The 47,439-nt window shown below is 52.5% G+C and carries 44 protein-coding genes (1 of these 44 cut by a window edge); 24 read left to right on the forward strand and 20 right to left on the reverse strand.

Annotation, left to right across the window (positions count from 1 at the left end; all coding sequences use genetic code 11):
• Positions 1 to 175, forward strand: the 3' end of a protein-coding gene (locus KNP64_RS09620; protein WP_214792904.1) for a glycerol dehydrogenase. It extends 932 nt beyond the left edge of the window; 175 of the gene's 1,107 nt are visible here — the last part of the coding sequence; its start codon lies beyond the left edge, outside the window; it ends in the stop codon at positions 173 to 175.
• A 17-nt stretch (positions 176 to 192) separates the two neighbouring features.
• Here KNP64_RS09620 and KNP64_RS09625 read toward each other — a convergent pair whose 3' ends face one another.
• Both KNP64_RS09625 and KNP64_RS09630 read right to left on the reverse strand, forming a co-directional pair.
• Entirely contained in the window at positions 193 to 663 is a 471-nt protein-coding gene (locus tag KNP64_RS09625) for a hypothetical protein (RefSeq protein ID WP_034780511.1), read from the reverse strand.
• Between the two features lie 60 nt (positions 664 to 723).
• Complete coding sequence (locus KNP64_RS09630; RefSeq protein WP_034780509.1) at positions 724 to 942, reverse strand: hypothetical protein; 219 nt, start codon at positions 940 to 942, stop codon at positions 724 to 726.
• A 200-nt stretch (positions 943 to 1,142) separates the two neighbouring features.
• Here KNP64_RS09630 and KNP64_RS09635 point away from each other — a divergent pair, with 200 nt between their 5' ends.
• Both KNP64_RS09635 and KNP64_RS09640 read left to right on the forward strand, forming a co-directional pair.
• Positions 1,143 to 1,982 carry a M15 family metallopeptidase gene (locus tag KNP64_RS09635; protein ID WP_138860149.1) on the forward strand — a complete coding sequence of 280 codons (840 nt, stop codon included), beginning with the start codon at positions 1,143 to 1,145 and terminating at the stop codon, positions 1,980 to 1,982.
• Positions 1,983 to 2,060: 78 nt separating this feature from the next.
• The gene (locus KNP64_RS09640; protein ID WP_138860150.1) at positions 2,061 to 2,396 is read left to right on the forward strand and encodes an antibiotic biosynthesis monooxygenase; all 336 of its coding nucleotides are present in this window, start codon (positions 2,061 to 2,063) and stop codon (positions 2,394 to 2,396) included.
• Here KNP64_RS09640 and KNP64_RS09645 read toward each other — a convergent pair.
• Positions 2,379 to 3,080 (reverse strand): CBS domain-containing protein, encoded by a 702-nt coding sequence (locus tag KNP64_RS09645; RefSeq protein WP_214764114.1) that lies wholly within the window; start codon positions 3,078 to 3,080, stop codon positions 2,379 to 2,381. The two genes, KNP64_RS09640 and KNP64_RS09645, sit on opposite strands and share 18 nt — an antisense overlap.
• 112 nt (positions 3,081 to 3,192) lie before the next feature.
• On the opposite strand from KNP64_RS09645, the gene KNP64_RS09650 reads away from it, so the two are divergent.
• Positions 3,193 to 3,921 carry an AzlC family ABC transporter permease gene (locus KNP64_RS09650; RefSeq protein WP_214792901.1) on the forward strand — a complete coding sequence of 243 codons (729 nt, stop codon included), beginning with the start codon at positions 3,193 to 3,195 and terminating at the stop codon, positions 3,919 to 3,921.
• The gene (locus KNP64_RS09655) at positions 3,918 to 4,220 is read left to right on the forward strand and encodes an AzlD domain-containing protein (protein WP_138860152.1); all 303 of its coding nucleotides are present in this window, start codon (positions 3,918 to 3,920) and stop codon (positions 4,218 to 4,220) included. Before KNP64_RS09650 ends, KNP64_RS09655 begins: the two co-directional genes overlap by 4 nt.
• Positions 4,221 to 4,258: 38 nt before the next feature.
• Here the strand turns inward: KNP64_RS09655 and KNP64_RS09660 are convergent, their stop codons facing one another.
• Positions 4,259 to 5,737 (reverse strand): HD domain-containing phosphohydrolase, encoded by a 1,479-nt coding sequence (locus tag KNP64_RS09660; RefSeq protein ID WP_214792898.1) that lies wholly within the window; start codon positions 5,735 to 5,737, stop codon positions 4,259 to 4,261.
• 112 nt (positions 5,738 to 5,849) lie between these two features.
• Positions 5,850 to 7,637 (reverse strand): mechanosensitive ion channel, encoded by a 1,788-nt coding sequence (locus KNP64_RS09665; RefSeq protein ID WP_214792895.1) that lies wholly within the window; start codon positions 7,635 to 7,637, stop codon positions 5,850 to 5,852.
• Between the two features lie 224 nt (positions 7,638 to 7,861).
• Here KNP64_RS09665 and mgsA point away from each other — a divergent pair, with 224 nt between their 5' ends.
• The 4 genes from mgsA to KNP64_RS09685 all read left to right on the forward strand — a co-directional run bounded on the left by mgsA (position 7,862) and on the right by KNP64_RS09685 (position 10,591).
• Positions 7,862 to 8,275, forward strand: a complete 414-nt coding sequence (gene mgsA / locus KNP64_RS09670; RefSeq protein WP_138860155.1) for a methylglyoxal synthase — start codon at positions 7,862 to 7,864, stop codon at positions 8,273 to 8,275.
• A 129-nt stretch (positions 8,276 to 8,404) separates the two neighbouring features.
• A complete protein-coding gene (locus KNP64_RS09675) occupies positions 8,405 to 9,175 on the forward strand; it encodes a hypothetical protein (protein WP_240731273.1) in 771 nt (256 codons plus the stop codon).
• 113 nt (positions 9,176 to 9,288) lie between these two features.
• A complete protein-coding gene (locus KNP64_RS09680) occupies positions 9,289 to 9,804 on the forward strand; it encodes a YflT domain-containing protein (protein ID WP_138860157.1) in 516 nt (171 codons plus the stop codon).
• A 13-nt stretch (positions 9,805 to 9,817) separates the two neighbouring features.
• Positions 9,818 to 10,591, forward strand: a complete 774-nt coding sequence (locus tag KNP64_RS09685; RefSeq protein ID WP_131471951.1) for a YflT domain-containing protein — start codon at positions 9,818 to 9,820, stop codon at positions 10,589 to 10,591.
• A 46-nt stretch (positions 10,592 to 10,637) separates the two neighbouring features.
• On the opposite strand, the gene KNP64_RS09690 is transcribed toward KNP64_RS09685, so the two are convergent.
• The 3 genes from KNP64_RS09690 to KNP64_RS09700 are packed head-to-tail and all read right to left on the reverse strand — an operon-like array spanning position 10,638 to position 13,923.
• A complete protein-coding gene (locus KNP64_RS09690; protein ID WP_214792892.1) occupies positions 10,638 to 11,600 on the reverse strand; it encodes a 2-hydroxyacid dehydrogenase in 963 nt (320 codons plus the stop codon).
• Positions 11,601 to 11,649: 49 nt separating this feature from the next.
• Positions 11,650 to 12,792: a YcjF family protein gene (locus KNP64_RS09695; protein WP_034780484.1), complete on the reverse strand. Its 1,143-nt coding sequence runs from the start codon at positions 12,790 to 12,792 to the stop codon at positions 11,650 to 11,652.
• A 12-nt stretch (positions 12,793 to 12,804) separates the two neighbouring features.
• The gene (locus KNP64_RS09700; protein ID WP_138860160.1) at positions 12,805 to 13,923 is read right to left on the reverse strand and encodes a GTPase; all 1,119 of its coding nucleotides are present in this window, start codon (positions 13,921 to 13,923) and stop codon (positions 12,805 to 12,807) included.
• An 81-nt stretch (positions 13,924 to 14,004) separates the two neighbouring features.
• Between KNP64_RS09700 and KNP64_RS09705 the strand changes: the two genes are divergently transcribed.
• Both KNP64_RS09705 and KNP64_RS09710 read left to right on the forward strand, forming a co-directional pair.
• Complete coding sequence (locus tag KNP64_RS09705) at positions 14,005 to 14,391, forward strand: VOC family protein (RefSeq protein ID WP_034780480.1); 387 nt, start codon at positions 14,005 to 14,007, stop codon at positions 14,389 to 14,391.
• 95 nt (positions 14,392 to 14,486) lie between these two features.
• On the forward strand, positions 14,487 to 15,287 hold the full coding sequence (locus KNP64_RS09710) for a formate/nitrite transporter family protein (protein ID WP_034780479.1): 801 nt from the start codon (positions 14,487 to 14,489) through the stop codon (positions 15,285 to 15,287).
• A 53-nt stretch (positions 15,288 to 15,340) separates the two neighbouring features.
• Here the strand turns inward: KNP64_RS09710 and KNP64_RS09715 are convergent, their stop codons facing one another.
• On the reverse strand, positions 15,341 to 16,804 hold the full coding sequence (locus tag KNP64_RS09715) for an alanine/glycine:cation symporter family protein (protein WP_214754390.1): 1,464 nt from the start codon (positions 16,802 to 16,804) through the stop codon (positions 15,341 to 15,343).
• A 419-nt stretch (positions 16,805 to 17,223) separates the two neighbouring features.
• Here KNP64_RS09715 and KNP64_RS09720 point away from each other — a divergent pair, with 419 nt between their 5' ends.
• Positions 17,224 to 18,198, forward strand: coding sequence for a hypothetical protein (locus tag KNP64_RS09720; RefSeq protein WP_214792889.1), 975 nt, complete (start codon positions 17,224 to 17,226; stop codon positions 18,196 to 18,198).
• A 49-nt stretch (positions 18,199 to 18,247) separates the two neighbouring features.
• Here the strand turns inward: KNP64_RS09720 and KNP64_RS09725 are convergent, their stop codons facing one another.
• The 5 genes from KNP64_RS09725 to KNP64_RS09745 all read right to left on the reverse strand — a co-directional run bounded on the left by KNP64_RS09725 (position 18,248) and on the right by KNP64_RS09745 (position 21,661).
• Entirely contained in the window at positions 18,248 to 18,415 is a 168-nt protein-coding gene (locus KNP64_RS09725) for a hypothetical protein (protein WP_200881508.1), read from the reverse strand.
• 1 nt (position 18,416) lies between these two features.
• Complete coding sequence (locus KNP64_RS09730) at positions 18,417 to 18,620, reverse strand: YwbE family protein (RefSeq protein WP_021067949.1); 204 nt, start codon at positions 18,618 to 18,620, stop codon at positions 18,417 to 18,419.
• Between the two features lie 64 nt (positions 18,621 to 18,684).
• Positions 18,685 to 19,017 (reverse strand): hypothetical protein, encoded by a 333-nt coding sequence (locus KNP64_RS09735; RefSeq protein ID WP_034780474.1) that lies wholly within the window; start codon positions 19,015 to 19,017, stop codon positions 18,685 to 18,687.
• A 49-nt stretch (positions 19,018 to 19,066) separates the two neighbouring features.
• A complete protein-coding gene (locus KNP64_RS09740; protein WP_371815318.1) occupies positions 19,067 to 20,764 on the reverse strand; it encodes a glycoside hydrolase family 13 protein in 1,698 nt (565 codons plus the stop codon).
• A 141-nt stretch (positions 20,765 to 20,905) separates the two neighbouring features.
• Entirely contained in the window at positions 20,906 to 21,661 is a 756-nt protein-coding gene (locus KNP64_RS09745) for an alpha/beta hydrolase (RefSeq protein WP_138860163.1), read from the reverse strand.
• Between the two features lie 387 nt (positions 21,662 to 22,048).
• Between KNP64_RS09745 and KNP64_RS09750 the strand changes: the two genes are divergently transcribed.
• The 8 genes from KNP64_RS09750 to guaC all read left to right on the forward strand — a co-directional run bounded on the left by KNP64_RS09750 (position 22,049) and on the right by guaC (position 36,580).
• Complete coding sequence (locus KNP64_RS09750; RefSeq protein ID WP_214792886.1) at positions 22,049 to 25,555, forward strand: chitobiase/beta-hexosaminidase C-terminal domain-containing protein; 3,507 nt, start codon at positions 22,049 to 22,051, stop codon at positions 25,553 to 25,555.
• Between the two features lie 110 nt (positions 25,556 to 25,665).
• Positions 25,666 to 26,871, forward strand: coding sequence for an NAD(P)/FAD-dependent oxidoreductase (locus KNP64_RS09755; protein ID WP_214764122.1), 1,206 nt, complete (start codon positions 25,666 to 25,668; stop codon positions 26,869 to 26,871).
• A 50-nt stretch (positions 26,872 to 26,921) separates the two neighbouring features.
• Positions 26,922 to 27,584: a hypothetical protein gene (locus KNP64_RS09760; protein ID WP_214792883.1), complete on the forward strand. Its 663-nt coding sequence runs from the start codon at positions 26,922 to 26,924 to the stop codon at positions 27,582 to 27,584.
• A 111-nt stretch (positions 27,585 to 27,695) separates the two neighbouring features.
• Positions 27,696 to 29,780, forward strand: a complete 2,085-nt coding sequence (locus KNP64_RS09765; RefSeq protein ID WP_214710757.1) for an alginate lyase family protein — start codon at positions 27,696 to 27,698, stop codon at positions 29,778 to 29,780.
• Positions 29,781 to 29,889: 109 nt separating this feature from the next.
• Complete coding sequence (locus KNP64_RS09770; RefSeq protein ID WP_138860168.1) at positions 29,890 to 31,899, forward strand: catalase; 2,010 nt, start codon at positions 29,890 to 29,892, stop codon at positions 31,897 to 31,899.
• Between the two features lie 145 nt (positions 31,900 to 32,044).
• Positions 32,045 to 33,229 carry an MFS transporter gene (locus KNP64_RS09775; RefSeq protein WP_214792880.1) on the forward strand — a complete coding sequence of 395 codons (1,185 nt, stop codon included), beginning with the start codon at positions 32,045 to 32,047 and terminating at the stop codon, positions 33,227 to 33,229.
• Between the two features lie 110 nt (positions 33,230 to 33,339).
• Positions 33,340 to 35,397 carry a PAS domain S-box protein gene (locus tag KNP64_RS09780; protein WP_214792877.1) on the forward strand — a complete coding sequence of 686 codons (2,058 nt, stop codon included), beginning with the start codon at positions 33,340 to 33,342 and terminating at the stop codon, positions 35,395 to 35,397.
• Positions 35,398 to 35,596: 199 nt separating this feature from the next.
• Positions 35,597 to 36,580, forward strand: a complete 984-nt coding sequence (gene guaC, locus KNP64_RS09785; protein WP_214792873.1) for a GMP reductase — start codon at positions 35,597 to 35,599, stop codon at positions 36,578 to 36,580.
• A gap of 30 nt (positions 36,581 to 36,610) precedes the next feature.
• On the opposite strand, the gene KNP64_RS09790 is transcribed toward guaC, so the two are convergent.
• Genes KNP64_RS09790 through KNP64_RS09805 form a run of 4 tightly spaced genes read right to left on the reverse strand, consistent with a single transcriptional unit; the run spans position 36,611 to position 41,847 of the window.
• The gene (locus tag KNP64_RS09790) at positions 36,611 to 37,048 is read right to left on the reverse strand and encodes a GNAT family N-acetyltransferase (RefSeq protein WP_214792871.1); all 438 of its coding nucleotides are present in this window, start codon (positions 37,046 to 37,048) and stop codon (positions 36,611 to 36,613) included.
• Positions 37,048 to 37,908 carry an MBL fold metallo-hydrolase gene (locus tag KNP64_RS09795; protein WP_214792868.1) on the reverse strand — a complete coding sequence of 287 codons (861 nt, stop codon included), beginning with the start codon at positions 37,906 to 37,908 and terminating at the stop codon, positions 37,048 to 37,050. Before KNP64_RS09795 ends, KNP64_RS09790 begins: the two co-directional genes overlap by 1 nt.
• Positions 37,895 to 38,653 (reverse strand): P-loop NTPase family protein, encoded by a 759-nt coding sequence (locus KNP64_RS09800; protein WP_214764129.1) that lies wholly within the window; start codon positions 38,651 to 38,653, stop codon positions 37,895 to 37,897. Before KNP64_RS09800 ends, KNP64_RS09795 begins: the two co-directional genes overlap by 14 nt.
• A 14-nt stretch (positions 38,654 to 38,667) precedes the next feature.
• The gene (locus tag KNP64_RS09805; RefSeq protein ID WP_214792865.1) at positions 38,668 to 41,847 is read right to left on the reverse strand and encodes an EAL domain-containing protein; all 3,180 of its coding nucleotides are present in this window, start codon (positions 41,845 to 41,847) and stop codon (positions 38,668 to 38,670) included.
• A gap of 153 nt (positions 41,848 to 42,000) precedes the next feature.
• Here KNP64_RS09805 and KNP64_RS09810 point away from each other — a divergent pair, with 153 nt between their 5' ends.
• Positions 42,001 to 42,312: a hypothetical protein gene (locus KNP64_RS09810; protein WP_138860176.1), complete on the forward strand. Its 312-nt coding sequence runs from the start codon at positions 42,001 to 42,003 to the stop codon at positions 42,310 to 42,312.
• A 41-nt stretch (positions 42,313 to 42,353) separates the two neighbouring features.
• Here the strand turns inward: KNP64_RS09810 and KNP64_RS09815 are convergent, their stop codons facing one another.
• The gene (locus KNP64_RS09815; protein WP_138860177.1) at positions 42,354 to 43,346 is read right to left on the reverse strand and encodes an LLM class flavin-dependent oxidoreductase; all 993 of its coding nucleotides are present in this window, start codon (positions 43,344 to 43,346) and stop codon (positions 42,354 to 42,356) included.
• A 273-nt stretch (positions 43,347 to 43,619) separates the two neighbouring features.
• On the opposite strand from KNP64_RS09815, the gene KNP64_RS09820 reads away from it, so the two are divergent.
• Both KNP64_RS09820 and KNP64_RS09825 read left to right on the forward strand, forming a co-directional pair.
• Positions 43,620 to 44,996: a YjiH family protein gene (locus tag KNP64_RS09820; RefSeq protein ID WP_138860178.1), complete on the forward strand. Its 1,377-nt coding sequence runs from the start codon at positions 43,620 to 43,622 to the stop codon at positions 44,994 to 44,996.
• A gap of 72 nt (positions 44,997 to 45,068) precedes the next feature.
• Positions 45,069 to 45,728: a C39 family peptidase gene (locus tag KNP64_RS09825; RefSeq protein ID WP_214792862.1), complete on the forward strand. Its 660-nt coding sequence runs from the start codon at positions 45,069 to 45,071 to the stop codon at positions 45,726 to 45,728.
• Here the strand turns inward: KNP64_RS09825 and KNP64_RS09830 are convergent.
• Positions 45,716 to 46,525 carry a hypothetical protein gene (locus KNP64_RS09830; RefSeq protein ID WP_214792859.1) on the reverse strand — a complete coding sequence of 270 codons (810 nt, stop codon included), beginning with the start codon at positions 46,523 to 46,525 and terminating at the stop codon, positions 45,716 to 45,718. The genes KNP64_RS09825 and KNP64_RS09830 overlap by 13 nt on opposite strands.
• Positions 46,526 to 46,621: 96 nt before the next feature.
• Here KNP64_RS09830 and rluF point away from each other — a divergent pair, with 96 nt between their 5' ends.
• A complete protein-coding gene (gene rluF / locus KNP64_RS09835) occupies positions 46,622 to 47,332 on the forward strand; it encodes a 23S rRNA pseudouridine(2604) synthase RluF (RefSeq protein WP_214710769.1) in 711 nt (236 codons plus the stop codon).
• Positions 47,333 to 47,439 lie beyond the last annotated feature (107 nt).

Below are 47,439 nucleotides of genomic sequence, written 5' to 3' on the forward strand. Positions count from 1 at the left end.
CGAAGACGTGAAGTTGAAAGACGCTTCCCGTGAAGACATCCTAAAAGTCGGTCAAGCGGCAACGGCGGAAGGTGAGACGATTCATAGTGGGTTCGATGTGACAGCTGAACAAGTGGCCGATGCCATCATCGCGGCCGACCGGTACGCTCGTCTCTATCAAAACAAATTGCAGTGAACAAGAACGAGGAACGGCTAGTTGAGCCGTTCCTCGTTCGTTTGTTTTCGCGTGACGAAGGAAAACGCTACCCCGATTGCCATGCAACTGACCGTCAAGACGAAAAACGTCAATTGGTTCGCATAAATGATGTTCGTGAACTGGTTCCATCCTGAGGCGTACGCCGCATTCTCAGAAGCACGGATTCCAGCCCGGAGCGAAGCCGCTTGACCGGCGTTGATATATAGACCGATTCCCGCCATCACGAGGCTTCCGGCTAAAAGACCGACTCGTCCCAGGCGATGAACCGATTCGACCGCACGCCGAGCAAGCCGAATCGTAATCCAGATGAACAACAGGACGAACGGCCAACCGATGAGCAAGACGAGCACGTAGGGATTCCCTTCACCCGCCGTTTCTGTATAGGCGGCAGTCATCGTCTCGCCGAGTTTGAATAATACAAACGTTATGAGCGTGATGATGAACCACGCCTTGATCAATTTCTCCATGACAACACCTCACCCCCAGTATAGCAAAAAACACCATGCGCTTTCGCACACGGTGTCAGGTCAGGCTTTCGGACGGACTGCATAGTAAATCAAGATGACGAGCCACGTCCAAACGCCGGTGAAGATCCCGATAATCCCGACGATAAAGAACCCGAGCGGCATCATCGACTTCGTCCGATCATAGTCTTTCCACATGTTCGATAACCCTTTGATGTTGAAATACAAAAAGGCGAAGAACAAGACGAGCAACAATAACGGTAAACCAAAAATGAGTTCCATACGCTCACTCCTTTCTAGTCTCAACCATCCTCTTACATTCAGTGTACTACTTCCCGCTCTCCATCACATCGGGCTCGCGCAGTACAGGAAGCAGGTCAAGAGGCGGAGACAGTCCTGTTCACTATTCCCCAATTTCTCTTCTTTTCATCCCCTTAAAAACCGGGAAAAGAAGACTATCCAGCAAAAAGGGGGTCTTTCCTGTGAAGCTCATCCGTGTACTCCTCGTCCTGTTGCTCGTCTTCCCCACCACGTCCACCTTTGCCGCGACGCCTTCACCTCAGCCAGGCTATACCATCAAGACGACGAAATTGTATTGGCGGGCGATGCAATCGTCTCCGGTCGCCAAGACGCTTTTGACCAATACGCCTGTCCGCTACACGACCTACAACCGAAGCTGGTCGAACGTCTACATCAATGGCACACGCTACTACACTCCGTCTAGTAATTTGAAAGCCGGGATCCCAAACCTTACGGCCACAGAACGGCTTCGACTCGTCAATAAACAACACGGACTATCGAGCACGTATCGCTCTCGTCAACTCGTCACGTTGACCATCCCGACCGTCTACACGAAAGGAAGCGAGCGAACTCTCATGGCCGCTGAAGCCGCTCACGCGCTAGCCCGCCTCTATTACGCCGGGCGAAAAGAAGGCCACACGTTGTATGCCCTCAGCGCCTATCGCTCCTACGCCACCCAAAAATCACTCTACATGTATTGGGTCAACACGCGAGGCACAGCGTACGCCTCAAAATATGTCGCCCGTCCTGGATATAGTGAGCATCAGACCGGTCTCGCCGTCGATATGACGAGTGCACGCATGCAGATGGGACTCTATGCCTCGTTCGACCAGACCCCAGAAGGCAAATGGATGCTACAGAACGCACACCGTTACGGATTTATCGTCCGCTATCCGAAAGGAAAAGAGAAAATCACCGGCTACAATTATGAACCGTGGCATCTCCGGTACGTTGGTGTGAAAGAAGCGACGACGATGAAACAACAAAATTGGACGTTCGAGGAGTGGTGGGCCACACGTTGATGCGAGCATCTCGAGCGAGGCATCGATCGTGTTCCATGTATAATGAACGCGTACGATATCGCAGAGGAGGACATGTGCATGTGGATTGTCATGAACAAACTAGACGTTGAAAAAGGGAAAGTTGAGGCGGTCATCGCTCGTTTCCAAACGACGAAAGGCATCGAGTCGATGGATGGGTTCGTTCGGATGCAAGTGTTGACCGATACGTCGGACGAGACGAAAGATCAAGTCGTCATCATGACGACTTGGCGCGATGCGGCGAGCTTCGAAAATTGGCGTGATAGCGGAGCGTATAAACATGCCCATAAAAAACGGGACGACGGTACTTCTGAAGTGAAGCCCATCGTCCTTGGAAACACGGTCACCCAATATGAGGTCGCCATCGAGCACGGCGCCTCAACCGATGACGTATAAAATATCTTGCGGCCGGATGATCCCGAGCAAAGGTTCATCTTCTTGTCCTGTCTCGGTAATCAATAAGGCATCGAGACGGACGCCGTCCTTCATACTGATAAAATGATGGTGCGCCTCGATGACCGACGTCTCTTGCGCGATAAACCGGTACCGTCGCAGGTGCGGGTCGTGATGGAGTACGTCCTTGACTTGAACGCCTTCGAGTGACACATGTGGCCCGTCGACCGTTTCGGCGAGCCAACTGGTCACTCCTTTTTTCGTCAACAACCCTCGCCACGACCCGTCTTGGTTATAGACGGGGAACTGCGAATAATTCTTGTCTCGAATCTCACCGAGCACGGCGACCAGCGAGTCATCGGCGTTGAACGTCGTCACGATTTTACGGAACAGCGGGATGACTTGACGCGGGTGAAGCAACTCCCGTTCGACTTCAAGAATCAACTTGACAATCGATTCATGCGGTTCGGCGATAATGAAATCCGGCTCACGCCGCTCGTGGACGATGGCGTTGCGCAACTGACTCATCTGATGTAAATCTTCTTTATAGCGTTCGATAATGGGATTATGTTTGGCGAGACGATTGACCATGTTGCTGAAACTGAAATGCTGGCCGTCCCCCATCTCGCGACTCAAATGATCCTCGATCCGGTGATACGATGCGATAAATTCTTCAGCACGACTCATATATTCACACTCCTTATCGCCTATATATACCCTATTTTTTTCGGGTTCGAGCAGGAAAGCGTGACCCAATCTCGAATCCACAACTAATCATCTCTGAAATGGAGGGGTTCTCATGGCAACTCCGGTCTCGCAAATGACACCGATCCCGAATAAGGACGCCTTCCGTTCCGGCATGCGGGCCGGTATACCGGTCGCTGTCGGCTATATCCCGATTGCCATCGCTTTCGGGCTGCTTGCGAAATCATTCGATATGCCAAACGTCATCACGCTCGCCATGTCTTTATTCATTTTCGCCGGCGCCAGTCAATTTATTGGCGTCCAACTGATCATGGCCGGTTCGATGTATTGGGAGATTATCTTGACGACGTTCATCCTGAACTTGCGGCACTTCCTTATGTCGGCGTCGTTGTCCCAGCGTCTCGAGACGACCTCGAATCGATTTCTGGCTGCCATCGCGTTCGGCGTGACCGATGAGACGTTCAGTGTCGCCTCGACGCGTGACGAGTCGACGCGCGGTCACTTTGTGCTCGGGCTAAACCTAATCGCCTTCTTGGCTTGGAACGTCGGAACATGGATTGGCGTCTTTCTCGCCTTCGGCTTGCCCGCCTCGGTCCAAGCGAGTATGGGCATCGCCTTGTACGCCATGTTCATCGGCCTACTCGTCCCATCCCTTACCCGCAAACCGGTCATCGTCGTGGCTGCAATCGCCGTCTTGACTCAAGCCATTCTCTACTTCGGCGTCTCTCCATTCATCCCGCTGTCGTCCGGCTTGAGCATCATCTTGGCCACGATTGTCGCCGCTGGAGCCGGAGCCTTGCTGTATAAGGAGGAAGAAACATGATCAGCCTCTTGTTGCTCGTCCTTGCCATGGCGCTCGTCACATATATCCCGCGACTCGTGCCGCTGCTTTGGCTCCGGGACTTGAAATTACCTCCGCTCTTGAAGCGGTTTTTACTCTTCACGCCTTATGCGGTGCTCGCCAGTCTCATTTTCCCGGGCATCCTGCAGGCAACGACCAGTCTTACGTCAGCTTTAGCGGGTGGGGTGGTCGCCGCAACGCTCGCATTCCTTCGGGTCAACTTGATGCTCGTCGTCATCGGCGGCATCGTCGGGGTGTATCTCATTGAAACGTTCCTTTAACAAACAGGTCCGCCCAATTGTGGGGCGGACCTGTTTGTTTAAGCAGAGATGGCCTGACGTCGTAATCTAATGAATACATCGACGAACGCCGGATCCCACTGTGTACCGCGACCGCTCTCTAAAATCGATAGAGCCTTCTCGACTGGCATCCCGTCCCGATATGGACGGTCAGAGGTCATAGCGTCATATGCGTCGGCGATTGCCATGATACGACCGAAGAGCGGAATCTCCTCTCCGACCAACCGATCCGGATATCCGCGCCCATCAATCCGTTCATGATGGGACCGGACACCTGCCAATATCGGTTGTAACGCAGCCGGTAGGGAAATTTGATTCAAAATATGAATTCCGATGGTCGGGTGTTCTTGAATTTGCGCGAACTCACGATCCGTCAGCTTCCCTTCCTTCAACAACACATCGTCACGGATACCAATCTTCCCGATATCATGGAGTAGCGCCGATTTGCGGAGCAGCTCGATTTGTCCGGCCGGCAACTGGAGCGCCTGTGCCAACTCGACAGAATAGGCGGCGACTCGCTCGGAATGCCCGGCCGTATACGAATCCCGGGCATCGAGTGTTGCAGCGAACAAGACGAACAGACTGTTCAACAGTTGCTCGTTTTCCGCATCTCGATACGTGACGTTCGTGACCATCTGATTAAAGCCCGTGACGAGTTGGGCGAACTCATCCGAGTAAGGGTTATCAATCTGATTCAATCGTCCGGCATCTAATGCGGCGACCCCTTCGGTTAATGCACTGATTGGACGTTTGATGTTGTCATACAGCAAAAAGCTGCTAAACGTCGCGACCCCGATGATAACGACTAAAATCACAGCCGCCCACTGCCAGTATGCATCGACCTGATTGACAGTCGACAGTTGCACCCCTGACGCGAGGATGAACAATGCGACCGGGAACACACCGATGACGAGCATGCTGATCAATAGTTTCGTCCGGACGCTAATGGAGCGATACGTCGCTTGGAGCGGCCGCCCATACAAGTTTCCGCTCATCTCCTGCAACTGAAGCAACAACGGTTCAACCGAGCGATAGGTCAAAAAGAATTCAATCAACGCATGCAAGATGGCGATTAAAATAGCACCGAACGCCGCCAAGCCAATCAACCGATACGGCAAGTCAATCCACCCTTGTTCGATGGCGAGTGCCGTCATACTCATCGCCGGCACGGACAAGCCGAACAAATGCGGACCGAGAATCCGTTTCACCGTCAACGTAGGAAAGTGACTCGTTTGATCGAACGCCTGTTGAAGCTCCTCATACGTTGGTGTCTCTGTTTGAAACACACGACGGATCGGCCGGATGTGACGTCGATAAAGGAACAGTTCAAGCCCAATCATCATCATCCCGGACAGCCCCATGATAGCCAAGAGGATGAGCATCTCCGTCTTGGATAAATCGAGCGTCTGAAAGATGAACAGCCCCCCGACACCGAACACGGCGATGCCTGAACCCCATATGTAGTTCATAATGAGCGTACGTTGAAACTGTTTGAACATATGTATGTCACTCCTGCCTTCTTACCGACCTGTTTCTTATTATATCGACAAAAGTGACACTATTTTACAGCAAAACAAAACGGGCCCCAATATAGGGACCCGTCATTCACTGTTATGGACGAAGTGGACCTTCGTTGTCATCAAGTGAACGGTTATCTTGATCTGGTGTGATGTTGTCATGGAACGGATTCGGTTCTGGACCGTCTACGTTCGTCACGTCAGATTGTGGGGCTTGGGGCCGATTCGTTTCACGCTTCAACTCTTGTTTCGTTTGATTCGCTTCACGTTTCGACTGCTCCATACCTTGTTTCGCCTGTCGCTTCGCAGCTTCGGCTTCTTGGTTCATTTGGGCTTTCTCTTGCTCGAGACCTTCTTTCGATACTTCTGTCTCATCGATTCGTTTCTCAGCTTTCTTCAAGTATCGAGCCGCTGTCTCACGTCCGCCAAGACCGAAGGCAAGGCCGAAGGCGAGAGCAACCGCACCGAGGATGAGCAAGAATGCCGTATTGACGATTATCGGTGCGATGCCGAGTTGGCTGATCGCCATGAAGAAGGCGATTCCAAGAATCGCGTACTTCGCGACGTAGCGCAAGACGCTCGGTTGACCAGCTCCATCTACGAGCACACTGCCGACGAGACGCTCTGCCATGTTCGCGAGCCAGAAACCGACCGCCAAGATGACGATGGCTGCGATAACCATTGGCAAGTAAGCAAAGATTGCTGTTGCGAGTGAAGCCATAAAGTCGAGGTTCGCGACTTGAAGTGCTTCCGATACGAACAACAAGATGATGATGATTTGAACGATTGTTCCGATCACTTGTGCGATTGATGTCGATGACGACGAGCGACCACCGAGACCCATCTTACTAGCGAGTGAGTTGACGCCTAAGTTCTCAAGGAGAGACACAACGACGCCTTTCAACCATTTAGCAAGGAAGACACCTGCGAGAATCAAGACGATGGCCACGATGATATTTGGAATCATTGCCAAGACGTCGTTGAGCATCGAGATGGCTGGATCCGAGATTCCGCGAATATCGAGCGCTTCAAGCGCTGAAATCGTGACCGGGATCATAATCAAGATGAAGACGATCGTACCGACCACTTTCGCGAGACTTGACCCTTTCACGTAATCAGCCAAGTGAAGTTTCTCGGCGAAGCGGTTAAGACCTGCCGCTTCCAAGAACTTCGTCAAAATATCGCGGACGATTTTCGCAACGACATAACCAATCGCGAAGATAAGGGCTGCAGCGACAAGTTTTGGAATGAAGGCAAGGAAACTGTTCAACAAGTCTTCAAACGGACCGCTGATGCCTCGTAACCCAAGCGCATCGAGTACCGCTGGAAGAGCTAACAATAGGACAAGGTAAAAGACGATATTGGCGACCGTGTCGACCCATTTCGTCTGATTGACGCTCGTCGACTCTTGGCCTGTCTTCTCCATCAACTTGTTCAAGTTGAGACGATGACCTGCCATTTGAATCCCTTTCTTCAAGAGCGTGGCGATAATCCATGCGACGAGCAGGATGAGACCTGCTTTAATCACGCCTGTGATCAAGCCAGAGAAGCCGGCATAGATTTGACTGAACGGTTGAGCGACAGCTGGTACGTTCAAGAATTCAAAGATAATTAAGAATGCGAGAAGCAGTACGCCGAAGAAGACGACTTTTGCGATGATGCGTTCAGGCGTCCACCGCTTTTCCTCTCTTGCAGGCTTTCCGGGTTCACCTTCTTGTTTTACCCCTACACGGTCGTCAAGGCGTGCTTTGCGAAGCGCTTTGCGCGTCACGTTTTCTAGAACTTTCGCCAAAATGAATCCGACGACAAGAATAAGCAATGCGAGCAAAAGCTCAGGCAGCCATGACATGAACGTGTTGAAATTATAAGTAGTATTGTTCATTTAACATCTTCCTCCAATCTCTTTTTGAAATGATTTCATTTATTTGACTCTTTGTATAAATACCAACATTTGCAGTTGCCTAAACCTTGCCAGTTCTTATTCCTCTATACATGATTCAAGTCAAAACGTTTTTTAGAAAGTGATTCTAGTAAGAAAGAAGTCGTGTCTTTCTCAAGTAAATGTGATACGAATTAAAAGAAGAAGTCTTTTGAGGAGGAATCAAGATGAACATCGCCCTGATTGCCCACGATAAGAAAAAAGATGATTTGATCGTGCTTGTAAAAGCTTATGCCCACGTCTTGCAAAAGCATCAATTGTTCGCGACCGGCACAACCGGGAAGCGCGTCGCCGAAGCGACCGGTTTGCCGGTCCATTGTTTTCAATCCGGTCCGCTGGGCGGGGACCAAGAAATCGGCGCCGCCGTCGCCCGCGGCGAGATGGACATGATTATTTTCTTCCGCGACCCGTTGACGGCCCAGCCACACGAACCCGATGTGAGCGCCTTGATGCGTCTCTGCGACGTGTATTCCATCCCGTTGGCGACGAATATGGGCGGCAGTGAGATTCTCATCCGCAGCATCGAACAAGGTGATTTCGAATCATTGACGCTGTCGCATAACGACCCACCCCCGAAATAATCTAACTATGAGAAGAGAGGAATTTTTCTGAAACTACACGTATCGAACGACCCGGTCGTTCAACAGTTTTACGATCAAGTCCGTACGCATTTAAACGACTTATTAGATGACAAGCAGCAAGCCGATCGCTTGCTCGACAGTTTAGCCGGCTATATTCAACAGGCGGAAAAGAACGGTCAGCCTCTCGAAGGACTCACGAAACAAAACGCGCACGACTATGCTCGATTTTTAATTGAACAACCGGCGACAAACGAAGAATACCAACGTCGCTACCATATGATGATTGAGGCGACGGATGAATTGAAACCTCATGAGAAAGCGCAGGCGAATCGGGAATTCGATTGGGCGATTGAGCGGCTCAACGAAGTTCAAGTCAAGCTCCAGGATGTCGAGATGCGTGATGTCTCCTTTTTAGCCTATACGAAAATTGAGGCAATCAAGTCATCTCGTCGCGTCTGGAATCAATTCGGTTGGCTACTCGGTATGATTTTGGCATTCGCCTACGCCAACTTATTGCTTGTAATGGATGATGTGTTCAGTCTGCGCTTGTTTACGGCACCCGCTACGCCTTACCCGCTCGATTATTTCGGCTTCGTCCTCCCTGTTCTATTGACCGGTGCCATCTTTGGCCTATTGACCCGTTTCCGTCACCACTTCCAAACACTAGGACGACGGATTGTCTTCGCATTGCTCATCATAGCCCTGTACGTCGGTTTCGTGTTATTGACCCAACCCATCTTGTTCGCACTCGGATGGTCGTTCTTGATTCAATTGACACCTGTGTATGCGCTCATCCTGCTTGCGATCAGCGGATTCATGGCCATGTGGACATTGATCGAGTTCGTCTGGAAGAACACGCGGTGCCACCTCGGCAATGAGACGTTAATGATTTATTATTGATCACGCCATTCTCTCTAGGAGATGGCGTTTTTTGTTTGAACCTTTGCTATAACGGAAATTACTAATAGCGTGACGTCGATTTATAAAATAAACGATTATGAAGGAGGCACAACATGTCGGATCGCAAAATTATTGGATTATTCCATAACGAGCAAGAAGTCATGGATAAGGTGAATGAACTCAAGCAAGCTGGGGAAGCCGAGAAAAACATGCACGTCGTAGCCAAGCGGGACGGGGAAATTTCTGCTTTGCGCTACCACACCGAGGTGAACGCCGAATCGGGGATTCGCGATGTCAACTGGTTGGACCGTGTAAAAGCGTTCCTTCACGGCAGTGACCGCATTCGTGATGAATTGCGGAACATGGGACTCAGTGATGCGGAGGCTGAAGAGTATTATACGTCGATCGATGCCGGCAAATTATTGCTTTACATCGACAAACACTCATACGAACGCTATCCGAATATGTATAAGAAAGATAGTGAACTCGACCATGATAAAGGGGAAGAAGCAGATGGCATCGCCTTCGACGCGAAGCCGTTCAATGATCACGACGAAGAACCTCGCGGTACGAAAGAGGACCCGATCGTCCGCGGACATTCCGGTCTAGAAGACCACCGGCGATTATAAGGAGGAAACGAAGATGAGTGAGAAACGGTTTATCAGCATGTATGACACACAGGACGCGGCACTCGGAAAAGTCGAGGAGTTGCGTGCGAAGGGCTATAAAGACTCAGACATCTATGTCGTCGCCAAACATGAAGATAACGTCTCGATTTTGCGTCGTCAAACGGACGTCCATACCGAAGCAGCACACCACGCCGGCTGGTTTGATAAGGTACGGGCTTTCTTGAGCGGACATGAGGATGTCCATGCCGGACTTCGCAATATGGGCTTGAGCGAGGACGAGGTGAAGCGCCACTACAGCGATGTCGAGGCTGGAAAGATTTTAATCTATGTGGATGAAGACTTCGAGCGTCGTCATAATGAAGGGCTGACGATCGATTCGTCACCTTATACCGACTCGAGACACGATACGAGTCACCAAGGCCACCATACGGCCGATGGGCTTGAAATCGATTCGACGCCGTATAATGATCCGAAATCTGACACGACCCGTTCGACCCGCTCAGATCATCACACTTCCGATGGTGTGGAGATTGATTCGGAGCCATATAATGACCCGAAACATCGTGACGCGAACCGGGACGATCGCCATACGTCTGATGGTGTAGAAATCGATTCGAAACCCTTCAACGAATCGACGGCCGACAATCCAAACCGGGCCGTCGACCCCGAGCAGGACATATTGGATAAAAAATCCGAGTTGACTGACCGTGAGAACAAGTTGCGTGGACTCGATGACCGGGCCCTCCGAAACGATTACGAAGATCCAGACAATATCCGCCGTTTCTAACCAAGATGCAACAAGGACCTGACCACAACCCGGTCAGGTCCTTGTTTTACGTTAATCGGTTTTTCGGCTCTTCTCCTTCGAGCACGTTCACGATGGCTTCCCGATTGAGCGCCATCATGGCAAGCCTTGTCTTGATGGAGGCGCTGCCGATATGCGGCAACGTCGTCACGTTCGGGAGCGTCAAGAGTGGATGGTCCATCGCCACCGGTTCTTTAGCGAACACATCAAGTCCCGCCGCCCAAATCCGCCGTTCCTTCAGTGCTTCATAGAGCGCCGTCTCATCGATAATCTCGCCACGAGCGACGTTGATGAAGACCGCTGTCTCTTTCATTTTCGCGAACTGCTCTGCGCCTAACATCCCACGTGTCTCTTCGGTGAGCGGCGCGAGGAGGACGACGAAGTCGGACTGTTCGAGCAACTCGTCGAGTTCCGCATAGACAAAGCCATACATCGATTCCGATTCATGGCGACGCGTCCGATTATGGTACAACACATCCATGTCGAAGCCGCGGGCCCGACGTGCGACTGCTTCCCCGATTCGACCCATGCCGATGATCCCGAGTTTGGCCCGGTACAAGTCCATCCCGACGTAACCCATCGGCGTCCACGATTTCCATTCGCCGTCTCGTAAATCGCGTTCTGCTTCCCCGAGCCGACGTGCCGTCATCATCATCAATCCGAACGCGAGATCGGCCGTCGTCTCTGTCAACACGTCCGGCGTGTTCGTCACGACGATGCCGCGTTCCTTGGCCGCTCCAATATCGATATTGTTATAGCCAACCGCCAAGTTCGAGATGACTTCGAGTTGCGAGGCCTGTTCAATCACTTCCCGGTCGATTGTATCACTGAGCATCGTCCAGAGCGCATGCGCTGACGCCGCTTCTTTCAACAAGACGTCGCGCGGGACGCTCTTCGCTTCTTCTTCCCACATGCGGACCTCGTACTTGTCTCGCAGTGGCGCCACTGCTTCTTCCGGTAACCGTCTCGTAATGTAAATGCGTTTCTTCATTCCGTCTCCCCCTATGTCTTGTCTCGACCAGTTTATCAAACGTGTCGAATCAAGGTTTCTTTTTCGTTACTGGATTTTGCTCCATGAATTGCTCGAATAGCGAGCCGAAGTCGCTGTTGAGCAGTTGCTCGATTGTTTTCGATGAGTCCATCGCGTTCCGGTACGCCACTTCGTTGATGGCGAGCCCGATCGCCCAGGTGATGCCTGACGCGACAGTCGCATTGATGACACTCGCGGCGGCGTTTGCCCCTGGGAAGAACTTCATGACGTTCAATAAAATCGTCTTCGAGAGCGCCCGACCGATTTGAGGGATGATGGTGCTCCCAATCAGCGTCTTCAACATATCGTCATTCGCTTTCACACCCCAATAACGGAACAAGTGAACACTCATCGTCACTTGAATCGGCGTGAGCGCGATCGCATCGGCGAATGGGAGCGGGACCGCCGCCGCCGTCCCGGCACTGGCGACATAACCCGAGATGATCCGGTTCGCTTTCTTCCGTTTCAGCTTGAGCATCGCCTCGCTCTCTGCGTGAATCTCCATGAGCAGTCCTTCTTGGAGCGATTGGTCGAGTTGTTCGACAGACCAGGTGACGAGACGCTCCCAATCGAGATGGTTCCGAAGTTCTTGGTCATTCAACAGCTCTTCAGCGACACTGACTTGGAACACGGCCTGTTCCGGGACAACGTCCACTAACTCGTTTCGGAGCGCCGTCAGTTCATCTAGGTCGACTTGATCGATTTGCGTCAACAAGACCGCGACCGACGTCGCTTCGTTCAATTGTTTGATGAGCGCCCGATCAAGCGGCGTGACCCGTTTCATCGAGGCGTTGATGGCATACCAGACAAGATGAATTTGTTCGGCCGCCCCTTTCGTCTGGGCCCGTTCGACGAAACCGATGACTTCATCAGCATATGCTTGTTGCCGGGCACTCCCAATCTCATACCCTTCACTGTCATAAAGCACGATGGCGATGTCGTCGCTCATGAACTGATGGATCCCGCGCGTCACCGGCTCGCCGGCGGCGACTTTCGTCAAGTCACGACCGAAGACGTGGTTGACGACGGAACTCTTGCCCGACCCGGTCGCTCCCGCGATCAAGATGTTCGGTTTTTTCACTTTTCCGCGCAACCGGTCGAGTTCTTCTTTTAAGTCATACGTATCCAAATTGAATGGGACTTTTTTCTCCATGTCAGTTCCTCCTCATTGATTGAGCGTTCGGCCAAGCCGTCGCATCTCTTCCTCGAAACCACGGCGCACATCCAGCTCAATCGTCTGTTTGACCAACTCGTATTGCTGATCGACAGCTTTTTTGATACCTCGCTCCGCCGTCCTCCGTTTGAACGCCCAATAGATGAAGTGGACGCCCGGGATCATCCCGAGCACCATCTTCCGAACGGTGCGATTGAATGAATAGTCAAACCCGAGCTCGACCCGGCGTGTTTTGAACACAAGGTCAGACGGGGCACCGACGAGCGGATAACGCTCCATCAGTTGAATGTAGTGACGAACACCTTGGGCCATCGCGGCCTCTGTGGTCTCGGCGGCCGCTTCGAGTGTTTGTTCCAAGTCTTTTTCGATTTGGCGGGCTTTCCAGCTGATCATCACTTGCGGGGTGATCATGCGGATTGTTTCAGCCGAACGATAGCTTCGGGCGCGCCACGCCTCTAACTCGGTCAATAAATGACGCGTCAAGTTGTGTGGCAGTTTTCGTTCGACGTCTTTCCAGAGGTTGGTCCGATTACGTTGCCACACTGCCTCATATCCGATATGCGGCACGACTTGTCCACCGAGCAACTTCTTTTCGACACTGTTGACGCGAATCATCGCATCCCGTGAAATTCCGAGCTCACGCATGAGGACTGCTTCCATCGCCTCCGCCTTCTCGACGTTCATCGCACTGTCCGGGTTATAGTTCGTCAAGATGATCGTGACGTTGCTTCGTTTCGCATAGAGCGGTTTTAAAATGGCTTCTAACTCGTACGCCTCGACGCGTCCCGAGTTGATGGACAGTAAGTAATAGATCGTATGGAACCAATCGGCGATATCGAGTGCACCTTCCCGTTGATTGACGATGGACAATACCGCTTCATGCCATTCGTCGGATCGGTCCGCCTCAAGTCCCCATGTATCGAAGAAACGGAACAAGATGCCTCGCTCAAGGTCATAGTATTCATATTCATGCAGCCCTTCCGCCGTCACTGGGCTGCCGGCACGTGACTCGGCCACATCACGCCCGTAAATATAATTTAAAAAAGCGCTCTTGCCGACCCCGGTCTTCCCCGCAATCAATATGTTCGAGACAAGCCCCGTGTTGTCCATATGGTTCCCCCTGCATTCGTTATATAATAACCATTATACTAAACGGACAAATTTGAAACGTCCGACGGAAGGATGAGACCGATGTTACATCATGTCGAACTGTACGTTTCTGATTTGAACAAGAGCCTCATGGCGTGGGACTGGCTCCTCACTGAGCTCGGCTATACCGTCTACCAACAATGGGAAGAAGGAAGGAGTTATCGTTTCGGCGATACGTATCTCGTCTTCGTCCAAACCGAGGCCGATTATCTCGAGCCGCCGTACCATCGCAAGAAGACCGGGTTGAACCATCTCGCCTTCCACGCCGAGTCGATTGAGCAACTCGTAAGTTTCCGTGAAGAACTGACACAGCACGGATTCACCGAGCTCTACGCCGATCGGTTCCCGCACGCCGGAGGACCGTCCTACACCGCGCTTTACTTTGAAGATCCGGACCGGATGAAAGTCGAACTCGTGGCAACGATGTGAACAGTTGAAACGGCTTTCAAAAAAGTTTGTGAAAACAATTGCAAACTTTTTGTAGACCTCCTAGACTTAAGTTGTCTAAAGGAGGCCGTGTTCAAATGGAAAAACAAGCTGTCGAGTATATGGAAGAAGCCGCCTATAAAAAAGCGACGTTGTTGCGTCACGCGTTCGGTCACTACGCACTCCGCTCCATCGTCGCCGGTTTTCTGATTGGAATTGGGGTCGTCTTTGCCTTCTCCGTCGGAAACATGTTCATCGATGTGCCAGGAACGATGCTGTTCGCGGGGATGAGTTTCTCGGTTGCCCTCGTCTTCATTGTTTGGACGGGCGGAGAGCTGTTCACGAGCAATACGATGTATTTGTATACGGGCGCGAAACGCGGACGTGTCGACTGGCGCGATTTAACGGCCGTATGGGGCATCAGCTGGCTCGGTAACTTGGTCGGTGCGCTCATCCTCGTCGGGCTCGTCATCGGTGCCCATAGCATGGGCGACGTCAGTGCCGACCACCTGTTATCGGTCGTCGCCGCGAAAAAAATGGGCGGAGACGTACTCGCGATTTTCTTGAAAGGGATTTTGTGCAACATCCTCGTCTGTATCGCTATCTTTATGCCGTTGAAGACGAAAAATGACGTTGCGAAGATTATGCTCACGATGCTCCCGGTCGTCGTCTTTTTCGCCGCCGGTTTCGAGCACTCGATTGCCAATATGGGCATCTTCGGGCTCGCGCTCTATTACGCCCCATCTGAGGCGATCAATCTTGGGCTGGCGTTGAACAATCTCGTGTTTGCCACGCTTGGCAACATCGTCGGAGGCGCTTTGTTCGTCGCCGGGACGTACGTCCATTTGAACGCGAAACCTGCCGAGAAAAATATTGAATCGATCCGTCAAAACGCATAAAAAGACAGGGGCCCCGATGCGCAGGGCCCCTGTTATTGCTTGATTGAATGAAATTAAGCTTTAGATGAGTCGGCAGCAGCCGCTTGGACCGCTCCTTGTGCGACTTCTTCTTCTTCGACATCCCAGCATTCCGTGTTCTCGATGCCGAGTTTGCGGGCCGAGAAGCGCGGGTTGAGACCTTGGGCACGCTGTTCTTCGTAGTCACGAAGGACTTTGAAGGCAACGCCGCCGAGAAGCGTGATGGCTACCAAGTTGATTAACGTCATCCCGGCCATGAACAAGTCGGCAAGGCTCCAAACGAACCCGAGGCTTGCGACCGATCCAAGGAAGACGAAGCCCATCGTGAGAAGGCGGAAGCCGAAGACGGCACCTTTACTCTTCTTGATGAACTCGATGTTCGTCTCACCGTAGTAGTAACTACCGACGATCGAGCTGAAAGCGAACAAGAAGACACTGACAGCGATGAAGGCCGGAGCCCATGAACCGATTTGTTCAGACAATGCGTTTTGAAGGAGTGCGATTCCTTCGCCATTCCCTGCCGCATAGCTGTCAGAGAGAAGGACGATGGCTGCTGTTGCTGTACAGACGATCAATGTGTCTAAGAAGACACCGAGTGTTTGCATGAAACCTTGTTTGGCTGGGTGTGACACTTCTGCCGTCGCTGCGGCGTTTGGTGCCGAACCCATACCTGCTTCGTTCGAGAAGAGACCACGACGGACACCCATCATGATGGCTGCACCGACCGATCCACCGAACGCTTGCTCGATACCGAATGCGCTCTTGAAGATCATACCGAGCACAGCTGGTATTTCTGCGATGTTCACAACGACCACGTAAAGCGCGATCACCAAGTAAAGAACAGCCATGATTGGTACGACGATTGCTGAGACGTTGGCGACACGTTGGACGCCCCCAAAGATGACGAGTCCAGTCAAGACGACGAGTGCAATTCCACCAACAGCGGCTTCAAGACCGAAGGCGTTATCGAACGCTGCCGCGATTGTGTTCGATTGGACTGAGTTGAAAATGAGACCGAATGTGAAGGCAATCAAAACCGCAAACACAATACCGAGGACACGATTGTTCAAACCTTTTTCGATGTAGTAAGCAGGACCGCCGCGGTATGCGACATCGTCTTTTACTTTATACACTTGCGCGAGTGTACTCTCGATCATCGCGGTCGCTCCACCGACGAGAGCGACAACCCACATCCAGAAGACCGCCCCTGGTCCACCGAGCGTGATTGCAACTGTGACACCGGCCAAGTTCCCTGTACCGATCCGTGTTGCCGCTCCAATGAAGAACGACTTCGCCGAGCTGATGCTCTTACTGTCTGTGACATCTGATTTTTCGGTGACGACCCGGAACATCTCTTTTAAGTAACGGAACTGCATAAACCTTGTTTTGACCGTAAAGTAAATCCCGGCCCCGATCAATCCGACGATGAGCACGTACGACCATAAAATGTTGTTTAAAAAGTCTACGCTTCCTTGCAGCAAGTTTTGTACAGCTTCCATGAATAAGTTCCTCCCTGTTGTGTGAATCTAAAGTTGAAATATTTTATGATGTCTTAGTTCTGAATTATACAAAGATTCTGACAATTATCAATAATTTTTTTATAGGTCAGTTCACACAAACTTCATATGTTATATAACAAAAAGTGAGTGATAGCTTTATTTAAAGCGCTTACAAAGTTAAACCTAAGAAATAATAAATCTTTATTTCCCTACTAATTTTTGATGTGTACATTCAACTTGTTTCAAACCATTCGCTTTATGAATAGGTTTTATTATGAAGGTTATGAAACTATTCTCGTTCCCTTTGAATTATTTCCCTGATTCTTGAGTGAACCAAAACTTACCGGGTAATAAATAACTATAGGTGCGCACCTTCTATAACACCACGTTCAGTCATCAGGAGGAAAGAAGGGAACGAGATGAAGAAGCATCAAAAATGGTGGTCACTCTTGTTCGTGCTCATGTTCGTGCTGTCGCTCTTGCCAATGAAAGGAGTCGTTGCGGAAGACAGTAGTCAACAATGGTGTGTGTCGACGACATCGGACACGACAATCTATGCGGGACAAAACATCCCGATTGGTACCGTTGATTTTGAGTTCGTGACCGATGGGCTGAAGATTGTCATCGATTTGAATGACGGAGTCGTCTTGCAAGATGTACCGGAGAATATCAAGATTGATTTCCGTCTATTGAGCGGCTCATTGGAACGAGGAAACCCAGGAGGATACGACTTTAAAGCGTACTCAAACGTCGATCCGACCCACTTGCTAATTCCGTATGCGGACCTCGCGGGCTATTTAGGCGTGTTAGAGTCGACACTCAAATCGGACGGATTCCAATTTAACGTCTTCCTTCACTTGGATACGGTCGTGAACGGCTCTAGCGAGACGGCTTATCCTGGTGATCCGGGATCAGGTACCCCTTGGGTCCGCTACGTCACGTTGACGGTGGAAGAATGTACGCCACCACCGCCACCAATGGACGACTATGACGTGTACACGATTGGCTTCTGGAAAAACACATTCAACTTCGACAAAGTGACGTTCTCCTATGGAACGCTCATTACGATCGACGGCCAAACCTATAGCGTGATTGACGACCGTGAAGCACTAGCCCTGCTCATGGATCCTGCGAAAAAAGGAATGACCGAAGAGAAACGATTGATTATGCAACTGACGGCGGCAAATATTAACGTCTTGTTAAACGGTGCTGATGTGCTCGACCTCGAACTCGTCTACGCCATAGACAATAGTGAAGTCGGGTTGACCGTCGGTGAGTTGCTTGCCGGTGCGGACGCGGCGCTCGCAAGCAAGAACATCGAACAGATGAAGTATTATCAACAACTGCTCGACCACTTCAACAATGGCTATTTCATCGGTACGTCACATGACTGAACAAACGTGGACAAACAAAAAAGGCAGTCGCTCACTGAGCGGCTGCTTTTTAGATGCCCGTCCGTTTCTTCTGGTTGTTCGGCTTCTTCGTCAACTGGTTCGTCAACGGTTTCTGCTTCGTCCCACGAAGTCCTGTCGGCACTTTCGTATCGTTTTGTTTCTTCTCGGCGAGCTTTTGCTTCATCGCCTCTTGAAAACTTAATTTCTTTTCACTCATATCATTCACCTCCAGCTTCGATCACTTTCACCCGACCGACCTGTCCATCGCTTAAGCGTACTTTAATGCCGTGCGGGTGACGCGGCGAGTTCGTCAAAATGTCTTTGACGACGCCTGACGTCAACTTCCCACTCCGCTGATCTTGTTTTAGGACAATCTGGACGTGGAGCCCTGGGCGAATGTCCGCGCGTTTCGTGCCATCCATACCCGACACCCCTTTCCGTATAGTCAACCTCTATCATATGCTCTTTTCCCGCGTTTGTCACAATCTATTCCACGATGCCGATTTGACTGACCGTTCTCGTCAAGTAACTTTGATCGGTCCTCAATCGACGCTTCGTTTGCCCCCACGCCGTCTCGACCTCGACCCGGCCGCGTTCAAATGAGATTGTCAAAATGTCTCGCCCGTCTGCATTTTGAAGCCTGGCTGCACCGTTCAACTCGTGATAGACGCGAGTCAAATCATTCGCGAACTGGACGTAATCACTTGTCCGAACCGTTTCTGGCTCCTGGTCGTGAACGAGCCGCAACGTGGTTCGTGACGCTTCCGCGATGACGAACCGGAATGTCGTCTCCTCGTTTCTAATCTCGAAGTGATGCATGATCCCACCTCCTAAAAAAGACACCTTCGACGTGAAGGTGCCTTCTCAATTATAAACGATACAACCTTGCTTCGAACGGCCGCATCATAAACGTTTCCGTCTCAATCGTCTCAGGGTCCATCTCATTCGTCAAGACGAGCGTCGCTTTGTCGAGACCAGGAAGCGTCGCCTCGGCAGGGTTTGCCGTCAAGTTGACGACGACATAAAATGTCTGTTCTTCAAACTTCCGTTCATAGGCGAACACTTGCAGATGGTCCGGCAGCAAATCACGGTAACTGCCGTACGTGAACGTCTCTTCGGCCCGACGAAGACGAATCATCGCCTTGTAGAACGATAGAATCGAGTGGGCATCCTTCGATTGGGCGTCGACGTTAAGCGTCTCATATTCTTCGTGGATCGGCATCCACGGCTTCGTCGTCGAAAAGCCCGCGTTCGGTGACGCGTCCCATTGAATCGGGGTGCGGACGTTGTCGCGCGACGTGCCCCATACGTGTTGCATCGAATCGATTTCGCTCATACCGTTGGCAATCCGTTCGAAATATTCATTTTTTGTCGCCACATCGTCATAGTCATGAATCGAAGGGAGCGGTACGTTTTTCATGCCGATTTCCTGACCTTGATAGATGAACGGCGTCCCGTGCATGAAGAAGTACATCATGCCAAGGGCGGTCGCGCTTTCGTGCCAGTAATGGTTCTCATCCCCGACGAGCGAGACGGCGCGCACCATGTCGTGGTTCTCGATATAGAGAGCGTTCCATCCCGTCTCGAGCAGGCCTTGTTGCCACTTGTCAAAAATCCGCTTCAGCTTGACGACATCGAGCGGAGCCAGGCGTGACTTGCGCATGATGTCGACGTGGTCGAAATGGAACGCCATGTTCATCGCCCCGTTTTCCGGTCCCATCCACAAATCGGCCGCTTGTGGCTCAATTCCGTTCGTCTCACCGACCGTCATGATGTCGTACTTGGCGAATGTCGCTTGTTTCATCTCTTGCAGATAGTCGTGGATACCCCCGATGTTCGAATACATGGAGAACGCCGTGACGTACGGTTTCCCGTCTGGAGACGGCAACATCGTCTCAGTTGGCATCTTCTTGATGTGACTGATCGCGTCGACTCGGAATCCGTCGATTCCTTTGTCGAGCCACCAGTTGATCATGTCATAGACGGCGCCACGCACTTCTTCATTTTCCCAGTTCAAGTCTGGCTGTTTTTTAGAGAAGACGTGCAAATAATATTGCTCGGTCGTTTCATCGTATTCCCAAGCCGAGCCCCCAAAGATACTCGCCCAGTTGTTCGGAGGTGCCTCATCCGTTCCGTCACGCCAGATGTACCAGTCCCGCTTCGGGTCGTGTCTCGAACTTTTTGATTCGACGAACCATGGATGCTCGTCAGAGGTATGGTTGACGACAAGGTCTAACAGTAATTTCATTCCACGGGCGTGGACTGCTTTGAGCAACGCATCAAAGTCTTCCATCGTTCCGAACTCTTCCATAATGTCTTCATAGTCCGAGATATCATATCCGTTATCATCGTTCGGAGACTTATACATCGGACAAATCCAAATCACATCGATCCCCAGGTCTTCTAAGTAATCCAGCTTGTCAATGATACCGCGGAGATCGCCGATTCCATCTCCGTTCGAATCTTTAAAGCTACGCGGGTAAATCTGATATGCGATCGCTTCTTTCCACCACGTGCGGGTGACCGTTTTCTGCTTCTCTTGTTGTCTACTGACCATCGACTCCATACGCCGCTTGCCTCCTACATCTCATCATTTATATTTTATATACTTGAACAGCAATACCTGTTTCAGGATGAATCTAATCCTAGAATAGCACTTGTGCAAGCGTTTGCAAATAATCACATATAAAAAAATGCAGTCCGAGGACTACATTTTAGAGATGGTCGCGACTTGTTCACAGAACGCACCGATGACGTCGGCCAACCGCTCGCGATCATAATCCATCGTGGCCACATGGTACGAGCGTTCGAGCACTTCCCGTTGTTTCGGTGCTTGTACTTGTTCGTAGAGCCATACCGAATCTTCTGGAGGGACCACATTGTCGATGGCGGAATGGATGACGCACGTTGGGACGGCCACCTCAGCTACCATCGGGCGCACCTCCTCGATGAGCGCGAGCAGTTCACGGATGGCTGACGTCGGGACTTTGTCATAGACGATCTCATACACGCCCGGTGCACAGATGTCCGGTTCATCTTCATCGATGAAGCGACAGACATCATCTGTGGCGTGACAGGCATAGCCCGGGACCGACAGCGCCGCATTGATGGTGACGATCGCATCGGCATGACCGGACAAGGCCGCCTTCATCGCCAGCGTTCCACCCATCGACTGCCCGACGACGATGACGTGTCGACATCGCTCGCGCAAGAGACGGATGCCGGCTTCCATCGACTCGTACCAGCAACGGCGCGTCGAGTGCCGGAACTCTTCCGGGTCCGTCCCATGTCCTTTGAGCCGAGGCGCATAGACGGTGAATCCTTTCTCCATCAAGGCGATCCCGACATCACGCACACTTTGAGGCGTCCCGTTAAAGCCGTGACACAATAAGATTCCTATTTCATTTCCTTCATAATAAAACGCGCCCGCTCCCGGGATGACCGGATAAGTAATTGTCGTCATTCGTTTCCTCCCTATTTAATCCACAGTTAACCGATACACTTAATTGTATTAATGAATTGTAAGAGTTGGACGACGTCCCGTCAACCCGATTGACCTCTGCCTTGTTTTCTTCTGGTCTGTAATCAAACTGTAATATGAACTTCGCAATAAGTGGATTGAGTTCTGACGTCTGCTTGGTTATGTTTAACATGTAGTTGAAAAGTTGGTAAATGATAGTGGAATCCGTCAATCGATGGAGGGAATATGAACGCATCTTCCTTACTTCAAGTCGAGTGATGTAAGCGCTATCATTTCATTTTGACCTAAAGGGGGCATCCGCTCAAGCAAGTGACCACACGAACTGGGACATCGTATCGGCCATCTACATAATCAAAGGGAGACTAACACATGGGGAAATTACAAGCACGTTCATTCAAACAAATGACCGGCCTCGCTTTATCGGCTGGACTCATCGTCAGCAGCATGACGCCGATTGCGGCAAACGTACACGCAGAGACGTTGAACGCTACAGATTTATTCATTTCGGAATATGTTGAAGGCTCTAGCAACAATAAAGCGATCGAACTGTTCAATGGAACGAATGCGGCCATCGACCTCTCGGCCTATAAACTTGAACTGTATTCAAACGGCGGGACGGCTCCAGGCACGACCCTCAACTTGACAGGTACGCTCGAGCCAGGTGGCACGTATGTCATCGTCAACGCCAACGCGAGCGATGCCTTGAAAGCGAAGTCGAACACGACAAGCGGTGTGACGAACTTTAACGGCGATGACACGCTCGTCTTGAAAAAAGGCGACACGGTGCTCGACGTCTTCGGTCAAGTCGGATTCGATCCGGGTACGAAATGGGGAACTAGCGTCGCCACGGCTGACCAGTCGTTGGTTCGAAAAGATACGGTCACGACAGGGGATGCGAACGGCGCCGATGCGTTCGACCCGGCCACTGAATGGAACACACAACCAATCGATACGTTCACGAACCTCGGAGCCCACACGTTCCAAGGCGTCGAATACGGCGATGGCGGTACGGTAGAACCACCGGCGCCGGTCACTCCGATCTCGATCAGTGACGCCCGTACGAAAGCCGAAGGTGAAACGGTCACGATTAAAGGCGTCGTCACGGCGAAACTGGCCAACACGATTTCGATTCAAGATGCGACAGGCGGCCTCTCGGTCCGTCCGACGTCACTCGCCGTCAACGTCGGGGATGAAGTCGTCGTCACGGGTGTAATCGGTTCGTATCGTGAACTGCTTCAATTGAACAGCGCCGTCGTCGTTTCAAAACAAGCGGCGAGCGTCCCGGCTGCGCAAGTTCTCACTGGCGAACAGATCAATGAGGACGTCGAGTCTGAACTCGTCACCGTCAATAACGTCACGCTCTCGGGCAGTGGTCAAAACTTGACGGCCACAGACGGAACGAAAGAATTCGTCGTGCGCGATGAGCGCGGCATTCTCGATTTACAGACGGACGTCAACTACTCGTCAATCACAGGAATCGTGCAACAGTTCGATAACACGTATCAAATCATCCCGCGTGACGCATCTGACACGGTCATCGACGCGTCGGTACTCCGTCCGGCAACTGCGAAGCCAGGTGCGGGCACGTTCGTCGGTCCACAAGACGTGACACTCTCGACGACGACAGCGGGCGCTGACATCTATTACACGCTCGACGGGTCGGACCCGAAAGTGAACGGTACGCTTTATACATCACCAGTCCGCATTGAAGAAACGAAGACGCTCAAAGTGGCCGTCAAATCAGGTGATTCGTTCAGCGCCGTGACGACGTTCGACTATAAAATCACGGACAAGATCCGCATCCACGACATTCAAGGCGCGAGCCATACGTCGCCGATGAACGGACAGACGGTCGAAGGTGTCGAAGGAATCGTCACGTACTCGTTCGTCTCGAACGGAACGACGTATTACTACATTCAAACACCTGACATGGAAGCGGACCAAGACGCACGCACGTCAGAAGGAATCATCTTGTATGGCGGCCGTTCGATCGCCGGCATTCAAGTCGGAGACCTCGTCAGCGTGAAAGGTCTCGTCAGCGAGTACGCCATCGAAGGATATAGCGACCGTCAACAGACGGACATGAAGATGACGCAAATCGATACACGTAACGGTGGTGTTGACGTCATCAAGAGCGGTGTCGCCCTCCCGACGCCAGTGAAAATCGACGAGTCGAACTTGCCGACCGAGTTCATCGACAGCGACGCCCTCGCCGTCTTCAACCCGGACAAAGACGCCATCGACTTCTGGGAGAGCCTTGAAGGGATGCGCGTCGAGACGGGCAACCTTAAATCTGTCTCCCCACAACAATACGGCGACCTCGTGACCGTGCTCGAAGGAACACCCACGGAGACGTTCAACGGTGGTGTGCTTCTTAAAAAAGATGACGCCAACCCGGAACGGATCCAATTCCGTCTCGAACCAAACGTGGAAGCGCGTGAATTCGATGTCGCGACCGGTGACCGATTCAACGGCCCGATCGTCGGAATCGTCGGATACTCGTTCGGAAACTACAAGATTCAAGCCTCACTCGACGAAATGAAAGCCGCCTTCGTCAAAGGCGATGCCAAGCGCGAGACGACGTTCATCGAAGCCGAAGAGGACAAATTGACGATCGCCTCTTACAACCTCGAGAACTTCTCGAACAACGTGAAGGAAACATCGGATGAAAAGGCACTTAAACTCGCGAAAGCGTTCGTCGAGGAATTGAACAGCCCGGACATCATCGGCGTGACCGAGGTTCAAGACAACAACGGTGAGGGCACAGGCGATTCTGCGGCCGACCAAAGCTATCAACGCTTGATTGACAATATCGTCTCGATCGGCGGCAAATCGTACAAGTACGTCAACATCGACCCAGAAAACAACAAAGATGGCGGTGCACCGAACGCCAACATCCGTGTCGGCTTCTTGTATGACCCGGAACGTGTCTCGCTCACAGAAGGCATCCCTGCCGGTGACGCAACGACAGCTGTCGGTTATGAGAACGGCAAGTTGACGCACAACCCGGGCCGCATCGACCCGCTCAACCCGGCGTTCAACAGCTCACGTAAACCGCTCGCGGCGCAATTCGACTTCCAAGGCGAGAACGTCGTCGTCATCGCCAACCACTGGAACTCGAAAGGTGGCGACACTGGCTTCTTCGGCTCGAAACAGCCGGTCGTGCTCGGTAGTGAAGTCCAACGGAAACAAATCGCTCAAATCGTCCATGATTTCGTCGCTGACGTGAAGACGGACAACCCAGAAGCGAACGTCGTCGCCCTCGGTGACTTCAACGACTTCGAGTTCTCGGATGCGATGCAAATCTTCAAAGGCGACTTGATGACGAACATGGTCGAGAAAGTCCCGGCCGTCGACCGTTACTCGTACGTCTATCAAGGGAACTCGCAAGTGCTCGACCATATCCTCGTGTCGAACCGTTTAGCGGCGACGACCGAAATCGATATGATTCACGTCAACGCTGATTTCACGGAGATGTCGGGCCGCGCCAGTGACCACGACCCGGTCCTCGCACAAATCGATCTCACTCCGGAGCCAGAAGTGGAATTGACGCGTTACACAGTCGAGAACAACAAGGCGGCACGCCTCGTCCTCCAAGATGACTTCATCGGCGTGACAATCGGCAAAGGCACGAACTTCAAGAACGGCATCTTTGTACGCGGCGCCTACACGGAATTGACAGGTGACCCGCTCAAAAACGTCGTCGTTCAAGTGAAACCGAAAGAAGCCGGTGCCATCATCGACTTCAAAGGCGCCATCGTCAAAGAAGTGATTGTCGATGGAACGAACCTTGCGGAAATCCGCGGGGCAGAGAATGTGAAACGAATCAGCTACACGAAAGGCGCATCCGCTAACACGGTCGTCATCAAAAAATAACGATTGAATCGAATACGCAAGCCGCAGACAGATTGTCTGCGGCCTTTTGCGTTTTCATTCGTGAAATTCGGGGATTAAGTAGAAGATGCTGATTATCGGAGGATGACGTCATGGAGATGCACAACGGGAACTTATATTGGCCGACCACAGAATCGGAACAGATCGTCTTACAAAAACCAATCAAGAAAGAGCGCTACGACGTACTCGTTATCGGCGCGGGCATGTCGGGAACGCTGACAGCCTATACACTTTACAAGGACGGTGTCGATTTCGCCGTCATCGACCAAGGGAAAGTCGGAGCCGGGAGTACGGCAGCGAACACAGGGCTCATTCAATACTCGAACGACATCATGTTGCATGAACTCGCCGAGCAAATCGGCGAAGAGGATGCCGTCCGTTTCTATAAATTGTGTGCCGAGGCGGTCGATGCGCTCGACGAGGTCGCCGAGACGGTCGATGCCAAAGACGTCTACATCCGGCGCGACAGCCTTTGCTTTGCCAGCAGTGAGGCAGATGTCTCCAAATTGAAACGGGAGTATGAGATGCTGACGAAACATGGGCTTCAAGCCGAATGGCTCGACCGGGAGGCGTTACGCGCACGCTATCCGTTCGACAAACCGGCCGCCTTGATCACGAACGGGGACGCCGAGGTCAATCCGCTCACACTCAGCCGCCAAATCGTCCGTTACTTGTCGACACAGGACGCCCCAATCTTTGAAGAGACGGACGTTACGGAAGTCGTCGCCGACGGAGACGACTGGCTCGTGCTGACTCCAGCAGGAACGTTCAAGGCGGGCCACGTCATCTTCGCGACCGGCTATCGCCCGGCCCCGCTCCTCGACACGCATCGAATCGAACTCAACCGTTCTTATGCGATTGCGACGAATCCCGTCCCTGATTTTAAAGAATGGGATGGCCAGGCGCTCATTTGGGAAACGAAACGGCCGTACCTCTATTTACGGACGACCGTCGACGGCCGCATCATCGCCGGCGGGCTCGATGAAGAGAAACCAGAGACGCCGCATAGCGAGGCGCTCATTCAAAAACGGGCCGAGCGGTTGCGCCAAGAAGTCGAGGCTTTGTTCCCGATGTATGATTTGACAGTTGAATACGCCTGGGTAGCCTTGTTCGGCGAGTCAATCGACCAACTGCCCTTTATCGGGGAACACCCGGACCGCCCCAATCTCTTTTATTTACTCGGATACGGGGGCAATGGAACGGTGTACAGCATGTTAGGTTCTAAAATTTTGAGTGAGCTGGTTCGTGGGATCGACAGTCCCGATTCTCGAATCGTACGGCTCGACCGCACACGTTAATCCCCTGACATCAGGGGATTTTTTGATACATAAGAATTGGAGTGATTTAAATGACAACGAAACGTAAACCGAAATGGGTGTATCGTCTAAGGCGCAGTCTTCTCTTCATCCCCGCCATGATCTTGACCGCCTATGTATGGCCGCATGAGTCTATCAAGGAGGAACGCGATGGCGCGATCACCCGAACAGAGGCGACACATGAGGAGGGACGCTATACGATCGAGGCGAGGCAGGCCGTGAAGGAAGACGAGGCCGTCCGCTATGCATATGACGTTATCGTCCACGGCCAACCCGACGTCGAGACACTCCAATCGATCAGCCAGGATGTGATTGACGAGGTGGCCGTACAAGACACGTTCCAAGCCGCCCTCATCCGTTTTTATGACCATGAAGCCTATATCGGTACAGAATCCCCGCTCGGCGAGGCCGTATTTGCGCCTGGTGGAGATTGGAGCCTTGCTGATACGGTAAAAGCCGGTTCTTATGAAGACATGACGTTCGGGTGGCAGTTGAAAGAAAAAGAATGGGGCACGCAACTTTCGGACAAGGAAGCACGTGTCTGGCAAGCATGGAATCGTGTCTATGAAGCGGAACAGTCGGACGATCCTGACTTGAAAGCGAAGGTGACACGCACCATTTCCACGAAATACGACTTGAATCCGGAAACTGTCCAACAAATTGTATTAAAGCAGAATGTTTGGGCCGCTTTATAACCTGAATCCTCCAGAAAAATACATCGAATTTTCCTTTCTTTGGCTAAATATATAATTGTATACTAATTGTATACACGTAACTGGTTGAACGGCCAAAGAAAGGAAGACGTTATGAAACGATTGATGATTTTGTGGGTGCTGTTGTTCGTGATGGGTTCTACTATGACGCCACAGTCCGCCGTGGCCGCGACGACACCCCCTTATGAGGTGAGCGTCCCTTCCGGCACAACGCTTTATCAATTTGTCGGCAAGACGCTCAAGCCGAAAGCGACGTTGCGAACAGCAAAGCGGTTCAAGGCGCTCAGCACGTCCGGTTATTACTATAAAGTCCAGGACGGAAGAACCATCTATTACGTGAAAAAGAAAGCCGTCAAACTAGTGGCGACAAACCTGTCCTTGACGACGTTTTCTGGTTCGACCTATGCACGTCTGACCCACGAATATATGCGCTCGCTCACCCGCGGCCAGACGCCGTACTACTATGATGAGTTGACAGCCAAGACCGCCGTCATCCGGGCTGACGCAGCGATGAAAGGGAACTGGTATATCCCCTCCCCGCCCTATCAGCTGCGCGTCCCGAACATCGATACATACCGCTTCGACGTCAGCGTCCCAGAGGTCGACTCGAAGTCGTTCAAGTTCCAAATCCATTACTTCACGACGTTGAACCAGTTGACACAAGCATACGCCGCGACCGGAAACACTGAGTATCTCCGTTACGGAAAGCGGATCGTAACGAGTTGGACCAAGCAATATCCGGCTGGGAACTACAAACGCTATCCATGGCCGTATCACGACCACGGCACGGCGATCCGGACGTTCCATCTGCTCAACTTCTGGAACGAGTTCCGCTCGTCCACGGTCAACACCGACCCAGCGTTCTCGCAACTGTTCGCCAAGACGCTCTATGAGCACGCGACGCTCCTCGCGACACCGAGCTTTTATAAGCCGAACAATAACCATGGCATGTTCCAAGACATGGCGTTGACCGCTGTCGCGGAGACGCACCGAAGTTTCTATCGTTCATCGTCATGGCGTTCGCTGGCAACGAACCGGCTCACACAGCAGTTGAACCATAGCTTGAGCACGGACGGGGTCCACCTTGAGCACTCACCGTTCTATCAGATTTATTTATATGACACGCTCGCCCGTTTCAACGACTGGGCCGCCGCTAACCGGTTCGCCTTGTCGAGCCGGATGGGAGACGTCAAAGACATGCCTGGTGCGTTGACGTATATGTTGAAGCCGAACGGGACACTCCCGATGTTCGGTGACACCCCGTCCATCGTTCACCGTCCGGACGCGATTCCCTATGTCGAGCGTTATCCACACTTGTATTATGCGATGACACAAGGGAGATCTGGGGCGCAACCGTCGACACGGGTCGGCAAGTTGTCGAACCAGTACGCGTTCTTCCGTCAGCATTGGGGCGGTAATGCCGGTCCGTTCCACGACGCGGTCCAAGTGATGATGACGGCCGGCTATCACAGCAACATCCATAAACATGCCGACGATTTATCGATCGACCTTTACGGTTACGGACGCGACTTTATCGTCGAGAGCGGTCGTTACGCCTATACGAATCGACCCGAACGAAAGGTCGTCATGCAGGCAGCGGCCCATAATACCGTCCATGTTGCCGGACAGAACTTCAAATTGACGCCGAGCAACTTGCGACGCAGTCAAATCACTTCGGTCGGCGCTTCATCGACACAGTGGACGGCAGCCGGGACGAGCGGACTGCTCGGCCAGGGGATGACGCACACCCGTCGCCTCGCCTACGACCGCGACGGAACGGTGCTCGTGTACGATGACATCACGAGTCCGACCACGACCTCGTTCGTCCAGCGGTTCCATCTTGGGACCGGTTTGAACCGAGTCTCGAGCGGAAGCCGTCATGCCATGTTTAAAGACAACCAGAACCGCTCCATCCACTTGTTGCAACTCGAGGTCGGCACGACCCCGAAAGTCGCCGTCGGTGCGAGTTACGTGTCATACCGAGATTATGACTGGCAACGCCGCAATCAAGTCGTGACGACAAAGCGCGGCAAGCAAGTCGAGTATTTGACGCTGATTCATATCGGTGAAAAGACGACGAAAATCACATCCGCCACGGTCCAGACGACGGCGCGCCACTATGTCGTGCGCTACAAACTGTCGGACGGCAAGACGAAAACCCTATCCATGTTACGCTAACCTCCATTTTAAAAATGGGGGTTTTTTCTCGGTCGGTTAGGGAAAACTCGTTAAGTAGGCCAAAACGTGGCTTACAGCGCGTGTGCATACTTAAAGGGGAGGCAATAACATGGGGAACAAGAAGGAAGAGCAATTAAAACAACATATGATCGATAACGAGCAGCAAGCCGGGCTCACGACGAACCAAGGTCTAAAGATGGCGGAGGATGAGTTTTCGCTCAAAGCCGGGCGACGCGGACCGACGCTCATCGAGGACTTCCACTTCCGTGAGAAGATGACGCACTTCGACCACGAACGGATTCCTGAACGCATCGTGCATGCGCGCGGCGTCGGGGCCCACGGGGAGTTCCAAGTGTACGAGTCGCTCGCTGACTATACGAAAGCCGACTTCTTGAACGACCCGTCGAAAGTGACGCCTGTGTTCGTCCGCTTCTCGACGGTGCAAGGCTCACGCGGTTCTGGGGACACCGTCCGCGACGTCCGAGGCTTCGCGACGAAGTTCTATACGGATGAAGGGAACTATGACCTTGTCGGGAACAATATGCCCGTCTTCTTCATCCAAGACGCCATCAAATTCCCAGACCTCGTCCATGCCGTGAAACCGGAACCGCACACGGAAGTGCCGCAAGGCGGCAGTGCCCACGACACGTTCTGGGACTTCGTCGGTCAAAACCATGAGGCGGCTCACCACGTGATGTGGGCGATGAGCGACCGCGGCATCCCGCGCAGCCTGCGCATGATGGAAGGGTTCGGCGTGCACACGTTCCGACTCGTCAACAAGGAAGGCAAGGCACATTTCGTCAAATTCCATTGGAAACCAAAACTTGGCGTCCATTCGCAAGTGTGGGACGAAGCACAGAAGGCGCTCGGGAAGAACGCCGACTTCCACCGTGTCGACTTGTATGAAGCAATCGATAAAGGCGATTACCCGGAATGGGAACTCGGGCTTCAAATTATCGCCGAAGAAGATGAGTTCAAGTTCGACTTCGATATTCTCGATCCGACGAAACTTTGGCCGGAAGAAGACGTGCCCGTCAAACTCGTCGGCAAGATGATGCTCAACCGCAACGTCGATAACTTCTTCGCCGAGACCGAGCAAGTCGCGTTCCACCCTGGCCACCTCGTGCCTGGGATCGACTTCTCGAACGATCCGCTCCTGCAAGGACGCCTGTTCTCGTACACTGATACCCAGTTATCACGTCTTGGAGGACCGAACTTCCATCAACTCCCGATCAACAAACCGGTCTGCCCGTTCCATAACAACCAGCGCGACGGCATGCATCAGATGGCCGTCCATAAAGGACAGACGAGCTACCACAAAAATGCGCTCAACAACAATCAACCCGAACCTGTTCCAGCCGAGCAAGGTGGGTTCGAGCACTATCAAGAGAAAATCGACGGGCACAAGATTCGTGGCCGAAGCGACAGCTTCCTCGACTTCTATTCGCAAGCGAAGCTCTTCTATAACAGCATGACCGACGTCGAAAAGCAGCACATTCAAGACGCTTACAGCTTCGAGCTCGGCAAATGTGAGTCGGACATGGTCAAAGAGAACGCCGTCGATTTGTTGAATCGCATCGACCGTCACCTCGCCTCTGTCGTCGCTGACAACTTAGGCGTCGAGCTTCCGGACGAGAACAATGAAGTCGTCTCGGACAAGACCTCACCGGCGCTCAGCATGGCCAATACAATCGCGAAACCGGACACGAAGAGCGTCGCCGTCCTCCTTGCCGGAGACGTCGATGCCGCGCAAGTGAAGGCGTGGGTCCAGGTGTTCGCTGACAACAAGGTCAATTACAGCCTCGTCGGGAAGAAGTCGTATACGCTCGGCGACCTTAAAGTGAAAGAGACGTATGATACGGTCGATTCGAGCCTGTTCGATGCCGCTTTCCTCGTCAGCACAGCGACCTCGGTCGAGGACGACGTGCTCGAATTCATCGAGAACACGTATAAGCACTTCAAGCCACTCGCGCTACATTTGCACCACGATGAAGTGCTCGACCGCTGCCGGGTGAAGACAGATCAACCAGGCGTCTACACGTTCAAACAACATAGTCTCGATGGTTTCGATACGTTTATCGACGGCATCGCGCAAGGACGGTTCTGGGACCGTCAATAATTGCTCGACGTAACCGATTCGCTTTAGCGAATTGGTTTTTTGATTGGAATGCGTCTGTTCGGACAAACCCCTCTTCGTTTGTTATACTGCTTTAGTTATGTTTATTAACTATTTATAATCAAACGGAACAGGAGGCGGGCCGACGATGCAACTGACCGCACAAAAACTATGGACGAAAGATTTTCTCATCATCTCCCTCGTCAACTTCTTCTTGACGCTTATCTTCTTCTTACTAATGGTAACCATCGGCGTTCATGCCGTTTCCACATATGGGGCTTCGACGAGCGAGGCCGGGCTTGTCACCGGCATTTTTATTATCGGGACGCTCGTCGGGAGACTCTTCATCGGACGCTTGATCGATTCGATTGGACGGCGTAAGACGCTTCTCATCGGTCTCACCTTCTTCACGGCGACAATTTTGCTCTATTTTATCGACCTCGGCGTTGGCTTTTTACTGTTCACCCGCTTCGTTCACGGTCTCGGAATGGGACTGTCGAGTACGGCGACCGGAACAATCGTCGCCCAGGTCATCCCCGGCTCTCGAAAAGGCGAAGGCATCGGCTATTACAGCATGAGCTCGACGCTCGCCACCGCCATCGGCCCGTTCGTCGGCTTGATGATGAGTCAGTACACGAGCTTCTCGGTCATCTTCCTAACTTGTCTCGTCGTCGGACTCATCAGTCTAGGAAGTGCCTTGTTCGTGAACGTCCCTGAGGCCGACAATCCGGAAGTTGTTCGGGGCTTGTCACTGAGTGCCTTCGTCGAACCAAAGGCGTTGCCAATTGCACTCATCATTGGCGTCGCGGCCCTCAGTTACTCGAGCGTGTTGTCTTATATCAATTTCTATGCGAGTGAACTCGATCTCGTGGAAGCGGCGAGTATTTTCTTCCTTGTCTATTCTATTGCGGTCCTGATCTCGCGGCCGATCACCGGGCGCCTGATGGACACGCGAGGGGCCAACATCGTCATGTACCCGGCCATCGCCTTCTTTGCGATCGGCATGCTCGTCTTGAGCCAAGCAAACAACGCAGTCATGCTGTTACTCGCCGGGGCGCTAATCGGATTAGGATTCGGGAATATCCAATCCGGCACACAAGCGATCGCCGTCAAAGCGGCGTCCCCTCACCGGATGGGCATGGCCACGTCGACCTTCTTCATCGCCTTGGACGCGGGTCTAGGATTCGGGCCTTATTTTATTGGCTTGCTCATTCCGTTGACCGGTTTTTCAACGCTCTATCTGTTGCTTGCCGGCGTCGTCTCCTTTACGTTGTTCCTCTATTACTTGATGAACGGTCGCCACGAGCGATCCGAAATGAAACAAGCTGCCTGACAGGACTTTTTACAGTCCTGTCTTTTTTAGAATGTTCACACATTTCATCGTCACTTACGGTAATATGAGAATGACGCGCCGAAAAGTTTTTGATTGAAATGAGGGACATGATGCACGCCGACCAGACAATCCAACACTATTCCTCCGTCCTCCTCCGAACGTTCGACAAAATCTCTGATTTTGTCTTCTTCATGGAAGTGGACGGTTCAACTTATCGCTATATATTTGTAAACGAGCCGGGGAAGCAGGCGATCGGCTGGACAGATGCCGATATCGGGAAACGTGTCGAGGACATGGTCCCGCCCGAGACAGCCGCTCTCGTCACACGACATTACGAGGAGGCTGTTCGGGAACGAAAGAGTATCGTCTTCGAAGACTACCGCCTGGCCGAACCTTCTTACTCGGTCCAACCCGTCTCACATGAGATTCAACTACCGGTTCATTACTACGAATCCGAGGTGACCCCGGTCTTCGACGAGGCAGGCGTCTGCACACACGTCATCTCGGTCGTCCGGGAAGTGACGGAGCGGAAGCGTCGTGAACTCGAACTGTCGATTCTGAAAGACCAGCACGAGTCGCTCCGGCGCTACTCGCCGCATGGCATCTTCGTCCTCGATGACGCGTTTCGCGTCCAATCGATCAACCCCGCTGCCACGCAAATCACGGGTTACGGAGAAGATGATTTGTTAGGCGAGTCATTTTTAGCATGGTTGCCAGAGTCAGAACGAATGCTCGTCGACGACGGTCTCCGCTTTGCCTTGTCCGGCACCCCGCACAAATACGGGATCACGGCGCTTCAAAAGACCGGGGATCTCCTCGACTTGGCCATCTTGAATATTCCGATTGAAGTCGGAGGCCGAATCACGGGTCTGTTCGCCATCATTATTGACCATACTCCGGAGAAAAATGCCGAGCGTGCGACCCAAGAGAGCGAGCGTCGCTATCGCCAACTGATCGAGACGATTCCGGAAGGGATTATCGTTCATAAAGACGGCGTCATTCTATACGCCAACGCCCTAGCGCTAGAAACGATCGGAGAGACGAATATCGAGTGCGAATCAATCTTTAAATTTGTCGCCTCGGAATTTCATGAGACGACAAAGGCGCGCCTCCAAGCCTTACGGCAAGGTGATCCCGTTCAAGACACGGAAATCGTGCTCCTCACGCCGACAGGACGAAGACTACATATGGACATCGGCAGCCTGCTCATCGATTACGAAGGCACGACTGCCGTCATGACTTTGTTGCGCGACGTCACCGAAAAGCGTGAGATGGAGCGCGCCCTGCACCAAAGTGAGACGCAATATCGCCTCATTACGGAGAACATGAGCGACCTCGTCTGTATCCTCGAGCGTGACGGTCAAGTGCGCTACGCTTCGCCGTCCCACAAGACCGTGCTTGGATATGCGCCCGAGCTTTACGAGGGTAAAAATACGCTCGACTTCATCCATCCGAATGACGTCGAGTCCGCGAGACGACAACTCGACACGATGACAGCGTCGAGCGAATCGCTCACCCTCGAATTTCGTCACCTGCACCAGGATGGACGTTGGATTTGGCTCGAGACGAAGATTCAAGCGATTTACGACGACGTCGGCCAGCTGCTCCATTATTTGACGGTCACGCGGGAGATCATGAAACGCAAAGTATTAGAGAAACAGCTCAAACACCTGGCTTACCATGACACGTTGACCGACTTGCCGAATCGGCGCTACTTCCTCGCCTACTTGGAAGAGACATTGGTGCGATTGGATGAAGAGGACGAGTCTCTCGCCATCCTCTCGCTCGATATCGACTGTTTCAAACAGATTAACGACACACTCGGACATGACATCGGCGACGAACTGCTACGCCAATTCTCTGCTCGCCTGACCGATGTCCTGCGAAACCAAGACGTGATCGCTCGCTTTGGCGGCGACGAATTTTCGGTGCTCATCCGTTACACGGAATCCGATGCGCCGAGACGAGTGGCCGAAAAGCTTGTCACCGCGCTCCAACTTCCGTGGTTAATCGAAGGACATACGTTCGTTACAACCTCGAGCGTCGGGGTCGCCCCTTACCGACCAGGAACGTCGACGAAACAATTGCTCAAACATGCGGATTTGGCACTATATGAAGCCAAGGCCCGTGGGCGAAACCAATACGTCGTTTTTGAAGACCGCTCCTGAGCGGTCTTTTTTCACGTGAAACACAGAAGACAGTACCTAAACACGAACATTAAAGAAGATTAACCAACGATTATCAAGAATTTTTATCTTTTATCGCTATATCCCTTTGACATATGCTCTAATTTACGTTACATTACCGAATGGACGAAGTATTTATCATTCAACGAATCTAATTGTTCGTAAATAGGAGTGTGACAACATGGATAAAGTATTTGATTATGAAGATATTCAATTGATTCCCGCAAAATGTATCGTCGACAGCAGGTCTGAATGTGATGCGAGCGTGACGCTTGGGGGCTTTACGTTCCGACTTCCGGTCGTGCCTGCCAACATGCAGACGATCATCGATGAGAAAGTCGCCTTATCGCTGGCCGAGAACGGTTACTTCTACATCATGCATCGCTTCCATCCAGAGACGCGGCTCAAGTTCATCAAAGACATGCATGGACGCGGGTTGTATGCATCGATTAGCGTCGGTGTGAAAGAGGACGAATATCGTTTCGTCGAGATGCTTGCGGAAGCCGGGCATACGCCGGAGTTCATCACGATCGATATCGCGCACGGTCATTCGAACGCGGTCATCCGCATGATTCAACACATCAAACACCACCTTCCAGGCTCGTTCGTCATCGCCGGCAACGTCGGGACCCCGGAAGCAGTCCGGGAACTCGAGCATGCCGGGGCGGATGCGACGAAGGTCGGTATCGGACCGGGCAAAGTCTGTATCACGAAAATCAAGACAGGCTTCGGCACGGGCGGTTGGCAACTCGCCGCGCTCCGTTGGTGTGCCAAGGCGGCGACGAAACCGATTATCGCGGATGGGGGCATCCGGACACATGGCGACATCGCCAAATCGATTCGCTTCGGGGCATCGATGGTCATGATCGGTTCGCTGTTCGCTGGACACGACGAGTCTCCGGGTGAGACGTTCGAACAGGATGGGAAATTGCTCAAAGAATACTTCGGGTCGGCTTCTGAATTCCAAAAAGGGGAACGGAAAAACGTCGAAGGCAAGAAAGTGTTCGTTGAGCATAAAGGGGCGCTCCAAGACACGTTGACCGAGATGGAGCAAGACCTCCAGTCGGCTATCTCTTACTCGGGTGGGGACAATCTCGATGCATTGCGCACCGTCGATTACGTCATGGTGAAAAACTCAATCTTTAACGGGGATAAAGTATATTGAAAAAAGGCGACTCACACGAGTCGCCTTTTTTCAATCAGCTGTCAGTTGCTTCGTCATCATATAGTAGTCCGATCCCGGCGGATAATCATAGAGCACGCCGGCGATCTCATAGCCGAAGCGCTCATAAAACGTCTTCGCCTGAAACGAGAACGTCGTCAATTTGACGCGCGTCGCCCCGAGGTCACGCGCCAACCGCTCCCCTTCCTCGAGCAGGCGGCTCCCTAGGCCTGTTCCCGTATGTTCTGACGCGACCCAGAGTCGGTCCAAGTCGAACCAGCCCCAATAGACGCTCCCGAACAACCCTGCAATCACGTCCCCGTCCTGCTCCACTTTCAGCTGAACGACCGGGACGTCCGCGTTGCGAATCTCGCGATGGTGCACCGAGTGGGTGTCATTGAACATCCGCAATCGACTCGTCAAAAACTGTTGAAACGCTTCGTCCTCATCGTGTATCCGTATGATGTCCATCACAGTTCCTCACTCGAACCGTTTACGAAGAACGAGATCAACTCTTGCACTTCTTCGTCGACGGCCCGACCTGTCAAACGTTCGTACTGAGCGGTTATCGCTTCTTTATTTCCTGGGAAATCGAGGGTAATTCGGGCCAAATGGCGCAAGACGTCTCGGTCTTTCTCATATTCGGGACGGGTCACCACTTGACCGTGCGACCAGACGCATGCCTCGGCCTCGAACTGGTCGAGTACATCCAAGAGGCGTAATGTCCGTACCGGCGTCATCCGCCAAGTCGGCGCGTACAAGTTCGCATAGAGCGCATCCCCTAAAAACAACACCTTTTCCTCTGGCACATAAGCCACGACTGCATCGGCAGCGTGATCTCCACCAACGTGCTTCAGAATGACGTGTACCCCGCCGAGGTCGAGGGTGAGCGTATCATCGAACGTCAGCGTCGGTAAGACGACGCGCATCGATCGCTCTTCTCCATATTCGAGTTGGATCGCCTCCGCGCAAAACGCGATTTCACGTCCGTCCTCGACCCGTTCGGCCAACGCCTCATCGTCCCACGCATAGGGCAGCAACCGTTCCATCCCGGCTTTTGTCGCCGTGCTTGCGATGGAGACGGTGTCAGTCAGCGCCGACAATCCAAAGATATGATCCCAATGCCAATGCGTCAACGTGACGATTGACGGTCGTTTGATGCCCCGCTCGGTCAAGGCGTCTAGAAATAAATTCGTGTGCGCCTCAGAGTTCCCCGCATCAATCATGAGCGTATGGGTATCTCCGACGACAGCCCCTAAAATGGGACGGTCGGTCTCCGCGACTGGGTCCATATACCAAAACCGTTCCGAATGCCGCTTAAGTGTCTGCATGATTGACCTCCTCTTTGCTCCGTAACACGTCGAGCGCTTCGAGTGCCCCTCGCTCGTCATTGACGAGGCGAATCGTCCGGACCGGCAAACGCTCTAACAAGCTCAATTCACGCCGTTGCCGGTCTTTCAACAGTTGAATCGTCCCTTCGAGCCCGCCCAATCCGTTTGCCTGAGCGTAAGCGCGAGTCGTGTAATACTCGACGAAACCACGTTGCCACTCTGTCGGCCGTTCCGCATAGACATCGCGAAACACGGTCGGAACGTCGACCGTCTCTAAATAGACGACGGTCGGGTCGAGCGGGGCCAGTAAATCTGCCACCGTCTCGATATAGGCTTCAATCTGCTCGTTCGGGACGTCTTGGGCCACCATACCGATCGTGAACGGATTTTGCAGGAAGGCACATTCGAATACGTACGTACCGTCCTCTCCTTTGACCCGCTCCACGAAACGACGCCAACGGCCGATCATCAGTTCAACATGTATATCGAACGGCAGCTCATAGACGTCGACTCCAGAACGACGTTCGTTCGGACGGTATCGTATGAATCGACCTGTCCCATCTTGATCGATGACCTCGCCTTCCGTCATACCGTCTGCTTCGACCCAATAGACGTCATGAACATCGACCGGATGTGACGCATCGATTTCCGAATAAAACGTATAGCCCGCTGTCGCAGCGATTGTTTCCGCAAACGTCGTCTTCCCGCTCCCTGGTAATCCTTCAATCAGCCATAATTTGCTCATATGATACCTCCGTATCAATTTTCTTGATGGGAGTCGTACACGTAATACCCATCCCCACCGCAATTTTTAGCGACGTACATCGCCGCATCCGAGTGATGAATCATCGCATCGAGCGAAGCGTGGTCTTTCGAACAAGCGACGCCTATGCTGGCCGACAACCGCAAGGACAAGCCATCTCCGACGTTCATTTCCTGGGAAATGAGAAGATTCAACTCCTCAAATCGGTCTGCTCCAACTATTTCTCGTTCCGCATCGATGACGATTAAAAACTCGTCGCCTGCGAAGCGATACGCCTTCCCGTCATACGTTTGACTGAACGTGCGAATCCGTCGTGCCGTCTCGATGAGCACTTCGTCCCCAATCAGATGACCGTAGGAATCGTTTACTTGTTTAAAATCATCCAAATCGATGAACAACAGCACGACCGACTGCTTCCGATTCATCTTTTGTCTCATGTCGGTCATGAACGAGTGCCGGTTCGCCAGTTTCGTCAAACTGTCTTGGGTGATGAGTTCGATGACTTCCTGATGCTTACGTTCGCGCCGAATCTCGTTCTCCATCCACCGGGTCACGAGCAATATCGTATCCGTCATCTCGTTGATCGTCGCTGCGTCGACGACGTCGTTCAAGCTGCCCTGTTCGGCCAAGAACACGACCCAACCGAACGTCTTGCCATCATTGGACAACGGCAGACTGATCATCGAGCTAAACTCGATTCCATCGATCACAAGTTCGGCACGACCTAATTTTTGGTGCCCGATTGTCGTCAAAGCATGAAGTTGTTGCAGCGCATCACTCGTCCAGTCGAGCTTGCCTTCCCCGTCCTCAGATAAGACGCGATGTTTCGACTCCGTCGAGAAGACGACGGCATGGGAATAGCCGATCCAGCCGCGGAGCACCGTCTGAATCCGTTTTAGTTTATTGCCGAACGGTTCAAGTGCCGTCACCTCATACAGCGACTCGAGCGTCTGTTGACGTTGGGCCTGGGCCCGTGTCTGTTCCGTCAATTCGATTTCAGCCATGACCCAACGCGCGAAATCTTCAAGCGACTGCAACGCTGCCTCGTCAAACGTGCGAGCTCGTTCGTCCGTCACACAAAGCGTGCCGATGACATGTCCGCTTCGCGTCGTAAGCGGTACACCGGCGTAAAAGCCGAGGTTTTTGAGCAACGGATTGTTTGTCCCGGCCTCAGACGTCTGCACATCCTCGATGACAACCGACGATTGGCCAGTCACGACGCGGTCGCATAATGTCCATTCCCGATCCACGTGTGGGCTCTCAAGCACCGGACCCGCACAGGACTTGAACCATTGTTGGTCTGTCGTCAAAAACGAGATGAGCGCGACCGGCATGTTCAGCGTGCGCGCGACAAGTCGCGTAATCCGATCATAGCGCTCCTCTCGCGGAGTGTTTAAAATCTCAAGGCGCAGAATCGTCTTCAAACGCTCGGCTTCTTGCTCATCAAGTACCGTCGACGGAGAAGTCGTGGCCAACTCGAGTTGCCGCAGCGCCGCATGTTGATAGACGAGCGCATCGAGCGCCTGTTGGAGATCATTTAGCGGGAGTGGACGACTGAAGAAATACCCCTGAATCTCATCACAACCGAGCTGTTCCATCACCCGGTACTGCGCTTCCGTCTCGACCCCCTCGACCGTGACCTCTAAATTCAATTTTTTAGCGAGTGAGACAATCAATTTGACGATTTCATATTCTTTCAGGCCGTTGTCTTTATCTAATTGACTGATGAATGAGCGGTCGATTTTAATGCCGTCAATCTCAAACATCTTCAAGTAATTGAGGGAAGAGTAGCTGACGCCGAAGTCGTCAATCAACACGCGAAAGCCTTTCGTTTTCAAATAGTCGACCGTCTGAATGCCAAGGAGCGGTTCTTGCATAAGCGTATGTTCCGTGATCTCAAACTCGAACTGTTCTGGTCTCAACCCGTATGTCGCGAGCACCTGTAATAACTGTTTGATATAGTCTTGCCGAAACAACACCGGGGATACATTGACCGCGACACGTCGCCCTGCAAACAGGTCCGGTTGCTCGATCATGTCACGACAGACACGGTCGAAAACGAACCCGGTAATGTCTTCAATCAAGAGCGACGTTTCGGCAATCTTAATAAACGTTTCCGGTGAGACGTTACCGAGCGCCGCACTATGCCACCGCACGAGCGCCTCAAAATGAACCATCCCGTCCTGACAGCCAACTTTCGGTTGATAGACGACGCTCAGTTCATCTGCTTTCAGTCCCTTGATGAGTTCCATCTCAATCGTCATCTCATCGATATAATGTTGGACGTAATCGTCCTTTTCGTACACTTTGATGATTTGCTTGCCCGCTTGTCTCGCTTCGAGGAGCGCCGTTGACGCATTCATGATGACCCGGTCGGCGTCCTCGCTCCCCGCGCTGATTCCGAGACAACCGGATAAAGCGAACTCGGTCTCGGCCACTTGGTACGTGTACGCTGCGATGGCCGCTAGCAATCGCTCCCCATGTATCGTCGCCGTCTCGATTGAGGTGTAAGGCAACACGGCGATAAAATCTTCTCCGTCCACGCGCCCGATAATCGAGCCTTTCGGTAACAAGTCCGATAAATGGCGCGTCATCTCTTTAATCAGGCGATGAGATTGTTCCACGCCTTGCAAGGACAAGATGATTTTAAACCGGTTGATGTGCAACCGCATGACGCTCGTCACTTCCGCTCCTTCTCGTTGCGTGAACAGCTTCTCGAGCTCGAGCTTCACTTTCATCAAGTTCGGCATCCCGGTCAAATAATCGATGTTCTCGATGCTGCTCAATAGCTTCATCTCTGCCTCTTCCGATAAATCGGTCGTCAGCCCTAACACATAACGCACGTTACCCGCATCATCTTCGAGCGGCATGAGGACCGATGATGCGAAGCGGGCCGTATTGGCCTCGATGTTCATCTGCGACATGAAATAGACCGGTGCCTTCGTCGCGACGACTTCGTCATAATGCCCGATTAACTCGTTGGCGACATCGACCGCATACATATCATGTAAATACAAGCCACTCACATCGTCCGGGAGCGAGGACGCCAGTTTCCCCTGTTCACTGACGCGTGCGTACCGATATCCCTCAGGCGTCACTTCCATCAAAAACACCATCCGGTATAATTGAACGAATACGTCAAACAAATAGTGCGGATCGATCTTCATCTGCTGCATACTGTACCTCCAGGCAATCTCCGTTTCTTCTAGTTTAGTGGTTTTAGCCGGTCTTGTTCACGAAACCGTTTAAAAAAAGGGGAAGACATTTTTAACGAGCGGTCAATAATCGGGTATAGATAAATAAACGTCACAAAAGCGAGGTGAACCATCATGCTCAGTCGAAACGTCACCCCACAGACACGGCCTGGAAAATGGTCGGTCCTCTTGTTGCTTGCGGTGTTCTTGCTCTTACTCCTGTCTGCCCTCATCGTCCAATCCGCTCAACCGTTCAACGTCGACACGTTATTCGACAACACGTGGGCGACCGTCGTCTCGATGTTGGCCATCGCCGCCGCAGTCGGTGCGTTCGTCGTGGGGGTGTATACAATCTTATGCAATCACGAACGTTCGGTCGCCGTCTTTTTTACCGTCTCGCTCGGTGGGCTTGTCGCTTTGTTCGTGCTCATGCAACTGTTCCTCTAACTGACAAACGCACCTTTCCATTAGGAATAGGTGCGTTTTCGTCAGAGAAGTTCTTTGGCGAGCAACCGATAGACGTTCAAGCGGCTCTCTTGTGTATGCTGGATACTGCAAATCATCGCCTCGTCAAATCCATAATGGGCCGATTCTTCCTGCAGTTGCGTCGCAATCTGCTTCGGTGTCCCGACGAGGTGGATTTTCCGGTTGTTGGCGATGTGAATCTGATCGATCTCGGTGAGCGGATAGTCGTGGGCCGCCTCCGGGCTCATCAATTGACGGAGCTGGCCTTTCATCAAGAACAGGCGTGATAAGTCTGACGGGCGCGCCAAGTATTCAGCTTCTTCTTCCGTCTCTGCCGTCGTCACGAGATACGTGACACTGATGTCCGGCTTCTCCATGAATGCGGACGGGGTGAAGTGCTGACGATACGCGTCGAGCGCAGCGACACTCAGTTCCCCGTTAAAGAATTGGGCGAACGAGTAGCCGAGCCCCATCCGTCCTGCTTGGATGGCGCTGTTCCCGCTCGACCCCAGGAGCCACGCCTCAGGCAGCGTCACACCAGTCGGAGCGGCCGGCGTATTTTTATACCACCGTTCCTCTGGCGTCTCATCATTGATGAGTTGGAGTGTCGTCCCGAGCTTTTCATACAGGCCGTCCATCATCGGTTTTTGGCCTTGTGACATCGCGTAGATGGCGTTGGCGTCCCCGCCCGGTGCCCGGCCGACCCCGAAATCGATGCGTCCCGGCGCGAGCGCACTGAGCGTCTTGAACACCTCGGCCATTTTAAGCGGAGAATAGTGCATCATCATGATTCCACCTGACCCGAGACGAATCCGTTCTGTTTTCGCCGCAATGTAAGCCGCGACGACTTCCGGGGCCGAGCTGGCGAACGACATTCCGCCGTGGTGTTCGGCCATCCACATTCGGTAATAGCCGAGTTCTTCTGCCAATTGGGCCAGTTCGACCGCACTTTGTAACGCATGTTCTGACGTATGTCCGGATGTCACCGGCGCTTGATCCAATACACTTAATCTCATCTGTATCGCTCCGTTCCTAAAGTATATATGGTGAATATCTCGAATTTGTAAGACTTGCCGTCATCATACTAAAGTGAGCCGGAGAATACGAATAGTTCGCTCTTGATAACGCTTTCTTTTTTTCAGAAAATTACAACTAGTTGTTGCCTGCTCGACGTTCCCTTCTCTATAATGAACGAGAAGAAGCTATTCCTTCATAGCAATTCACGCAACGCACGATGGGGACGTGCCAGTGAAACGCAAACTATACGTTTGGGGAAAAGGGGTAATTGAATGAATCACACACCAAACCGGTCCGGTCATGATGGACCCACATTCACATCAGCAGATTACATGAAATTCATCATTCCATCGTTAATCGGGATTCTGTTCTTCATCGTCCCAATCCCGTCTGGTGACGGGTTCACCATTCCGGTCGCCTATTTATCGAACTGGTTGATCGATTTGATTGGCGACTTCGTACCGACGATCGCCGTCATCATGATGGGCATCTCGGTCGTCGGTTCACTGATCACGTATGCGGTCAAACCGGCATTCATTCTAGAGCGCCCACACATGAACACGTTGTTCAACGTCACACCGTTCTGGTTCGTCATGCGCGTCATCGGGTTCATCGCCGGCGTCATGACGCTACTCGTCATCGGTCCCGAGGCGATCACGTCCGAGTTCACGGGCGGACTGTTGTTATATGATCTAATCCCGATTTTGTTCGCGACGTTCTTGTTCGCCGGGATGTTATTGCCGCTCTTGTTGAACTTCGGATTGCTCGAATTCGTCGGGACGATGCTCATCAAAGTGATGCGCCCGCTGTTCCGTCTCCCGGGCCGGGCCTCGCTCGATGCGCTCGCATCTTGGGTCGGAGACGCCACAATCGGGATTTTATTGACGACGAGACAATATGAAGAAGGCTACTATACGAAACGAGAAGCCTCGATTATCGCCACGACGTTCTCTGTCGTCTCAATCACGTTCACGATCGTCATCTTGTCGTACATGAAGCTCGACGCCTATTTCCCACATTATTATGGCACGATCATCCTATCCGGCATCGTCGCCGCGCTCATCATGCCACGCATCTATCCGTTGTCACGTAAGCCCGACACGGCTTATGAGAAGACCGAATTGAAACCGGAAGAACCGGTGCCGGCGAACGTCCCGATGCGCATCTGGGCACTGCGTCAAGCGCTGCTCAAATCAAAATCGAGTAAAGGCGCCGGCGCCACGTTCAAAGACGGGTTCCAAAACGTGCTCGACATGTGGCTCGGCATTTTGCCGGTCGTCATGGCCGTCGGAACGATTGCGCTCGTCATCGCCGAGCACACGTCATTGTTCACGATTCTCGGCAAACCGTTCGAACCGATTCTCATGCTGTTGCAAGTGCCAGAAGCAGAGGCCGCGGCCCAAACGATGGTCGTCGGGTTCGCCGATATGTTCTTACCAGCCGTGCTCGGCAGCGGCATCGAGAGCGAGTTGACGCGATTCGTCATCGCCTGTGTGTCCGTCACCCAGCTCATCTTCATGTCTGAGGTCGGTGGACTATTGCTCGGCTCAAAATTGCCGATCTCGTTCTTCGATCTCGTCCTCATCTTCTTGTTGCGGACCATCATCACGTTACCGATTATCGTCGGGGTCGCCCATCTCATCTTTTAACGACGACACGCCCGTTCTCTCATTCCAGAGGACGGGCGTTGTTTGTATAATAAAGAAAAAGGGAGGTGCGTCATGGACGAACATTACGCCGGACAGCTCGAAGTGGCAAAGAAAGGCTACGCTGGAATCATTGACCCCGAGGCATACGTGAACGACCGCTATCACGGGCATTGGACGGTCAAGAGCGAGAAGCGCATCAGCGGTGTCTCGGTGTTGCTTCAAAAAGCGTTCAACGGGGGCAAGAACAATTGTACGCTCACCTCGATGACGGCCATTTTCCGCTATTACCATGACCTTGGCTATACGCGAATCCCGGAGGACGTGATCGAGATTCAACGAGACGCGCGTAAAATTGCGCTCGCCCATCAGTTCAAAGATGAGAAAGGGACGCCCCCGACCCGGATCGCCGCTATTGTCACGAAGCTATGGGCGCACTATGGATATGAGGGACGAGGTAGCTCTCGGTATTTATGGAAATGGTCGACGTTCGAGCGCGAACTCGTCGCCGACCGGCCGTTCATCTTGAATATGGCGAACGGGTTTTATAAAAATCACTCCGTCACCGGAATCGGCTACATCATCTTCCGCAAATCCGGCTTTCCCGACGTCATCTTGCTCGAGGTGCTCGACAACCGCTCCCGTGACATTCGCTACATCGATTTCAACGAGTTCAACTTTTGGGGCAGCATCACACGCGTGTATCCGCCAAAACTTGACGTTCAGCCGAAGTAACGACGAGCGCTCGCCTCGATGGCTTGTCCGATTCGAATCAGATGCTCTCGTTTCGCATACGAGCCGTGGTGGAGCCCGAACGCGTCTCGACCGTTTCCGAGACCGACGAACACTTCGGACGGTTTGACATGCAATCCGACCATCGGGATAAAGTGTTGCGTGTAATAGCCGAGCTCGAACCGGACACCCGGATACGCCTCAATCTGTTCGCACTGGGTAAAGCCATCGAATGCCGCACAGTTATCACTGCCCAGGACAATCAACCGGGACGGAGCCACATAACGGATTGTCCGTTCGAGCAAATCGAGTGACGCCGGGTGCTCCATCCACTGTCGTCCTGTCCGCAATTGTCCCATTTGACGCGACGTCGCATATTTGAAGAAGTCGACATGGAGCGCGGACCCGTCGTAAAATGAGCGGCCCATGCCTTCAAGCAGGGCCTCGAGCTTCGCCCCGCCCGGTTTACCGAACCAGCTCGTCGTCGCTCTTCCCGCCTCAAAGTAGGCCGCAGCGTAATCAAGCGTCGCTTCGAGCGCATTGTCATCTTGCAGGTAGGCTTCGAGCGGTTGATCACGCCAATAGAACTTTTGTGACGCTCCTCTACGAACGGCGCCGTCCCGTTCGAAAAACTCGCCGCGCGACGGGTTCGTCCCTACGGTGAGAAACTGTCCCTCTGTCGGCCGCCCATACCATAAGACCGGCGAGGCCCCATCAATCAGCTCCTCCTGAAACGACGACGTCATGAGCGCTTGTTGAAATCGAATCGCGTCTTGCAAGAGCACACGTGCCTGATTCATCGTGCCACATCCTCTCTACTCGGTCGTTTCCCGCTTTTAGGCACATGTAAAATACGTTATAGTGAGAGGACGAAGCCAAACAAAGGACGTGGATCTATGCGTATCAATAAATTCATCAGTGAATCCGGCAAGGCGTCCCGCCGCCAAGCCGACCGTCTCGTCGAAGAAGGACGGGTTACCATCAACGGGAAAAAAGCAAAAATCGGGGACCAAGTGAACCCGGGAGACGAAGTACTCGTCAACGGTTCGGCCGCCCGTGTCGCACGAAACAACGTTTATATCGCCGTCCATAAACCGGTCGGCATCACGAGCACGACCGAGAAGAAAGTCAAAGGCAACTTGGTCGACCTCGTCAACCACCCGCTCCGCATCTTCAATATCGGCCGTCTCGATAAAGACTCGGAAGGGCTCATCTTGATGACGAACGACGGCGATATCGTCAACGAGATTCTTCGCGCCGAGGGTGAGCACGAGAAAGAATACATCGTCTCGGTCGATAAGCCGATCACCCCGGAGTTCGTCGAACAGATGGAAGCCGGCGTCAGAATCCTCGGCCAAAAGACGTTGCCGTGTAAAGTCCATCAACTGTCGAAGTTCGATTTCAACATCACGCTGACGCAAGGGCTCAACCGCCAAATCCGTCGCATGTGTGAAGCGCTCGGTTACGAGGTGTACCGCCTTCAGCGCGTACGTGTCATGAACATCACGCTCGGCAAGCTCCCGCCCGGACAATGGCGCGACCTGTCGAAAAAAGAACGCGAGCAGTTGTTCCGTGAATTGAATTACGAACCGAAAGAATGGTATTAAAACAAGCCCAGACGCTTTTGAACTGCTCCCCGTCAAGTAGACAGTGTAAATAATGAAAACCAACCTAGGCGGCTTGAGACCTGTATTCGACAGGACTCAGGCCGTTT

It is taken from the genome of Exiguobacterium sp. s64, from assembly GCF_018618035.1.
Lineage (GTDB): Bacteria > Bacillota > Bacilli > Exiguobacteriales > Exiguobacteriaceae > Exiguobacterium > Exiguobacterium mexicanum_A.

Coding starts and splice junctions, on each gene's coding strand:
- KNP64_RS09625 (WP_034780511.1), bottom strand. CDS start 663: ATGGAGAAATTGATCAAGGCGTGGTTCATCATCACGCTCATAACGTTT.
- KNP64_RS09630 (WP_034780509.1), bottom strand. CDS start 942: ATGGAACTCATTTTTGGTTTACCGTTATTGTTGCTCGTCTTGTTCTTC.
- KNP64_RS09640 (WP_138860150.1), top strand. CDS start 2,061: ATGTGGATTGTCATGAACAAACTAGACGTTGAAAAAGGGAAAGTTGAG.
- KNP64_RS09645 (WP_214764114.1), bottom strand. CDS start 3,080: ATGAGTCGTGCTGAAGAATTTATCGCATCGTATCACCGGATCGAGGAT.
- KNP64_RS09650 (WP_214792901.1), top strand. CDS start 3,193: ATGGCAACTCCGGTCTCGCAAATGACACCGATCCCGAATAAGGACGCC.
- KNP64_RS09655 (WP_138860152.1), top strand. CDS start 3,918: ATGATCAGCCTCTTGTTGCTCGTCCTTGCCATGGCGCTCGTCACATAT.
- KNP64_RS09660 (WP_214792898.1), bottom strand. CDS start 5,737: ATGTTCAAACAGTTTCAACGTACGCTCATTATGAACTACATATGGGGT.
- KNP64_RS09665 (WP_214792895.1), bottom strand. CDS start 7,637: ATGAACAATACTACTTATAATTTCAACACGTTCATGTCATGGCTGCCT.
- mgsA (WP_138860155.1), top strand. CDS start 7,862: ATGAACATCGCCCTGATTGCCCACGATAAGAAAAAAGATGATTTGATC.
- KNP64_RS09680 (WP_138860157.1), top strand. CDS start 9,289: ATGTCGGATCGCAAAATTATTGGATTATTCCATAACGAGCAAGAAGTC.
- KNP64_RS09685 (WP_131471951.1), top strand. CDS start 9,818: ATGAGTGAGAAACGGTTTATCAGCATGTATGACACACAGGACGCGGCA.
- KNP64_RS09690 (WP_214792892.1), bottom strand. CDS start 11,600: ATGAAGAAACGCATTTACATTACGAGACGGTTACCGGAAGAAGCAGTG.
- KNP64_RS09695 (WP_034780484.1), bottom strand. CDS start 12,792: ATGGAGAAAAAAGTCCCATTCAATTTGGATACGTATGACTTAAAAGAA.
- KNP64_RS09700 (WP_138860160.1), bottom strand. CDS start 13,923: ATGGACAACACGGGGCTTGTCTCGAACATATTGATTGCGGGGAAGACC.
- KNP64_RS09705 (WP_034780480.1), top strand. CDS start 14,005: ATGTTACATCATGTCGAACTGTACGTTTCTGATTTGAACAAGAGCCTC.
- KNP64_RS09710 (WP_034780479.1), top strand. CDS start 14,487: ATGGAAAAACAAGCTGTCGAGTATATGGAAGAAGCCGCCTATAAAAAA.
- KNP64_RS09715 (WP_214754390.1), bottom strand. CDS start 16,804: ATGGAAGCTGTACAAAACTTGCTGCAAGGAAGCGTAGACTTTTTAAAC.
- KNP64_RS09720 (WP_214792889.1), top strand. CDS start 17,224: ATGAAGAAGCATCAAAAATGGTGGTCACTCTTGTTCGTGCTCATGTTC.
- KNP64_RS09725 (WP_200881508.1), bottom strand. CDS start 18,415: ATGAGTGAAAAGAAATTAAGTTTTCAAGAGGCGATGAAGCAAAAGCTC.
- KNP64_RS09730 (WP_021067949.1), bottom strand. CDS start 18,620: ATGGATGGCACGAAACGCGCGGACATTCGCCCAGGGCTCCACGTCCAG.
- KNP64_RS09735 (WP_034780474.1), bottom strand. CDS start 19,017: ATGCATCACTTCGAGATTAGAAACGAGGAGACGACATTCCGGTTCGTC.
- KNP64_RS09740 (WP_371815318.1), bottom strand. CDS start 20,764: ATGGAGTCGATGGTCAGTAGACAACAAGAGAAGCAGAAAACGGTCACC.
- KNP64_RS09745 (WP_138860163.1), bottom strand. CDS start 21,661: ATGACGACAATTACTTATCCGGTCATCCCGGGAGCGGGCGCGTTTTAT.
- KNP64_RS09750 (WP_214792886.1), top strand. CDS start 22,049: ATGGGGAAATTACAAGCACGTTCATTCAAACAAATGACCGGCCTCGCT.
- KNP64_RS09755 (WP_214764122.1), top strand. CDS start 25,666: ATGGAGATGCACAACGGGAACTTATATTGGCCGACCACAGAATCGGAA.
- KNP64_RS09760 (WP_214792883.1), top strand. CDS start 26,922: ATGACAACGAAACGTAAACCGAAATGGGTGTATCGTCTAAGGCGCAGT.
- KNP64_RS09765 (WP_214710757.1), top strand. CDS start 27,696: ATGAAACGATTGATGATTTTGTGGGTGCTGTTGTTCGTGATGGGTTCT.
- KNP64_RS09770 (WP_138860168.1), top strand. CDS start 29,890: ATGGGGAACAAGAAGGAAGAGCAATTAAAACAACATATGATCGATAAC.
- KNP64_RS09775 (WP_214792880.1), top strand. CDS start 32,045: ATGCAACTGACCGCACAAAAACTATGGACGAAAGATTTTCTCATCATC.
- KNP64_RS09780 (WP_214792877.1), top strand. CDS start 33,340: ATGCACGCCGACCAGACAATCCAACACTATTCCTCCGTCCTCCTCCGA.
- guaC (WP_214792873.1), top strand. CDS start 35,597: ATGGATAAAGTATTTGATTATGAAGATATTCAATTGATTCCCGCAAAA.
- KNP64_RS09790 (WP_214792871.1), bottom strand. CDS start 37,048: ATGGACATCATACGGATACACGATGAGGACGAAGCGTTTCAACAGTTT.
- KNP64_RS09795 (WP_214792868.1), bottom strand. CDS start 37,908: ATGCAGACACTTAAGCGGCATTCGGAACGGTTTTGGTATATGGACCCA.
- KNP64_RS09800 (WP_214764129.1), bottom strand. CDS start 38,653: ATGAGCAAATTATGGCTGATTGAAGGATTACCAGGGAGCGGGAAGACG.
- KNP64_RS09805 (WP_214792865.1), bottom strand. CDS start 41,847: ATGCAGCAGATGAAGATCGATCCGCACTATTTGTTTGACGTATTCGTT.
- KNP64_RS09810 (WP_138860176.1), top strand. CDS start 42,001: ATGCTCAGTCGAAACGTCACCCCACAGACACGGCCTGGAAAATGGTCG.
- KNP64_RS09815 (WP_138860177.1), bottom strand. CDS start 43,346: ATGAGATTAAGTGTATTGGATCAAGCGCCGGTGACATCCGGACATACG.
- KNP64_RS09820 (WP_138860178.1), top strand. CDS start 43,620: ATGAATCACACACCAAACCGGTCCGGTCATGATGGACCCACATTCACA.
- KNP64_RS09825 (WP_214792862.1), top strand. CDS start 45,069: ATGGACGAACATTACGCCGGACAGCTCGAAGTGGCAAAGAAAGGCTAC.
- KNP64_RS09830 (WP_214792859.1), bottom strand. CDS start 46,525: ATGAATCAGGCACGTGTGCTCTTGCAAGACGCGATTCGATTTCAACAA.
- rluF (WP_214710769.1), top strand. CDS start 46,622: ATGCGTATCAATAAATTCATCAGTGAATCCGGCAAGGCGTCCCGCCGC.